This window comes from Mesorhizobium sp. M0028 (genome assembly GCF_040323855.1).
In the GTDB taxonomy this organism is placed as follows: Bacteria; Pseudomonadota; Alphaproteobacteria; order Rhizobiales; family Rhizobiaceae; genus Mesorhizobium.
In genome coordinates this window covers 1-56,206 of sequence record NZ_JAMYVG010000014.1, presented here as the reverse complement: position 1 = coordinate 56,206, position 56,206 = coordinate 1, and the positions used below count along the sequence as shown (strand labels likewise).

Annotated in this window: 57 protein-coding genes (1 of these 57 cut by a window edge); 36 read left to right on the top strand and 21 right to left on the bottom strand. The window is 62.8% G+C overall.

From position 1 onward, the window contains the following. The 8 genes from NKJ93_RS22930 to hslV form a co-directional block, all read right to left on the bottom strand. Positions 1-230: the beginning of an SDR family oxidoreductase gene (locus tag NKJ93_RS22930; protein ID WP_352495257.1), read on the bottom strand. The gene continues 514 nt to the left of window position 1, outside the view; only the first 230 of its 744 coding nucleotides appear in the window; it begins with the start codon at positions 228-230; the stop codon falls past the left edge of the window. Continuing rightward, on the bottom strand, positions 227-592 hold the full coding sequence (locus NKJ93_RS22925; protein ID WP_023718254.1) for a putative quinol monooxygenase: 366 nt from the start codon (positions 590-592) through the stop codon (positions 227-229). The genes NKJ93_RS22930 and NKJ93_RS22925 overlap by 4 nt, the downstream gene beginning before the upstream one ends. Positions 593-779: 187 nt before the next feature. Continuing rightward, entirely contained in the window at positions 780-1,790 is a 1,011-nt protein-coding gene (locus NKJ93_RS22920; RefSeq protein WP_352495256.1) for an AraC family transcriptional regulator, read from the bottom strand. Positions 1,791-2,110: 320 nt separating this feature from the next. Continuing rightward, positions 2,111-3,070, bottom strand: coding sequence for a DUF1402 family protein (locus NKJ93_RS22915; RefSeq protein ID WP_023718256.1), 960 nt, complete (start codon positions 3,068-3,070; stop codon positions 2,111-2,113). Positions 3,071-3,254: 184 nt separating this feature from the next. Beyond that, on the bottom strand, positions 3,255-4,568 hold the full coding sequence (gene hslU / locus NKJ93_RS22910; RefSeq protein WP_023718257.1) for an ATP-dependent protease ATPase subunit HslU: 1,314 nt from the start codon (positions 4,566-4,568) through the stop codon (positions 3,255-3,257). Between the two features lie 4 nt (positions 4,569-4,572). Further along, on the bottom strand, positions 4,573-5,169 hold the full coding sequence (locus tag NKJ93_RS22905; RefSeq protein WP_023718258.1) for a DUF2585 domain-containing protein: 597 nt from the start codon (positions 5,167-5,169) through the stop codon (positions 4,573-4,575). Between the two features lie 4 nt (positions 5,170-5,173). Continuing rightward, on the bottom strand, positions 5,174-5,716 hold the full coding sequence (locus NKJ93_RS22900) for a GNAT family N-acetyltransferase (protein ID WP_352484491.1): 543 nt from the start codon (positions 5,714-5,716) through the stop codon (positions 5,174-5,176). Beyond that, entirely contained in the window at positions 5,706-6,257 is a 552-nt protein-coding gene (gene hslV, locus NKJ93_RS22895) for an ATP-dependent protease subunit HslV (RefSeq protein WP_023718260.1), read from the bottom strand. Before hslV ends, NKJ93_RS22900 begins: the two co-directional genes overlap by 11 nt. A 225-nt stretch (positions 6,258-6,482) precedes the next feature. Between hslV and hisB the strand changes: the two genes are divergently transcribed. The 15 genes from hisB to NKJ93_RS22820 all read left to right on the top strand — a co-directional run bounded on the left by hisB (position 6,483) and on the right by NKJ93_RS22820 (position 18,511). Further along, the gene (gene hisB, locus NKJ93_RS22890; RefSeq protein ID WP_352484490.1) at positions 6,483-7,082 is read left to right on the top strand and encodes an imidazoleglycerol-phosphate dehydratase HisB; all 600 of its coding nucleotides are present in this window, start codon (positions 6,483-6,485) and stop codon (positions 7,080-7,082) included. A gap of 4 nt (positions 7,083-7,086) precedes the next feature. Then, the gene (locus NKJ93_RS22885) at positions 7,087-7,560 is read left to right on the top strand and encodes a DUF2628 domain-containing protein (protein WP_352484489.1); all 474 of its coding nucleotides are present in this window, start codon (positions 7,087-7,089) and stop codon (positions 7,558-7,560) included. 1 nt (position 7,561) lies between these two features. Continuing rightward, entirely contained in the window at positions 7,562-8,212 is a 651-nt protein-coding gene (gene hisH / locus NKJ93_RS22880; protein WP_352484488.1) for an imidazole glycerol phosphate synthase subunit HisH, read from the top strand. A 3-nt stretch (positions 8,213-8,215) separates the two neighbouring features. Continuing rightward, on the top strand, positions 8,216-8,506 hold the full coding sequence (locus tag NKJ93_RS22875; protein ID WP_352484487.1) for a DUF1330 domain-containing protein: 291 nt from the start codon (positions 8,216-8,218) through the stop codon (positions 8,504-8,506). A 2-nt stretch (positions 8,507-8,508) separates the two neighbouring features. After that, positions 8,509-9,258 (top strand): 1-(5-phosphoribosyl)-5-[(5-phosphoribosylamino)methylideneamino]imidazole-4-carboxamide isomerase, encoded by a 750-nt coding sequence (gene hisA, locus NKJ93_RS22870; RefSeq protein WP_023718265.1) that lies wholly within the window; start codon positions 8,509-8,511, stop codon positions 9,256-9,258. Next, the gene (locus NKJ93_RS22865) at positions 9,255-10,091 is read left to right on the top strand and encodes an arginase family protein (RefSeq protein ID WP_023718266.1); all 837 of its coding nucleotides are present in this window, start codon (positions 9,255-9,257) and stop codon (positions 10,089-10,091) included. Before hisA ends, NKJ93_RS22865 begins: the two co-directional genes overlap by 4 nt. After that, complete coding sequence (hisF, locus tag NKJ93_RS22860; protein WP_023718267.1) at positions 10,088-10,882, top strand: imidazole glycerol phosphate synthase subunit HisF; 795 nt, start codon at positions 10,088-10,090, stop codon at positions 10,880-10,882. Before NKJ93_RS22865 ends, hisF begins: the two co-directional genes overlap by 4 nt. 36 nt (positions 10,883-10,918) lie before the next feature. Then, positions 10,919-11,245 (top strand): phosphoribosyl-ATP diphosphatase, encoded by a 327-nt coding sequence (locus tag NKJ93_RS22855; RefSeq protein ID WP_254815934.1) that lies wholly within the window; start codon positions 10,919-10,921, stop codon positions 11,243-11,245. Between the two features lie 18 nt (positions 11,246-11,263). Beyond that, positions 11,264-12,223 (top strand): type I pantothenate kinase, encoded by a 960-nt coding sequence (gene coaA, locus NKJ93_RS22850; protein WP_023718269.1) that lies wholly within the window; start codon positions 11,264-11,266, stop codon positions 12,221-12,223. A 76-nt stretch (positions 12,224-12,299) separates the two neighbouring features. After that, complete coding sequence (locus NKJ93_RS22845) at positions 12,300-13,307, top strand: glycosyltransferase family 2 protein (RefSeq protein WP_352591234.1); 1,008 nt, start codon at positions 12,300-12,302, stop codon at positions 13,305-13,307. After that, positions 13,307-14,077 carry a class I SAM-dependent methyltransferase gene (locus tag NKJ93_RS22840; protein WP_023718271.1) on the top strand — a complete coding sequence of 257 codons (771 nt, stop codon included), beginning with the start codon at positions 13,307-13,309 and terminating at the stop codon, positions 14,075-14,077. The genes NKJ93_RS22845 and NKJ93_RS22840 overlap by 1 nt, the downstream gene beginning before the upstream one ends. 7 nt (positions 14,078-14,084) lie before the next feature. Next, entirely contained in the window at positions 14,085-14,480 is a 396-nt protein-coding gene (locus tag NKJ93_RS22835) for a GtrA family protein (protein ID WP_023718272.1), read from the top strand. Further along, the gene (locus NKJ93_RS22830; protein WP_156948044.1) at positions 14,470-16,044 is read left to right on the top strand and encodes a hypothetical protein; all 1,575 of its coding nucleotides are present in this window, start codon (positions 14,470-14,472) and stop codon (positions 16,042-16,044) included. Before NKJ93_RS22835 ends, NKJ93_RS22830 begins: the two co-directional genes overlap by 11 nt. Before the next feature lie 196 nt (positions 16,045-16,240). Beyond that, positions 16,241-17,734, top strand: coding sequence for a hypothetical protein (locus NKJ93_RS22825; protein WP_352591231.1), 1,494 nt, complete (start codon positions 16,241-16,243; stop codon positions 17,732-17,734). A 75-nt stretch (positions 17,735-17,809) separates the two neighbouring features. Then, a complete protein-coding gene (locus NKJ93_RS22820; protein ID WP_352484484.1) occupies positions 17,810-18,511 on the top strand; it encodes a hypothetical protein in 702 nt (233 codons plus the stop codon). On the opposite strand, the gene NKJ93_RS22815 is transcribed toward NKJ93_RS22820, so the two are convergent. From NKJ93_RS22815 to NKJ93_RS22805, 3 genes are all read right to left on the bottom strand, one after another. Next, on the bottom strand, positions 18,474-19,091 hold the full coding sequence (locus NKJ93_RS22815; RefSeq protein WP_352484500.1) for an alpha-ketoglutarate-dependent dioxygenase AlkB: 618 nt from the start codon (positions 19,089-19,091) through the stop codon (positions 18,474-18,476). The genes NKJ93_RS22820 and NKJ93_RS22815 overlap by 38 nt on opposite strands. 131 nt (positions 19,092-19,222) lie before the next feature. Beyond that, a complete protein-coding gene (gene arfB / locus NKJ93_RS22810; RefSeq protein ID WP_352591228.1) occupies positions 19,223-19,660 on the bottom strand; it encodes an alternative ribosome rescue aminoacyl-tRNA hydrolase ArfB in 438 nt (145 codons plus the stop codon). Between the two features lie 69 nt (positions 19,661-19,729). Then, complete coding sequence (locus NKJ93_RS22805; protein WP_352484483.1) at positions 19,730-21,340, bottom strand: phosphoenolpyruvate carboxykinase; 1,611 nt, start codon at positions 21,338-21,340, stop codon at positions 19,730-19,732. Between the two features lie 342 nt (positions 21,341-21,682). Here NKJ93_RS22805 and NKJ93_RS22800 point away from each other — a divergent pair, with 342 nt between their 5' ends. From NKJ93_RS22800 to NKJ93_RS22740, 13 genes are all read left to right on the top strand, one after another. After that, positions 21,683-22,384, top strand: a complete 702-nt coding sequence (locus tag NKJ93_RS22800) for a response regulator transcription factor (protein ID WP_023677547.1) — start codon at positions 21,683-21,685, stop codon at positions 22,382-22,384. Positions 22,385-22,406: 22 nt separating this feature from the next. Beyond that, positions 22,407-24,191: a sensor histidine kinase gene (locus NKJ93_RS22795; RefSeq protein ID WP_352484482.1), complete on the top strand. Its 1,785-nt coding sequence runs from the start codon at positions 22,407-22,409 to the stop codon at positions 24,189-24,191. A 31-nt stretch (positions 24,192-24,222) separates the two neighbouring features. Beyond that, positions 24,223-24,669 carry an HPr kinase/phosphorylase gene (locus NKJ93_RS22790; protein WP_352516065.1) on the top strand — a complete coding sequence of 149 codons (447 nt, stop codon included), beginning with the start codon at positions 24,223-24,225 and terminating at the stop codon, positions 24,667-24,669. Positions 24,670-24,833: 164 nt separating this feature from the next. Next, positions 24,834-25,235 carry a PTS sugar transporter subunit IIA gene (locus NKJ93_RS22785; protein WP_023718280.1) on the top strand — a complete coding sequence of 134 codons (402 nt, stop codon included), beginning with the start codon at positions 24,834-24,836 and terminating at the stop codon, positions 25,233-25,235. Beyond that, positions 25,232-25,528: an HPr family phosphocarrier protein gene (locus NKJ93_RS22780; protein ID WP_023718281.1), complete on the top strand. Its 297-nt coding sequence runs from the start codon at positions 25,232-25,234 to the stop codon at positions 25,526-25,528. Before NKJ93_RS22785 ends, NKJ93_RS22780 begins: the two co-directional genes overlap by 4 nt. Before the next feature lie 168 nt (positions 25,529-25,696). After that, entirely contained in the window at positions 25,697-27,097 is a 1,401-nt protein-coding gene (ahcY, locus tag NKJ93_RS22775; protein ID WP_352591225.1) for an adenosylhomocysteinase, read from the top strand. Positions 27,098-27,285: 188 nt separating this feature from the next. Beyond that, a complete protein-coding gene (locus NKJ93_RS22770; protein ID WP_352591223.1) occupies positions 27,286-29,847 on the top strand; it encodes a sensor histidine kinase in 2,562 nt (853 codons plus the stop codon). An 8-nt stretch (positions 29,848-29,855) separates the two neighbouring features. Continuing rightward, positions 29,856-31,367 carry a tRNA (adenosine(37)-N6)-threonylcarbamoyltransferase complex ATPase subunit type 1 TsaE gene (gene tsaE, locus NKJ93_RS22765; protein ID WP_352591220.1) on the top strand — a complete coding sequence of 504 codons (1,512 nt, stop codon included), beginning with the start codon at positions 29,856-29,858 and terminating at the stop codon, positions 31,365-31,367. Positions 31,368-31,402: 35 nt separating this feature from the next. Beyond that, positions 31,403-32,161 carry a nucleotidyltransferase family protein gene (locus NKJ93_RS22760; RefSeq protein ID WP_352591218.1) on the top strand — a complete coding sequence of 253 codons (759 nt, stop codon included), beginning with the start codon at positions 31,403-31,405 and terminating at the stop codon, positions 32,159-32,161. After that, positions 32,158-35,295 carry a double-strand break repair protein AddB gene (addB, locus tag NKJ93_RS22755; RefSeq protein ID WP_023718285.1) on the top strand — a complete coding sequence of 1,046 codons (3,138 nt, stop codon included), beginning with the start codon at positions 32,158-32,160 and terminating at the stop codon, positions 35,293-35,295. The genes NKJ93_RS22760 and addB overlap by 4 nt, the downstream gene beginning before the upstream one ends. Then, positions 35,292-38,804, top strand: a complete 3,513-nt coding sequence (gene addA, locus NKJ93_RS22750; protein ID WP_352591215.1) for a double-strand break repair helicase AddA — start codon at positions 35,292-35,294, stop codon at positions 38,802-38,804. The genes addB and addA overlap by 4 nt, the downstream gene beginning before the upstream one ends. 73 nt (positions 38,805-38,877) lie before the next feature. Beyond that, positions 38,878-39,201, top strand: coding sequence for a thioredoxin (gene trxA, locus NKJ93_RS22745; RefSeq protein ID WP_023677558.1), 324 nt, complete (start codon positions 38,878-38,880; stop codon positions 39,199-39,201). A gap of 132 nt (positions 39,202-39,333) precedes the next feature. Then, complete coding sequence (locus tag NKJ93_RS22740; protein ID WP_023718287.1) at positions 39,334-39,615, top strand: cupin domain-containing protein; 282 nt, start codon at positions 39,334-39,336, stop codon at positions 39,613-39,615. 47 nt (positions 39,616-39,662) lie between these two features. Here NKJ93_RS22740 and NKJ93_RS22735 read toward each other — a convergent pair whose 3' ends face one another. The 6 genes from NKJ93_RS22735 to NKJ93_RS22710 form a co-directional block, all read right to left on the bottom strand. Continuing rightward, positions 39,663-40,082, bottom strand: coding sequence for a VOC family protein (locus NKJ93_RS22735; RefSeq protein WP_023718288.1), 420 nt, complete (start codon positions 40,080-40,082; stop codon positions 39,663-39,665). Between the two features lie 62 nt (positions 40,083-40,144). After that, the gene (locus tag NKJ93_RS22730) at positions 40,145-41,470 is read right to left on the bottom strand and encodes a bifunctional folylpolyglutamate synthase/dihydrofolate synthase (RefSeq protein WP_352547987.1); all 1,326 of its coding nucleotides are present in this window, start codon (positions 41,468-41,470) and stop codon (positions 40,145-40,147) included. 62 nt (positions 41,471-41,532) lie between these two features. Continuing rightward, on the bottom strand, positions 41,533-42,459 hold the full coding sequence (accD, locus tag NKJ93_RS22725; RefSeq protein WP_023718290.1) for an acetyl-CoA carboxylase, carboxyltransferase subunit beta: 927 nt from the start codon (positions 42,457-42,459) through the stop codon (positions 41,533-41,535). Positions 42,460-42,554: 95 nt separating this feature from the next. Beyond that, positions 42,555-43,394: a tryptophan synthase subunit alpha gene (gene trpA, locus NKJ93_RS22720; protein WP_352495240.1), complete on the bottom strand. Its 840-nt coding sequence runs from the start codon at positions 43,392-43,394 to the stop codon at positions 42,555-42,557. Between the two features lie 2 nt (positions 43,395-43,396). Further along, on the bottom strand, positions 43,397-44,647 hold the full coding sequence (gene trpB / locus NKJ93_RS22715; RefSeq protein WP_023718292.1) for a tryptophan synthase subunit beta: 1,251 nt from the start codon (positions 44,645-44,647) through the stop codon (positions 43,397-43,399). Positions 44,648-44,680: 33 nt separating this feature from the next. Next, complete coding sequence (locus NKJ93_RS22710; protein ID WP_023718293.1) at positions 44,681-45,340, bottom strand: phosphoribosylanthranilate isomerase; 660 nt, start codon at positions 45,338-45,340, stop codon at positions 44,681-44,683. A 167-nt stretch (positions 45,341-45,507) separates the two neighbouring features. Between NKJ93_RS22710 and NKJ93_RS22705 the strand changes: the two genes are divergently transcribed. Further along, the gene (locus NKJ93_RS22705) at positions 45,508-45,726 is read left to right on the top strand and encodes a hypothetical protein (RefSeq protein WP_023718294.1); all 219 of its coding nucleotides are present in this window, start codon (positions 45,508-45,510) and stop codon (positions 45,724-45,726) included. 8 nt (positions 45,727-45,734) lie between these two features. Here NKJ93_RS22705 and NKJ93_RS22700 read toward each other — a convergent pair whose 3' ends face one another. The 4 genes from NKJ93_RS22700 to NKJ93_RS22685 form a co-directional block, all read right to left on the bottom strand. Next, positions 45,735-46,493, bottom strand: coding sequence for a M48 family metallopeptidase (locus tag NKJ93_RS22700; protein ID WP_023718295.1), 759 nt, complete (start codon positions 46,491-46,493; stop codon positions 45,735-45,737). Positions 46,494-46,590: 97 nt separating this feature from the next. Further along, entirely contained in the window at positions 46,591-47,067 is a 477-nt protein-coding gene (locus tag NKJ93_RS22695) for a DUF2852 domain-containing protein (RefSeq protein WP_352495238.1), read from the bottom strand. A gap of 116 nt (positions 47,068-47,183) precedes the next feature. Continuing rightward, on the bottom strand, positions 47,184-48,326 hold the full coding sequence (locus NKJ93_RS22690; protein WP_352591212.1) for a benzoate/H(+) symporter BenE family transporter: 1,143 nt from the start codon (positions 48,324-48,326) through the stop codon (positions 47,184-47,186). A 4-nt stretch (positions 48,327-48,330) separates the two neighbouring features. After that, complete coding sequence (locus NKJ93_RS22685) at positions 48,331-49,101, bottom strand: alpha/beta hydrolase (protein WP_352591209.1); 771 nt, start codon at positions 49,099-49,101, stop codon at positions 48,331-48,333. 214 nt (positions 49,102-49,315) lie between these two features. On the opposite strand from NKJ93_RS22685, the gene infC reads away from it, so the two are divergent. The 7 genes from infC (at position 49,316) to NKJ93_RS22650 (ending at position 55,966) form a co-directional block, all read left to right on the top strand. Further along, positions 49,316-49,852 (top strand): translation initiation factor IF-3, encoded by a 537-nt coding sequence (infC, locus tag NKJ93_RS22680; protein ID WP_023677573.1) that lies wholly within the window; start codon positions 49,316-49,318, stop codon positions 49,850-49,852. 202 nt (positions 49,853-50,054) lie between these two features. After that, complete coding sequence (locus NKJ93_RS22675; protein ID WP_352591206.1) at positions 50,055-50,696, top strand: methyltransferase family protein; 642 nt, start codon at positions 50,055-50,057, stop codon at positions 50,694-50,696. A 178-nt stretch (positions 50,697-50,874) separates the two neighbouring features. Further along, positions 50,875-51,078: a 50S ribosomal protein L35 gene (gene rpmI / locus NKJ93_RS22670; RefSeq protein WP_006201248.1), complete on the top strand. Its 204-nt coding sequence runs from the start codon at positions 50,875-50,877 to the stop codon at positions 51,076-51,078. Positions 51,079-51,225: 147 nt separating this feature from the next. After that, positions 51,226-51,627 carry a 50S ribosomal protein L20 gene (rplT, locus tag NKJ93_RS22665; RefSeq protein WP_006201247.1) on the top strand — a complete coding sequence of 134 codons (402 nt, stop codon included), beginning with the start codon at positions 51,226-51,228 and terminating at the stop codon, positions 51,625-51,627. A gap of 96 nt (positions 51,628-51,723) precedes the next feature. Then, positions 51,724-52,809, top strand: coding sequence for a phenylalanine--tRNA ligase subunit alpha (gene pheS, locus NKJ93_RS22660; RefSeq protein WP_023718300.1), 1,086 nt, complete (start codon positions 51,724-51,726; stop codon positions 52,807-52,809). 106 nt (positions 52,810-52,915) lie between these two features. After that, the gene (gene pheT, locus NKJ93_RS22655) at positions 52,916-55,324 is read left to right on the top strand and encodes a phenylalanine--tRNA ligase subunit beta (protein ID WP_352591203.1); all 2,409 of its coding nucleotides are present in this window, start codon (positions 52,916-52,918) and stop codon (positions 55,322-55,324) included. Between the two features lie 39 nt (positions 55,325-55,363). Further along, positions 55,364-55,966: a nucleotidyltransferase family protein gene (locus NKJ93_RS22650; RefSeq protein ID WP_352484467.1), complete on the top strand. Its 603-nt coding sequence runs from the start codon at positions 55,364-55,366 to the stop codon at positions 55,964-55,966. Positions 55,967-56,206 lie beyond the last annotated feature (240 nt).

The window sequence follows — 56,206 nt, the reverse complement described above, 5'->3', positions numbered from 1 at the left end:
GTTTCGAACATTTGCTCGACCGCTGTATCATCGGTCATGTCCAGCGACTGGAACGTGATCGAACCGTGGACCCTTTGCTCTGCAACCATTCTCGCTGAAGGGCGCCGCCCGAGCGCAATGACGTCGGCGCCTGCTTGACAGGCTGCGCGGGCCGCACCCATGCCCATGCCGCTTGTCCCGCCGACGATCACGACACGCTGATTCGAAAGAGACTGCTCGTCACCGTTCATCCTGGATCTCTGCCGCTGGCATACGGACTCAGCATCTCCAGCCACTGCGTCTCCATGTCGCCCGGTTCGAGCTCACCAGCATCTACGACGAAGCTCTGGACATAGGCTTCGCCGAAGTGGCTCTTGAGTGCATCGATACTGCGCCAGACCTCGTAGATAACGATGAGATCGGGGTCGGTCCGATCTCGATGGATGTGGAATTGAAGACAGCTGGCTTCCGATCTCGTCGCTTGGAGATCTTTAAGCATACGGGCGACAAGCGCGGAGCCTTGGCCGGGAGTGGCGCGATGCTTAGCGATAACGCAATAGGGCGTGTCTTCGCCAGCGGTTGGTCGAGGAAGATCAGGCAACGTCAGCGCCATGTGGTACTCCTGCCGGAACGGCCGACCGAAGTGGTTGCGGCCATTGAAATTGGCAGATGCTGGTATGGCGTTGCTATGGCAGAAACGACTGAATATTTGACCGTTTGTCGCGCGTATTTTCCGTATTACACGCGGTCGCAACAGGAGCGTATCTGCGGCTGGTCGAAACAGCCTCGCATGAACCCGATCAGGATTCTGTTCCGCTCACACGCAGCCCTGAATCTCGGATAGCGCCGGGTGAGACACCCATGAAGCGTTTGAACGCCCTGCTGAAGGACGCATCGGACTCATATCCCAACTCCGATGCGATCTGTGACTGCGACATATATCCGTTACGCAACCAGGATGCCGCCAGCCGAAGCCTCCATTGCAGGAGATAGCGGGCGGGGGATACCGACAACAGGCTCTTGAACCGCTGCGAGAACCTCGATCGCGACAGCCCGGACAATGCAGCCAGGCGATCGACTGGCCAGTCTTCCCCAGGGGAGCGATGGATTCTTGCAAGCGCCGACCCGATTTGTGGATCCTGCACGGCCGCCAGCCAACCAGTCAGATCGTCGGAACATGTCTCGACCCAGGTTCTGATTACTTGCGTCATGACAATATCGGCAAGGCGCGCCATTATCGTTGCCGAGCCGATTCTTTGCCCTTCAGCCTCGCGCGCCATCATCGCAATGAGGCTTGGTAGGTCAGTATCGCCATGCTCGGCATGCCGGATGTGCATCACAGAAGGTAGCAGTTCCAGCAGCGGATTTGCTGTCGGGCCCTCAAAGCCGATCGTACAGCATGCGATCAACGATCGCGCGCCGCCGCCGCCAGACTTCAACTCGTAAGTTCCGTTCCCGATCAACGCTGGTTTGACATCGGCGAGCGGCAAGGTTCGCCGTTTTGGCCGATCGGACATAGTGTGCTCTGTTCCGTGGGGAAGAAGAAGCACATCGCCGTTTTCGAGCAGCAGCGGCGGCAAGCCCTTGGCTTGTATCCAGCAATGACCCTCGAGCATCGCATGAAAACGTACACCCTCCCTGAACGGCACGGCGATGCCCCAGGGCGCCGTCAACTCGCTGCGGCCATATCTCGCATGGGCAAGGCGTAGATCGCGCAGCACCTCGCTCAACAAATCATTCTCGGCCGGCTGGTAGCCCATCGTTGCACGCCCTAAACCGGGCCGATCAATGGACCTAAGCGGATCACTCATCTGCACTCCTTTGCCCCAACTTCGCATACGCTTATGCATCCCGTTACCTCTCTTAGTAGGCAACCGAACGGAGACCTATTACGGATCCAGATTCCGCAAGAGATCTGACAATGGAAATGGGATTCTGCTGGCGGCGTTCGCTTAGGGATGCGCCGGACTTTTTTCAACAATATCCACCCCTGCTGCCCATCAGATCGCGCGCGCGACAAAGCTGTTCCCCAGCCGGGGGCGATCCCTTGAAAGGATCGACGGGTTCGAAGCCACAGAGTTCAAGCAGATAGGCGATTTCCTGGCGCAGGCTCCACCGCAGACCTTCACCGCTAAAACAGCGCCTTCAGCTCCGGCAGCTTGTCGTTGACTAGCCAGCCATAGTAATTTTCCTCAGGCAGCTTTTCCGGCTCGCCCGCAGCGCGGCGCTTGTCGTTCTCGGCCTTCAGCGCATAGGCACGCTGTTCCGGATTGCCGACATTGTAGAGCGTCGACGTGATGCCGGGATTGCCTGAGATGTCGAAGCCGGCAATGCTTTTATAGGCGTCGATCGACTTCCGGATCGTTGCCGCGACATAAGGCAGGGTCAGGTCAGGATCCATGATGGTCTTGTAGACCGCGTTCGGGTCGCCGACGTCGAGCTCCGGCAGGCCGGAAACCTTGTGCACGAGATCGCTCATCTGCAGTGCCGTCAGCGGATTGAGCTGGCCAAGACCAAAAGTCTGGCCGGCATAATAGGGCTGGAAGAAAGTCGCGCCGAAGCGGTCGTTGGGAAAGCTCTCGCCGTTGACGGTCTTGCCGCGGAACGACCGGTTCCACACCTGCTCGCGGCATTCCCAGAGTTCGTAACTGTCCGATTTGCCCGCGCACTTGGCAAATTGCGGCCGTTGCACGAAATCGGTGATGTCTTCGCCTTCATAGGCGAAGGAGAGTTTGCTCGACAGATACGAGATCGCCTTGACGTAGTAGGTCTGCAGCCGGTCGTAGGCATCGACATTGTAGGTGTGCTCGCCGACGATGGCGCCGACGATATGCATCGGGTCGATGCCATAGGCCGCGGCTGCCTGCATGATCTTGCCACGCAGCTCGGCATCGTTCTGGAGCAGCGCAAACACTTTGCGGTATTTCGCCTGGAAGGTGGTGTTGGTCGCCTGGGTGCGCCGGCTGGATGCGCCCGGTATGTCGGGCTGCTCGGTGTTGCGGTTGCCGGGCGGCACCATGGTTGCCGCTTGCGCGGCGAACATGGCTGCCGCCAGCGTCAGCCCGAGAATGACGAGGATCAGTTTTTTCATGCGCCGCCGCCCAAATAGTCGCCGGGCAAACTAGGTAATGCTCCAACGGGAGTCGAGAGACGCCTGCACCCGACGGGACGAAAGCTCGCCGGATGCTTCCATTTGGCCACACATCGGAAATGCCGGGCTGAATTTGGCGGAGACCGGGAGCAATTCCCCGGCCTCTTTGAGGATGAAGCGTCTCCTACAGGATGAAACGCGACAAATCCGTGTTTCTGGAGAGGTCGCCGACATGCTTCTCCACATAGGCGGCATCGACGGTCACGGAGGTGCCGTTGCGGTCCGGTGCGTCATAGGAGATCTCGTCCAGCACCCGTTCCATCACCGTCTGCAGCCGCCTGGCGCCGATGTTCTCGACGCTGGCGTTGAGGTCAACAGCGATGCCGGCCAACGAGTCGATCGCGTCATCGGTGAAGACCAGGTCGACTCCCTCGGTCTTCATCAGTGCGATATACTGCTTGATCAGGCTGGCTTCGGTCTCGGTGAGGATGCGGACGAAATCGTCCTTCTCCAGCGCCCGCAGCTCGACACGGATCGGCAGGCGGCCCTGCAATTCCGGCAGCAAGTCGGATGGCTTGGCGACGTGGAACGCACCTGAAGCGATGAACAGGATGTGGTCGGTCTTCACCGGTCCGTATTTGGTCGCAACCGTGGTGCCTTCGACCAGCGGCAGCAGGTCGCGCTGCACGCCCTCGCGCGAAACACCGGCACCGATGCCGCCTTCGCGCGAGGCGATCTTGTCGATCTCGTCGAGGAAGACAATGCCGTCATTCTCGGTCGATTCGAGTGCCCTGCGCACCACCTCGTCCTGGTCGAGCAACTTGTCGGACTCGTCGCTGATCAACAGCCCGTAGGACTCTTTAACGGTCGTCTTGCGCATCTTGGTTTTCTTGCCGCCCATCGCTTTCGACAGCATGTCGTTGATGTTGAGCACGCCGATATTGGCGCCCGGCATGCCGGGGATCTCGAAGCCGGGCATGCCGCCATTGCCGGTATCGGCCACTTCGATCTCGATCTCCTTGTCGTCAAGCTCGCCGTCGCGCAGCTTCTTGCGGAAACTGTCACGGGTGGCCGGACTCGCCGTCTTGCCGACGAGCGCTTCAAGCACCCTTTCCTCGGCGTTGATGTGGGCACGCGCCTCGACGTCCTCACGCATCTTCTCGCGCACCAGCCCGATGGCGATCTCGACCAGATCGCGGATGATCTGCTCGACATCGCGGCCGACATAGCCGACCTCCGTAAACTTGGTGGCTTCGACCTTGACGAAAGGCGCACCGGCAAGGCGCGCCAAGCGGCGAGAAATCTCGGTCTTGCCGACACCGGTCGGGCCGATCATCAGGATGTTCTTCGGCATCACCTCTTCGCGCATCTGGCCCTCGAGCTGCTGGCGGCGCCAGCGGTTGCGCAAGGCAATCGCCACGGCACGCTTGGCGTCTTTCTGGCCGATGATGAAGCGGTCGAGTTCCGAAACGATTTCGCGGGGAGAGAAGGTGCTCATGTCACTAAATTCCACTTTGCCACTGCCGAATGGACTCGAACGGATGCAGCAGCATGATCACGTTGAGTGTCAGATTGTCCCGGATGAGATAGCCGACACCGAATTCGAAGATGAGGGCGAGGGTTACGATCACCCATATAGGAAGCCTTCGCGCCATGACAAACCCCAGCACCATGGCCAGCGTGTCCGACACCGAATTGATGACGCTGTCGCCATAATAGTCGAGCGAGATCGTGCCGGCGCGATAGCGATCGATGATGAAAGGGCTGTTCTCGAGCAGCTCCCAGCCGCCCTCTATCACCACCGCAAAGGCCAGCCTGAGCCCGATCGGCGAGCGCGGGAAAAGAAACCACGCCAGCGCATAGAACAGGAAGCCGTGAATGATGTGCGAGAAGCTGTACCAGTCGGAGATATGCTGGGAATTCTCGGAGCTCTGCACGATGCCGTGCCACAGCTTGACGTAGCCGCAGGTGCAAATCGGCGTCCGCCCCATGCCGTAGAGGACCCCTGCCTGGAATATGACCAGACCGAGAACCAACAGAAGCCCCATTCGCCAACTGTCTTCGTAGGCCGAGACGGTTTTGTCGCTGGATACGCTCATGCTGCTATTGCCCCTCTTCTGCGTCACCCTGTTCGGCATCACCCTCTGGGGCATCAATCGCCATCAGCACGGCATCGCCATATTCCGACTTCCTGCGATCGATAGCCCTGAAACCGGCTTTTTCATAGGCACGGATAGCCCGTGCATTGGCCGGGTCCGGGTCGATGATGACGCGCGGCGCACCTTCCTCGAAAAGCTGCTCGACGAACTGCCGGACGATCGCCGAGCCGTGGCCGGTCCCGACAAGCTCCGGCACGCCGATCGACAGATCGATGCCGAGCGTGCCGAACGGCTGGTCGCTATAGGGATGACCGTCCTCCAGATGCGGATCGTAGCTCTGCAAATAGCCGATGGGTTTGCCGTCGAGCTCGATAATCAGCGGCTCGACCGAAATGCTGTCGATATGCTCGCGGATCTCCGCGATCTCGGTCTCTGGGTCGTTCCACCATTCGGTGACATGCGACTCGGCAAGCCAGCCGGCGATCATCGGCAGGTCCCTCTCGGTCACCGGCCGAAAACCGTAGCGGAGGCTCCGCTCAGGCGGCATCGAGGGTTTCGACGACGAAGCTGTTGTTGGTGTAGACGCAAATGTCGGACGCGATCTGCATCGCCTTGCGGGCGATCTCCTCGGCGTCCTTATCGGTATCCATCAGGGCGCGGGCCGCGGCCAGCGCGTAGTTGCCGCCGGAGCCGATGGCCATCACGCCAAATTCGGGCTCCAGCACGTCGCCGGTGCCGGTCAGCGCCAGCGACACCGACCTGTCGGCCACCAGCATCATTGCTTCCAGCCGGCGCAAATAGCGGTCGGTGCGCCAGTCCTTGGCGAGCTCGACGCAGGCGCGTGTCAGCTGGTCGGGATATTGTTCGAGCTTGGCTTCGAGCCGCTCCAGCAGCGTGAAGGCATCGGCGGTGGCGCCGGCGAAGCCGGCAATGACGTTGCCGCCCTTGCCGATGCGGCGCACCTTCTTGGCGTTGCCCTTCATGATGGTCTGGCCGAGGCTGACCTGGCCGTCGCCGGCGATCACCACTTTGCCGCCCTTGCGCACGGTTAGGATGGTCGTGGCATGCATGGTCAGTTCATTAGACATTTTCTGCTCCGGTCAGCACCGATCCCATCAAGGCGATTGGCGCGTTACGAGTGACTTGATCGGCCATATGTATGCATAGGCCAGACGATTGCAAACCGGCCATCCACCGGGCCGGATAGTGCTCCGCAGCGGTAACTGGCAATCGCCGGATCATGCTGCTAGAAGGCTTTCGTTTTCAGGCATGTGAACGCCTGAATCGTGCAAATCTGAGACAAGGATGAGGTCATGGTGCCCCGTTCCGCCGAGATAAGCCGCAAGACCAAGGAAACCGACATCTCCGTGTCGGTTCAGGTCGACGGCTCGGGCAAATCCGACATTTCGACGGGCGTCGGCTTCTTCGACCATATGCTGGACCAGTTATCGCGCCATTCGCTGATCGACATGACGGTGAAGGCCAAGGGCGACCTGCACATAGACGACCACCACACGGTCGAGGATACTGGTATCGCGCTTGGGCAGGCGCTGGCCAAGGCATTGGGCGAGCGGCGCGGCATCATGCGCTATGCTTCGATCGATCTCGCCATGGACGAGACGCTGACGCGGGCGGCGATCGACGTCTCCGGCCGGCCTTTTCTGGTCTGGAATGTTTCGTTCTCATCGCCGAACATCGGTACGTTCGACACCGAGCTGGTGCGCGAATTCTTCCACGCGCTGGCGCAGAATGCCGGCATCACGCTGCATGTCACCAATCATTACGGCGCCAACAACCACCACATTGCCGAGACCTGCTTCAAGGCCGTGGCGCGTGCGCTGCGTTCGGCGCTCGAGCGCGACCCGCGCCAGCCGGACGCGGTTCCCTCCACCAAGGGATCCCTGAAAGGGTAGCGCCATGGCCATCTATGTCGCGATGGAACCGCCAGGCCGCAGCGAAAGGGTGGACACCACCTTTGTCCGTGACGGCTTTGCCTGGCTCGGCTTCCTATTGCCGCCGCTGTGGCTGGCCTGGCACCGGCTGTGGGTCGAGGCGGCATTGGCCTTTGTCGCCATGGGCCTGCTTTCGATGCTGGGCGAAAGCCTGGGCCTGGAAAGCGCAGGCTCGCTTTTGTCCCTCCTTGTCATGCTCTTTGTCGGACTGGAAGGGCAGGCCCTGCGGATCGCAGCACTGCGCCGCCGTGGCTGGCGTGAATGGGGTGTCGTCGAGGCCGACAGGCTCGACGATGCCGACATTCGCTACGCGTTGGAAACCGATGCGGATTCGAATGCACGGTCCCCCGCACAGCGCATCGTCCCGGACGCAGCACTTGCCCGGCCGACGCCGATGGGCATGGCACTGGGGCTGACCCATATTCCGGGAAAGCGCTGAGATGCGGGTCGCGATCATCGATTACGGGTCGGGCAATCTGCGCTCGGCCACCAAGGCCTTCGAGCGTGCCGCTCATGAAGCCGGCATTGCCGCCGCGATTGAACTCACAGCCGATGCCGAGCGGGTCAGGACCGCCGACCGCATCGTCCTGCCCGGCGTTGGCGCCTATGCCGATTGCGCCGCTGGACTGCGCGCTGTGGCCGGCATGTGGGAAGCGGTCGAGGAGGTCGCGATCGTCAAGGGACGGCCGTTCCTAGGCATCTGCGTCGGCATGCAGCTGATGTCGGAGCGAGGCTTGGAGAAAACGGTTACGAAAGGGTTTGGCTGGATCGCCGGCGACGTCAAGGAGATCACGCCGGCCGATCCGACACTGAAGATCCCGCAGATCGGCTGGAACACGATTGACCTGAAGCGCAAGCATCCGCTGTTTTCCGGCATTGCGACGGGCGGGAAGGGGCTGCACGCCTACTTCGTCCACTCCTACCATCTCGATGCACGGAAGGAGGACGAGGTGCTGGCGGTCGCCGACTACGGTGGCCCGGTGACGGCCGCTGTCGCCCGCGGCAATCTCGCCGGAACGCAATTCCACCCCGAGAAGAGCCAGGCGCTCGGCCTCGCTTTGATCACCAACTTCCTGCAATGGAGGCCCTAGGTCATGAGCAAGAAGGGCTATTGGATGGCGATGGTCGATGTCCGCGACCCCGAGGTCTACAAGCAGTACATCGAGGCCAATGCCGCGGCTTTTGCGAAATACGGCGCGAAGTTTCCCGTGCGCGCCGGACGGTATACCAGCCCGGAAGGGCCGACAGGCAATCGCCACGTGCTGGTGGAATTCGAATCCTACGAGACGGCGATCGCCTGCTACGGCTCGCCTGAATACCAGGAGGCCTTGAAGTACAGGCTCGCCGGCTCGACCGGCCACTTTGTCATCGTCGAAGGCGCCTGAAGGTGATCCTGTTTCCGGCGATAGACCTCAAGGACGGCAAATGCGTGCGCCTCAAGCATGGCGACATGGCGACCGCGACGGTCTACAATGACGATCCCGCCGCTCAGGCGCGCGCCTTCGAAGAGCAGGGCTTCGAATGGCTGCACGTCGTCGACCTCAACGGCGCCTTCAAGGGCCAGAGCGTCAACAGCGCGGCAGTCGGCGCCATCCTCAAGGCGACGAACAACCCGGTGCAGCTCGGCGGCGGCATCCGCACTCTGGCGCAGATCGAGGACTGGCTCGACCGTGGGCTGGCCCGCGTCATTCTTGGCACTGTGGCGGTGCGCGATCCGGATCTGGTCAGGCAGGCTTGCAAGGCATTCCCGGGCAAGATCGCCGTCGGCATCGACGCCAAGGGCGGCAAGGTCGCGGTCGAAGGCTGGGCGGAGGCCTCGAGCCTCGGCGTCATCGAACTGGCGAGGAAATTCGAGGGCGCCGGCGTTGCTGCCATCATCTACACCGACATTGATCGAGACGGGGTGCTGACCGGCATCAACTGGGACGCCACCATCGATCTCGCCGAGGCGGTTTCGATCCCGGTCATCGCCTCGGGCGGGCTCGCCTCGATCGCCGACATTGTGCGCATGACCATGCCCGATGCGCGGAAGCTCGAAGGCGCGATCTCCGGCCGCGCGCTCTACGACGGCCGCATCGACCCGGCCGAGGCACTGGCGATCCTGCGTGGCAAACCGATGGCAGGGGCGTCATCATGAAAGTCTCGATTATCCTCGCCCCCTATGACAGCGGGCACCATCATGAAGGGTGCGGCCAGGGGCCGGACGCCATCATCGGCGGTGGGCTCGTCGAAGCTCTGACCGTGGCCGGCCATGACGTCGCCGTCGAAGATATCGGCAAGGTGGGAGACGAGCAGGGGCGCGAAATCGCAACCGGCTTCGCCGTCTGCAACGCCGTCGCGGCCAAGGTCGGCCTCGCCCGCGACGGAGGAGGCTTCCCCATTGTCCTTGCTGGAAATTGCCTGACCGCCGCCGGTGCGGTTGCCGGTGAAGACGCGGATTCGATTATCTGGATCGATCAGCATGGCGATCTCAACACGCCAGAGACGTCCGCCTACGGCTTTCTCGACGGCATGGCGCTGGCGGCGACACTCGGGCTCTGCTGGCGTCCGATGGCGGCAGCAATTCCGGGATTCCGGCCGATGGACCCGGCGCACTGCATGCTGGTCGATGCCCGCGACCTCGATCCCGACGAAAAGCGCCTGCTGGAAACTTTGCCGATCGTGCGCGCCGAATGTGCCGGTGCGCTCGATATGGTGGGAAAGCTCACAGCGGCAGGGGCTGTTCGGGGACATCTGCATCTGGACCTGGATGTCCTCGATCCGGATGTGCTGCAGGTGAACCGCTACACGCATCCGGGCGGTCCGAGTCCGGAACAGCTGCGGCAGCTTGCCTGCGGGCTGGCCAGATCCATCCCGATCGTGGGCGTGACGCTCTCGGCCTACGATCCGGCCTTTGATTCCCAGTCCGAGGTTCCGTCCGTCGTCGGCCAGCTGCTTGTCGACTTTCTTGCGGCGATCGAGAGGATCTGATGCTGAAAGCCCGCGTCATCCCCTGTCTCGACGTCAAGAACGGTCGCGTCGTCAAGGGCGTCAATTTCGTCGACCTGGTCGATGCCGGCGATCCCGTCGAAGCGGCAAAAGCCTATGACGCGGCCGGCGCCGACGAGCTCTGCTTTCTCGACATCACTGCCTCGTCGGAAAACCGCGAGACCATCTTCGATGTCATTACCCGAACGGCCGAACAATGTTTCATGCCGCTGACTGTCGGTGGTGGCGTCCGCCAGGTCGCCGACATCAGAAAGCTGCTTCTGGCCGGCGCCGACAAGGTGTCGATCAATACGGCGGCGGTGAAAACCCCAAATTTTGTCGCCGAGGCTGCCGACAAGTTTGGCAACCAGTGCATCGTCGTCGCCATCGACGCCAAGAAAGTGTCCGCTGCGGGCGAGGCTGATCGCTGGGAGATCTTCACCCATGGCGGCCGCGAGAAGACCGGCATCGATGCCGTCGAGTTCGCTCGGCGGATCGTCGATCTCGGCGCCGGCGAGATCCTGTTGACGTCGATGGACCGCGACGGCACCAAGGCCGGCTACGACATAGCGCTTACCCGCGCGGTCGCCGACGCCGTGCGCGTGCCGGTCATCGCTTCCGGTGGCGTCGGCACGCTCGATCACATGGTCGAAGGCATTCGCGACGGCCATGCGGGCGCGGTGCTGGCAGCCTCGATCTTCCATTTCGGCACCTACAGCATCGCCGAAGCCAAGATGCATATGGCTCAGGCCGGACTGCCGATGCGGCTGGACTCGCCGGGTAATCGGTCCTAGAGCCTTTCCGGCTAAGAAGAGGCTGTAAACGCCGTTATGACCGAGTTCTCACTCTCCGATCTGGAGAAGATCATTGGCGAACGCGCACGTTCCGGCGATCCGGATTCGTGGACGGCCAAGCTCTTTCAGCGCGGCATGAGCAAGGCAGCGCAGAAACTCGGCGAAGAGGCGGTCGAAACGGTGATCGCAGCCGTCAGCGCCGACCGGGACGCGCTTGTTTCGGAAAGCGCCGATCTCATCTATCATTGGCTTGTCGTTCTCGGCATAGCGGACATTCCGCTGAGCGATGTGCTCAACGAGCTTGAACGCCGCACCGGTCGTTCGGGCATCGCCGAAAAGGCGTCTCGGCTGGACCGGGGCTGATCGCTGCGGAGGAACTCGATGGACCAGCTCGCTCCTACCGAGAAGTATTCACCCTATCGGTTCTTCTCGGCGGAGCAATGGTCGCGGTTCCGCGCCGATACGCCGATGACGCTCACCGAGGACGAGGTCCGTCGTCTGCGGTCGCTGAACGATCCGGTCGATCTCCACGAGGTCGAGCGCATCTACCTTTCGATGTCGCGGCTGTTGTCGGCCCATGTCGAAGCCAGTCAACTCCTGTTCAGGCAACGCCAGGTTTTTTTCAACGCGCTGGACGTGGCCAAGACACCGTTCATCATCGGCATTGCCGGTTCCGTGGCGGTTGGCAAATCGACCACGGCGCGCGTGCTAAAGGAGCTGCTGGCGCGCTGGCCGTCGAGTCCCAAGGTCGATCTGGTCACCACCGACGGTTTCCTGCTGCCGAACGAAGTCCTGCGCCGCAACAATCTGATGGAGCGCAAGGGCTTTCCCGACAGCTACGACGTCGGCGCGCTGCTGCGTTTCCTGTCCGGCATCAAATCGGCGCAGCGCAACGTCCGCGCGCCGGTCTATTCGCACCTGACCTATGACGTTATCCCGGGCGAGTTCCAGACCATCGACAGGCCGGACATCCTGATCTTCGAGGGCATCAATGTCCTGCAACCTGGCAAGCTGCCGAAGGACGGCAAGATCGTGCCTTTCCTGTCAGATTTCTTCGACTTCGCCATCTATATCGATGCCGAGGAGGCGCTTATCCATCACTGGTATATCGCCCGCTTCATGCGGCTGCGCGAAACCGCCTTCCGCGACCCAGCCTCCTTCTTCCACCGCTATTCGCAACTTTCCGAGGATGCGGCCCGCGCCATCGCCGAGGGCCTGTGGACCAACATCAACCTGAAGAACTTGCGCGAGAATATATTGCCGACCCGCGCCCGCGCCGATCTCATCCTGCGCAAGGGCGCCAATCATCTGGTCGAGGAAGTGGCGCTCCGAAAACTGTGAAATCCCGATTCATTCCTTAAAGTCATCTTAACCCCGTCTTCCTATTGTCAGGCCTGATCTGCGGGCTCGGCAAACAATGAATGCGCCATTCCTAAATATTGATTGGCCGGCAGCGGACCGCGTCGCACGTCCGGGCAGCGGCGCCGCCACGATTGCCCTGATCGTGCCGGTCCACAATGAGGAAGGCGCGATTGCCCCGTTCCTGAAGGCGGTGTGCGAAAGCACCGCTCCGCTGAAGGACAATGGCGTTGCCCTCGAGTTCATCTTCGTCAACGACGGCAGCAGCGATACGACGCTCGAAAAGCTGATCGAAGCCCAACAAGCAGACCCTCGCATCCACATAATCGACCTTTCACGCAATTTCGGCAAGGAAGCCGCGATGACCGCGGGCCTCGACAGCTGCGATGCCGATGCCGCGATCCCGATGGACGTCGATATGCAGGATCCGCCGCATGTCATCCCCTTGCTTGTGGAAAAGTGGCGCGAGGGGTTCGAGGTTGTTCTTGCCAAGCGAGCCAACCGGTCGAGCGACAGCTTTCTCAAGCAGCGCTCCGCCTCGATGTTCTACCGCGTTCACAACTGGATCGCGCAGCAGAAGATCCCGCACGATGTCGGCGACTTCCGTTTGATCGACCGTCAGGTCATCCAGGCGCTGCGGTCTTTGCCCGAACGCCGTCGTTTCATGAAGGGCCTGTTCGCCTGGGTCGGGTTCCGCACCGCAAGCGTCGAATATGTCCGCGATCAGCGGATCGCCGGCCAGTCGAAATTCTCCGGCTGGAAGCTGTGGAACTTCGCGCTCGAAGGCATCACCAGCTTCTCCACCGCTCCGCTTGAAATCTGGACCTATGTCGGCGCGACGATTTCCGCGCTGTCGTTCCTCTACGGCCTGCTGATCGTCGCCAAGACAATGATCTTTGGCGTTGATGTGCCCGGCTACGCCTCGCTGCTGGTCAGCGTTCTTTTTCTTGGCGGCATCCAGTTGCTCGGCATCGGCATCATCGGACAATACCTCGGCAGGGTCTACGCCGAGATCAAGCAGCGTCCGATCTACATTGTGCGCCGCAAATATGAGGGAATGAGCTAATGGAGCTCGACGCCTACCGACAGATGGCCGCCACCGAAGACGAGCATTGGTGGTTCTGCGGGCGTCGCGCCATCGCAGAGGCGGTCATTCGCAGCATCGACCTGCCCGAAAAGGCGCGCATCGTCGAGATCGGCGCCGGCACCGGCGGCAACATCCGGATGCTGGAGCAGTTCGGCACCGTGACGGCAGTCGAGATGAGCGATCTCGCACGCAGGATTGCCTGGGAAAAGACCGGCCGCGACTTCCTTGCCGGACATCTGCCGGACAACATTCCTGTCACGCCGCAAAGCTGCGACCTGGTTTGCCTGTTCGACGTGCTGGAACATGTCGCCGAAGACGAGGCATCGCTTGCCGCGATCCGCCAGATGCTGAAACCAGCCGGCAGCGTCATCCTTACGGTGCCCGCACACCAATGGTTGTGGAGCACGCATGATGTGGGGCTGCATCATATGCGGCGCTATTCACGCAATCTGCTGCGTGAACGAATTGAAAGGGCTGGTTTCAGGATCGACCGGCTGAGCTACACAAATGCCGCACTCTTTCCTGTAGCGGCACTGGCACGGCTGGTGGATAGGTTGCGCAAGCCCGCCTTGCCAGCCGGCCATGCAACGCCGTCGAAACCACTGAATGCGGCGATGAAGGCAGTGTTTTCGGCGGAAGGCCGCATCATACCAAATGCAAGCCTGCCCTTCGGTGTTTCGCTGCTGGCGGTATTCCGCAAGGACGACGCCGTCGAAACCGGTCGCCTCGACGAGAAATTGGCAGCTTGACCGCGCAATGGGCACCGGTTCGTATCGTCGACTATCGCGCTTTGCGCTAATTGGCATTGCGTCGACGCTGATCTATGCCGTTTGTGCTCTCCTGCTGTCGCGTGGGCAGGCGACGGCGGCCCTGCCGGCGGCGCTCACATCGTTTGCGGCCTACGCCGTTGCCGCGCTGTTTTCTTACACCGGGCATAAATATTTCACCTTCACCTCGGGCGGCAGCCACGCGATGGAACTGCCCCGCTTTCTCCTGCTCACCGCTTCCGGCCTCGCTGTCGCAATCGCCCTGCCGGGGCTTTTGACCCAGATGCTCGGCGTCCCTGCCGCAGTCCCGATCCTGCTTACCTGCATTGCCGTGCCGGTCATCAACTATGTCGTCCTCGGACGCTGGGTGTTTCGTGGTCTCTAGCGCGCGATCCCTCAGTGAACTGCTGCCCGGTGCCAACCGTTTCTCGCCGTTTGCGGGCGTGGCGGGCGCCCCGTTGCTGCTGGCCTGCCTGGTCGTCATATACGCCGTCTGGCTGACAACAATTGCGATACCGACCAATGTCGACGTGTCATGGCTTCTGGTCGTCTGTGATCGGCTGCTTGGCGGAGAGCGGCTCAACACCGACATCATGGAGACCAACCCACCTTTCTCGATCTGGCTCTACATGCCGTTCATGCTCCTGGAAAAGCTCACCGGCATACGTGCGGAATTCTGGCTGACGCTTGGTGTCGTTTGCCTGAGCCTGGCCAGTCTTTTCGTTTCTGTCCGCATTCTCGCGCGCGATGAACCGGTTTACCGGCAGCCCCATGCGTTCTGGGCAGCAGCGGCGGCCCTGGGCTGGGTTCTCTGTTTCATGCCGGATCAATTCGGCCAACGCGAGCACTTCGCGTTGATTGCCATTCTGCCTTGGGTGGCGTTGCAATGCACACGTCAGCGGAACCCGGATTTCAGCGCCGGCTCGCGCCTGGAGCACATGGTCGCGGGCTTCGGCGCGGCGATCGTGGTCATGGTCAAGCCGCCCTATTTTGCGCTGGCCTTCATGTTGCCGTCACTCTGTCTTGCGGTTGAAAGGCGGTCGCTGAAACCGCTCTTCGTCGTGGAGAACCTGCTTGGCGCTACGATCGTGGCCGCCTATGTCGCGTCCATCGCGCTCTTCGACCGTGCTTATTTAAGCGAAGTCCTGCCCTTGGTCAGCGAGGTCTATCTTCCGTTGAGGGCCTCTACCGCCGATATGCTGGCGAACTGGCCGAAAGTGGTGCTGCTTCTGGCCGCCGCTACCGTGCTTGCGGCCGGCGGCCTGAGGCAGACGAACTGGGACGTCAGGATTCCGCTTCTGACCGCACTGGGGTTCATTCCGGCCTTCATCGTCATGGGCAAGGGTTGGCCCAATCACGCCCTGGCGATGGTCGTTGTTGCAACACTTGCATTTGGCATCCAGCTTCTGCGGTTCGGCACATTCCGCAGTGCAGGCTTCATTCGCAAGGCCGCCCTGATCTTCGGCTGCGTGCTGGTGCTGCAACTAGCGGTCAGGGCACAGTACGCGGCGCTGACGACGGACAACGGCCCGATCGGGCGCTCTGTCGCCGCGATCCGCGCAACGGTCGAAACCCCGACCATCATGTCGATCGCCGACCGGATGCAGGTTGCCCATCCCCTCGCCAGGCTGGTCGACGGCAGGTTCATATCACGCCATCCGAGCGCCTGGGCGGTCTCCAACGCTGACACGCTCGCCCGCGCCACCGGCGATCTCGAACGGAGACGGGAACTTGAAAGCATCCGCGATCGGGTGATCGGCGAATACGCCGCCGAGATATCAGCGAAGAAGCCCGATGTCGTGCTGTCAGGCTCGCCCGCGCGGACAGCCCTGATGCTGCAGGACAAGCGGATCGGAGCCGCCTTGGCCGACTATCGTCTGCTGCACCACGAGCCGGAAATCACTGTCTATCTGCGTTACACGGCGCCTGCGCCGCTCCAAACCAATTGAGCAGAGGCTCCCGGAAGACCATGGCACGGCTGGATCCAATCGCTCCGCTGGACGACGTATGGCTCGAGCTCGAGAGCCTCGGTGCAACATCATGAGCGTCTCGAACGACATTGACGGCTTGAGCCGGTGGCGCGGCCGGAATATCGCGGCGGCGCTGCTTCCTAGCCGCAATGTCCTGGCCATTGCCGCAGTCACCGTGTTCTCCATCGTCTGGCAGCGGCGTTGGGGGACTGTTCCCGATACTAGCTGGCTGATCACGGTATGCGAGCGGATGCTCTCCGGTGAGCGGCTTTACTCGCAGATCCACGAGACCAACCCTCCATTCAGCGTATGGCTCTATCTGCCGCCAGTGGCTGTGGCCAGATTGCTGGGCGCCGCCCCGGAAATCCTGGTTGAGGCCTGGACATACCTTGCCGTGCTTATCGGACTTTCGCTCTCGGGCGTGATCGTCAAGCGCGGGGGTTTCACCGAAACTGCATCACTGTTTGCACTGGGGCCAGCGTTTTGCGCAATGCTGGTGATCTTCCCCGGCAACGCGTTCAGCGAGCGAGAGCATATCGGCATGGCGCTTTTCATGCCGCTGCTTGCGCTTCACGCCTGGCGTGCGCGCAGAGATGCAGCCGCCCAACCAGGCCCGGGGATCGCCGTACTCGCCGGCCTGTCGGGCAGCATTTTGCTGCTGGTCAAGCCCTACTATGCGATCATGGTGTTGGCGCCAGCGCTGGTCGTTGCAGTGCGCCGGCGCAGCCTGAAATCGATCTTCGCCCTGGAACACTGGGTCATTGGCGGCATCTGCATTGTCTATCTCGGCGCGGTCACGCTGATCCATCCGGAATTCCTGCGCGACATCTATCCCCTCTTGGCGGATGTTTATGGAAAGCTCGGCATCTTTTGGCCCATCGTGATCGGCCACGGTTTCGCGTGGTGTTTCCTCGTCTTCCTGATTTGGTGGCTGTGGCCGGCCGGGCGGTTTCCAGAGCTGGCGGCGGTAGCGCTGGCTGCATCGATCGCCGGCATGTTTCCCCTGTTCTACCAAGCGAAAGGCTGGTCTTATCATGCCTATCCCGCGATCTTTTGCGCCGTGGCAGCCATTTTGTGCCTGCTGGCAGTGCCCAGGATCGTGCGGCAGCCGTCGAAGCTGTTGGCGTTCGTGACGGCGCCTTCGCGAGCTTGGGCACTGGCGGGGGTGGCAATCGCTTTCTTGCCATACTGGAGCACCCAGAAACCGGGGCCGGCGCTGGTTGCCGCCATTCGCGCCGCGACCGATCGGCCTACTATTGCGTTGATCAGTTCGGATATGTCCTCGGGACATCCGTTGACCCGCATGATCGATGGGCAGTTCGTTTCGACCCATGTCAGCGATTGGCTCGGAGTGTTCGCGCTTTCCCTGTCCCGGCAGGCAGCCCTTTCCGGTGATACCGCTGAAGCCACGCGTTACCAGGCCATCATGGCGCGTTACGTCGAAAGCAAACGCAAAGAATTCGCGCGTCTGCGCCCGGATATCATTGTCTTCAAGAAAAACAACGCGATGTGGACAAGCCAACTGACAGAGCGTTTTGGCTTTGACGCCATCCTGGCGCACTACCGCATTCTCGTCGAGGACGAGACCGAGCGCATCTATCTGCGCGACGATTATGTCCGGTCGGGCGACCGGCCACCCGAATTGAGCAAGGCCTCGGAAAAACCATGACGCGGCTGGTGGTCGTGGCCGGTCGGCCATTTCCCAGAGCTGGCTGCCGTAGCGCTGGCAGCATCTATTGCCGGCTTGTTCCCGCTGTTCTACCAGGACAAAGGCTGGACGTATCATGCCTACCCATCGATTTTTTACGCTGTAGCGGCTAGTCTTTGCTTGCTGGCCTTGCCGAGAAGCGAGCGGCAATCGGCAGGGCTGCTCTCCCGCCTGGCGGCTCCCCCGCGAGCCTTGGTGTCGCTGGCGATTGTGGCTGCCTTCTTACCGAACTGGGGCACTCAGAAGCCAGGCGCGGTGTTGGTCGCCGTGATACGCGCCGCGACCGATCGACCAAACGTCGCCTTGATCAGTCCAGATATAGACACTGGACATCCACTAAGCCGCATGATCGGCGGCCAGTTCGTTTCGGCCGATCCCAATGACTGGCTTGGAGCGTTTGCAATGGCTCTGTCCCGGCAAGCCACGCTTTCGCGTGACGTCGCCCAAGCCACGCATTACGAGATGATCATGGAGCGTTACGCTGAAAGCAAACGCCAAGAATTTGAGCGTCTGCGCCCTGATATTATTATCTCTACGAAAGTTATCAGGAAAGATGATGGCCCTTGGACAAGCCAACTGATGGAGCGTTTTGGCTTTGACGCGATCCTGGCGCACTATCGCATTCTCGTCGAGGACGAGACCGAGCGCATCTATCTGCGCGACGATTATGTCCGGCCGGGCGACCGGCCACCCGAACAGCCTATTTCGGCATCGTCACCCGACGCAGCGTCAGATTGATGCGGCCGCCGTTCTTGAGCAATGCCGAGGTCGAGGGGTAGATGCGGTCAACGCCGTGAAAGCAGAGGCGGCCTTCGCCGCCGAGCACGACGACGTCGCCGCTCTTCAATCTGAACGATTTGGTGGCGCCGTCGCGCATGGTCTGGCCGACCCGGAACAGGCAATCGTCGCCGAGTGAGGCCGAGACGACAGGCGCGGAGAAATCGCTCTCGTCGCGATCCTGGTGAAGACCCATCTTGGCATCCTGGGAATAGAAATTGACCAGGCAGGCCTCCGGCGGGTGCGCATAGGCAGATACGTCCCGCCACAGTTCGAGCAGCATCTCCGGGATCGGCGGCCACGGCCTTCCGGTCACCGGGTGAGTCGGCTGGTAGCGATAGCCGTGCTCCTTGTCGGTGACCCAGCCCAGCGGGCCGCAATTGGTCATGCGCACGCTCATCTCCTTGCCGGTACGCGGCATCGCCGGCACGAACAGCGGGGCTTCCTGCACGACCTCCCTGATATCTTCCACCAGCACTTCCTGCATGGCGCGCGACAGGTAACCAGGCATATGGCGGACGCCTTTGGGCAGCACGAGCATCGGGTCGCTTGATCCGTTGGTCTGGAAAATCAGAATGCCACCGTCAAACGAAAACGGCGACCCGAAAGCGGCCTCCGGCAGTGGCTGCACACTTCACACCGGCGATCTGGGATCCGAAGCCGATTCGGCTGTCAGTCATCCTCGACCCGGCCACGCATTTTCTTGATCGAGCCGCGCCCGGCTTTGCTCTTCAGCCGTCTTTCGACCGCGCCCTTGGACGGCCTTGTCTTCTTGCGCGGCGGTGGCGGCGGTTCGGCGGCCTTGGCGACCAGTGCCGTCAGCCGCGCCCGGGCGTCCGCCCGGTTCTGCTCCTGCGTGCGGAAGCGTCCGGCTTCGATGACGATGACGCCGTCCTTGGTGGCGCGCTGGCCGGCAAGCTTGATGGTCCGTTCGCGCACACGCTCCGACAGGCCCGGTGCATTGGCAGCATCGAAGCGCAATTGCACCGCCGTCGCCACCTTGTTGACGTTCTGGCCGCCCGGGCCGGACGAACGGATGAAGTCCTCGTGCAGGTCACCCGGACTAATCACCGCATCGTCGGTGATGATGATTTTTTCGTCGGCGTTCATGCCGCAGTCATGGCGCGGCAGGCGAAAAAAGAAAAGGCCCGATCGAAGCCGGGCCTTGAAGCGCGACGGCTATTCAGCCGCTACCTGCATGCGTGGTGCAGCGCCGAGCACGGTTGCGTCGACATGGGCCTCGAACTTTTCGAAATTGTCGACGAACATGCCAACCAGCCTTGCCGCCTGCCGGTCATAGGCGGGCTTGTCGATCCAGGTCGATCTCGGGTCGAGAATGGCGCGGTCGACGCCGGTAACCGTCACCGGCACGTCGAAACCGAAATTGGCGTCGGTCCGGAAGTCGGCCGCTTTCAGCGAGCCGTCGAGTGCTGCCGCAAGCAGCGCCCGCGTTGCCTTGATCGGCATCCGCTTGCCGGTGCCGTAAGCGCCGCCGGTCCAGCCGGTGTTGACCAGCCAGCAATCGACGCCGTGGCGGGCGATGAGCTCGCGCAGCAGATTGCCGTATTCCGACGGATGCCGCGGCATGAACGGTGCGCCGAAGCATGTCGAAAATGTCGCTTCGGGTTCAGTAACGCCTTTCTCGGTCCCCGCCACCTTGGCGGTATAGCCGGAGAGGAAATGGTACATCGCCTGCGCCGGGGTCAGCCGCGCGATCGGCGGCATCACGCCGAACGCGTCGGCGGTCAGCATGATGATATTCTTCGGGTGGTTGGCGCGCCCCGTCTTGCTGGCGTTCGGAATGAAGTGGAGCGGGTAGGCGCAGCGTGTGTTTTCGGTCAGCCCGCCATCGTCGAAATCCGGCACGCGACCGGCGTCGAGCGCGACATTCTCCAGCACCGTGCCGAAGCGCTGGGTGGTGGCGAAGATCTCCGGCTCGGCTTCGGCCGAAAGCTTGATCGTCTTGGCATAGCAGCCGCCTTCGAAATTGAAGATGCCGTGCGGTCCCCAGCCATGCTCGTCATCGCCGACCAGCGTGCGCGACGGGTCGGCCGACAACGTCGTCTTGCCGGTCCCGGAAAGGCCGAAGAAGACGGCCGCGTCGCCGGCGAGTCCTTCATTGGCAGAGCAATGCATCGGCATCACGCCTTTTGCCGGCAGCAGATAGTTGAGCACGGTGAATACCGACTTCTTCATCTCGCCGGCATAGGAGGTACCGCCGATCAACACGATCATGCGCGAAAGATCGACGGCGATCACCGTTTCGCCGCGCGTGCCGTGGCGGGCGGGATCGGCGCGGAACGACGGCAGGTCGATGATCGTCAAATCGGGCACGAAATGCTCGAGTTCGGCGGCTGCCGGCCGGATGAGCAGATTGCGGATGAACAAGGAGTGCCAGGCAAGCTCCGTGATCACCCGGGTCGGCAGCTTCAGCTCCTCGTCGGCGCCGCCGACCAGGTCCTGCACATAAAGGTCCTTTCCAGCCGCATGGGCGCGAAAATCGGCAAGCAGCGTATCGAACTGCCCCGGCGAAATCGCTTTGTTGTTGTCCCACCATACATGCGGCGCGGTGCTTTCGTCGCGCACCACGAATTTGTCCCTGGGCGAGCGGCCGGTGTGCTGCCCGGTTTCGGCGGCAAGCGCGCCATGCGCGGTGAGTCGGGCCTCGCCACGGCGGATTGCCTCCTCGTAGAGCGCGGCCGCGCCGAAATTATAGCGCACCACGCCCGTGGTTCTCAGGCCGATCCGATCGATTGTACATGCAGGATTGCGTTTGCCGGCTTCCGACATGGGTGTCCCTTCTTCGATTTACCGCGTCTTTACCGGCGAATTCCGGAACCCCCATTGCAGGAGCTAAAAACGTCAAAACCAGAAAAGGCGAATGATATCAAATCATTAATCGATTTAAATATTTTGAAAGTTGTTTAAATCGTTTATATGTGCAAAAACACTGATGGTTGCCCAAAGGATTGGCGATGTTCATTCGTCCAATCCATATCGAGGTACAATTGTGGCCGCCGGCATGCCGCGCGTGACAGCGGATAGAGCCTATGCCACATTTTGTACCTAATTTGTCCTGCAAAAGCCCCTTCTCGACGAAAGAAGGGACAGCTCATGAGGGAGCCGCTTGAAATGGCAACAATCGCGCTTGTCGACGACGATCGCAACATTCTGACTTCGGTTTCGATCGCCCTCGAATCCGAGGGTTATCGGGTTGAAACCTACACGGATGGGGCGTCGGCGCTGGAGGGACTGGCGGCGCGCCCGCCGAACCTCGCCATCCTCGACATCAAGATGCCGCGCATGGACGGCATGGAGCTGCTGCGCCGGATGCGCCAGAAATCCGACCTGCCGGTGATCTTCCTGACCTCCAAGGACGACGAGATCGATGAACTGTTCGGCCTCAAGATGGGCGCCGACGACTTCATCCGCAAACCCTTCTCGCAGCGTCTTCTGGTCGAGCGCGTCCGCGCCGTGCTGCGCCGCGCCAGTACCCGCGAGGCGGCCGCCAAGGCGCCCAACCAGCAGGCTCGGTCGCTTGAGCGCGGCCAGCTTGTCATGGACCAGGAGCGCCACACCTGCACCTGGAAGGGCGAGCCGGTGACGCTTACCGTCACCGAGTTCCTCATCCTGCATTCGCTGGCCCAGCGTCCAGGCGTCGTAAAAAGCCGTGATGCGCTGATGGATTCGGCTTATGATGAGCAGGTCTATGTCGATGACCGCACCATCGACAGTCACATCAAGCGGCTGCGCAAAAAGTTCAAGGCCGTCGATGATGACTTCGAAATGATCGAAACCCTTTACGGAGTCGGATATCGGTTCCGCGAAGCTTGAGTCGAGCGGGAGCTGCTATTCGATGGCAGTGGAAGTAGAGCGAGTGAGACGATCGGGCGCCGCCAGGCGCCCGCCGCGGATTCTGCCCGCCTTCGTGTCGAAAATCACGGTGCCGATGCGCCGGTTTCTCGGCCATCACATCTTTTCCAGCCTGACGCGGCGTATTCTCTTTCTCAATCTTGCCGGCCTGGCCGTCCTGGTCACCGGCATTCTCTACCTCAACACCTTTCGAGACGGGCTGATCGACGCCCGTGTCGAGAGCCTGATGACCCAGGGCGAGATCATTGCCGGCGCGATTGCCGCATCGGCGACGGTCGAGACCGATTCGATCAGCATCGATCCGGAAAAGCTGCTTGAGTTGCAGGCTGGCGAAAGCCTCGGCCCGGGCTCCGATCAGCTCGACAATCTCGATTTCCCGATCAATCCGGAGCGCGTGGCGCCGGTGCTCAGGCGGTTGATCTCGCCGACGCGCACGCGCGCCCGCATTTACGACCGCGACGCCAACCTGCTGCTCGATTCCCGCCATCTCTATTCGCGCGGTCAGATCCTTCGCTACGATCTGCCGCCGGTCGAAGAGGAGCAGCCGGATCTTCTGGAGCGCATCCAGAAATTCGTCTTCGATTTCTTCCGCAATAAGCAGCTGCCCGTCTATCGCGAGCAGCCGGGCGGCAACGGTGCCGCGTTTCCCGAAGTGGTCAAGGCGCTTACCGGCAGTCCGTCGACGATCGTGCGGATCTCGGAGCAGGGCGAGCAGATCGTTTCCGTGGCGGTGCCGATCCAGCGCTTCCGTGCCGTTCTCGGCGTACTGATGCTGTCGACCGAAGGTGGCGACATCGACAAGATCGTCGCGGCCGAGCGCAAGGCGATCCTGCGCGTGTTCGGCATCGCCGCGCTGGTTACCGCTATCCTGTCGATGCTGCTGGCCTCCACCATCGCCAACCCGCTGCGCCGGCTTTCCGCGGCGGCGGTCAGGGTTCGCCGCGGTGTCAAGAACCGCGAGGAAATTCCCGACTTCTCCGACCGCCAGGACGAGATCGGCAATTTGTCGATCGCCGTGCGCGACATGACCAATGCGCTCTACGCCCGCATTGAGGCGATCGAAAGTTTTGCCGCGGATGTCTCGCATGAATTGAAGAACCCACTCACCTCGCTGCGCAGCGCGGTGGAGACATTGCCGCTGGCCAAGAACGACAATTCGCGCAGCCGGCTGATGGATATCATCCAGCACGATGTGAGGCGCCTGGACCGCCTGATCACCGATATTTCCGATGCCTCCCGTCTCGATGCCGAACTGGCGCGGGAAGACGCGGGAACTGTCGACCTGAAGAAGTTCATCACCGATCTGGTCGCCGTCTCGCGCGAGGCCACACGCAACAAGAAGGCGGTCGAGATCGAATTCAAGGTCGCCAAACTGCCGCAGGGCGTGAAAGGCTACTTCGTCGTCGGCCATGATCTGAGGATCGGCCAGGTGATCACCAACCTGATCGAGAATGCCCGCTCGTTCGTTCCCGAAGAACGTGGCCACATCACCATATCGCTGGCGCGCGCCGGCAAGTTCAACATCGTCACCGTCGACGACAATGGCCCCGGCATCCGGGCCGACAACATCGATCGCATTTTCGAGCGGTTCTATACCGACCGGCCGGCCGGCGAGGCGTTCGGCCAGAACTCGGGCCTTGGCCTGTCGATATCCCGGCAGATCGTCGAAGCCCATGGCGGCACGTTGAGCGCCGAGAACATCCCGGGCACCAAGCCTGGCGAGATCAAGGGCGCCCGCTTCGTGGTGACGCTGCCGGCCGAAGGCTGACGGATGAATTCCAATCACGCCTGGTCCTATTGTGCAGCCTGAAAACATTCACGGCACCGCCATCCTGATAGGTGATTGCGGCATTCTCATCACCGGACCGTCCGGCTTGGGCAAGACGACGCTGGCGCTCGCCTTGATCGATCATTGCAGCCAGCGCGGGCTGTTTTCGCGGCTGATCGGCGATGACCAGCTCTTTGCTGCCGATTGCGAGGGGCGGCTGGTCTGCCGCGCACCAGTCAGCATAGCCGGCCTCGTCGAGGTGCCGGGATTCGGCCCCAAGCCGATACCATTCGAGCCAAGCTGCGTGATCGACCTCATTATCCGGCTGGTGCCAGCCGGCAAAATGGCCCGCTTCCAGGAAGACTGCAGCGAACTCGTTTTCGGCGTACCAGTGCCGCGCATCGATCTTGCCGGGCGCAATGTCGCGGCGGCCTTGCCGGCAGTGATGTCGCGCCTGTCGATTGCGCCTTTCCTGTGATCCGATTTGGATTTTTTGCTGCAATGCGTCAAATTGGTCTGGGCCGGCGCAATTTTGGGCTTGTCAACGGGCCTTGCGTCGACAAGATAGCGCTCCCGCCACCTGGAACGGTCGGCGAGCATAAAATGCGCCTGTGAAGCGGCGATGACGGGAGCCACCAAAGAATGATCGGACTCGTGCTTGTAACGCACGGTCAACTGGCCGCCGAGTTCCGCAATGCCGTGGAACATGTCGTAGGGCCACAAGACAATTTCGAGACCGTGGCGATCGGTGCCGACGATGATATGGAACAACGCCGCCGCGACATTATCGACGCAGTCGGCCGCGTCGATACCGGATCAGGCGTCATCGTTTTGACCGACATGTTCGGCGGCACGCCCTCCAACCTCGCCATTTCCGTGATGGAATCCGGCCGCATCGAGGTCATTGCCGGCATGAACCTGCCGATGCTGATCAAGCTGTCCAGCGTTCGCAAAGGCGACAACATGGCGGCCGCGCTGGATGAGGCGCAGGCTGCCGGCCGCAAATACATCAACGTCGCCAGTCAGCTCCTGAGCAGCAAATGAGCGCGCTGTTGCCGGAAAAGGACAAGATCGTTCGCGACTTTCCGATCGTCAACCAGCGCGGCCTGCACGCGCGCGCCTCGGCCAAGTTCGTTCAAATTGCCAGCGGCTTCAATGCCACGGTCCAGGTCGAGAAGGACGGCGTCAAGGTCGGCGGCACCTCGATCATGGGCCTGATGATGCTGGCGGCGAGCCCCGGCTATTCGATCCGCGTCACCGCCAGCGGCCCGCAGGCCGAAGAGGTCATCGATGCGCTGGAGCAACTGGTTGCTTCCCGTTTTGGCGAGGAATGCTGACGGCGCTCTCTCGTGTTGGTCGCCGCTGAAGACATGCACGGATAAAGATTTCTTTATATCCCATTGTCGTCCGACTCCCGATCTGCTAGTCAGGCCGGCAACTCGCGCCCTCCGACACGCCTTCGGGGCGGGGCGCGTCCCGCAATCAATTCGCATCGGAGCACTGCCATGACGGGTAGCAAGGATTATGTGGTCGCCGACATCGCGCTTGCCGGCTGGGGCCGCAAGGAGATCGAGATCGCCGAAACCGAAATGCCGGGCCTGATGGCCTGCCGCGAGGAATTCGGCGACAAGAAGCCGCTCAGGGGCGCGCGCATCACCGGCTCGCTGCACATGACCATCCAGACCGCGGTGCTGATCGAAACGCTTAAGGCGCTCGGCGCCGATATCCGCTGGGCTTCCTGCAACATCTTCTCGACCCAGGACCACGCTGCCGCGGCCATTGCCGAGGCCGGAATTCCGGTGTTTGCCGTCAAGGGCGAGACGCTGGAGGATTATTGGGTCTACACCGACAAGATCTTCCAGTGGGCCGATGGCGGCACCTCCAACATGATCCTCGACGACGGTGGCGATGCTACCATGTACATCCTGATCGGCGCCCGCGCCGAGGCCGGCGAGGATGTGCTGTCCAATCCGGGCAGCGAAGAGGAAGAGATCCTGTTTGCCCAGATCAAGAAGCGCATGCAGGCATCGTCGGGCTTCTTCACCAAGCAGAAGGAAGCAATCCGCGGCGTCACCGAAGAGACGACGACCGGCGTCAATCGGCTCTATCAGTTGCAGAAAAAAGGCCTGCTGCCGTTCCCGGCGATCAACGTCAATGATTCCGTCACCAAGTCGAAATTCGACAACAAATATGGCTGCAAGGAATCGCTCGTCGACGGCATTCGCCGCGGCACCGACACGATGATGGCCGGCAAGGTCGCGGTCGTCTGCGGCTATGGCGACGTCGGCAAGGGCTCGTCGGCTTCGCTCAAGGGTGCCGGTGCCCGCGTCAAGGTCACCGAGGTCGATCCGATCTGCGCGCTGCAGGCAGCGATGGACGGTTTCGAGGTGGTCACGCTCGAAGACGCGGCACCGACGGCCGACATCGTCATCACCACCACCGGCAACAAGGACGTCGTTACCCTCGACCACATGCGCCTGATGAAGGACATGGTGATCGTCGGCAACATCGGTCACTTCGACAACGAGATCCAGGTGGCGTCGCTGCGCAACCTGAAATGGACCAACATCAAGCCGCAGGTCGATATGATCACCTTCCCGGACGGCAAGCGGATGATCCTTTTGTCGGAAGGCCGTCTGCTCAACCTCGGCAACGCCACCGGCCACCCGAGCTTCGTCATGTCGGCGTCCTTCACCAACCAGGTGTTGGCGCAGATCGAGCTGTACACCAAGCCCGGTCAGTACGAAAACCAGGTCTACGTCCTGCCGAAGCATCTCGACGAAAAGGTCGCGCGCCTGCATCTCGACAAGCTCGGTGCCCGCCTGACCGAACTATCCGGCGAACAGGCCGCCTATATCGGCGTCACTCCGCAGGGACCGTTCAAGCCGGAACACTACCGCTATTAACCACGGCGAAACTTGCCACTAGATATTGAAGCCGGGCGATTGACTTTTCGCCCGGCTTTATTTTTGCGCTGATTGATTCTTCACGCCGATTCGCGCAAGCGCTATGGTGCTGATTCGCGGTCCGGGGACGAGGCCCGGGCGCACGCATCAGGGCGGTCTTGCATTCAGGCGGCGAAGAGGACCAAGACATGCCGGGGGATAACCCGCCTTGCGCGGGACAGGCCGTTTCCGGCGGCCATAACGATTCGATCACGGGCTCCGCTGCCAGAGGCGGCAGCCTTTTATGCCGTGCCGGCAGCCGTGTCGGGGTGCTGCTTGCTTCTTCCGCGCTGGTTGGTCCGCTGCTTGGCTTTGCCGCACATGCCCAAACCCGCGTGGCGCAAAAGGCCGGGCTGTCGGTCAGCACGGTCGAGGTCATGCAACTCGCCATGTTTGTCGGCGTCATGGGGGCGGCATTGCTGTCGGCCATCTTTCTGATCCGCGAAAGGGCGCGCACCGCGGCGGAAAATGCCGAGCTCAGGACCCGCATCGCCGACGTCAATGCCGCGCTGCAGCGCTCCGAGGCGCTGCTCCATTCCCGCGACCAGCGCGTGGTCGTATGGGCCGCCGAAAACAAGAAACCCGAGCTTGTCGGAACATTGCCGATCGAGAGCGGCGCGCCGGAGGACCGGGCGGCCTTCCTGGCTTTCGGCCGCTGGCTGATGCCGCGTTCGGCGGCCGCGTTGGAACATGCCGTGGCGGCGCTGCGGGACAAGGCAAAGCCCTTCGATCTGGTCATCGAATCGCAGGCCGGCCAGCCGCTCGAGGTTCACGGCCGCAAGAGTGCGGCGCATGTATTGGTTCGCTTCGTCTCGCTTTCGGAGACACAGCGAAGCCAGGCCAGGCTGAAGATCGAGAACCAGCGCTTGGCCGCCGACCATGAGACGCTGATCGGACTTCTCGATGCGCTCAAGATGCCGTCATGGCTACGCACCGTCGACGGGCGGCTGAAATGGGTCAACCGGGCCTATGCCGAAGCGGTCGAGGCCGAGAATGCCGAATCGGCGGTTCGTGACAGCAAGGAATTCCTCGGCGGCCAGGCGCGCGACACGATTGCTGCGCAACACAAGTCGCAGCCCGTCTTCGAACAGACGCTCTCCACTGTGATCGAAGGCGACCGCCGTATGTTTGCCGTGACCGACTTTGCCGGGGCGGATGGTTCGGCTGGTCTTGCCTGCGACATCAGCGCCATCGAGGCCATTCGCGCCGAGTATGAACGGACCGTGCAGAGCCACGCCGATACGCTCGATCAGCTCAACACTGCCGTGGCGATTTTCGATACCGACGAGAAATTGCGGTTTTTCAATCAGGCGTTCCAGAAACTATGGGGCCTCGACAGCGGCTTCCTGCACAGCGCGCCGGACAACGCCTTGCTGCTCGACCGCCTGCGCAGCGAAGGCAAGATTGCCGAGCAGCCCGAATGGCGGCGCTGGAAAGAGAGCTTGCTCGGCGCTTATCGCGCGGTTGAATCGCAGGAGCATTGGTGGCATCTGCCGGACGGCAAGACCATTCGCGTCGTCGCCAACCCGCAGCCCAAGGGCGGCGTCACCTGGGTGTTCGAGAACCTGACCGAGAAGATGGACCTTGAAAGCCGCTACCAGACCGCCGTCCGGGTTCAGGGCGAGACGCTCGACAACCTTGCCGAAGGCGTCGCTGTATTCGGTCCCGACGGCAGGCTGAGATTGTCCAACCCGGCCTTCGCAGCACTGTGGGGGCTGGATGCCGATGCCTCAAAACCCAACGTCCATGTCTCGACGATCCGCGACCTTTGCGACCGCCGTGCCGTCGACAGTCCGTGGGGCGGGTTCGTTGCCGCCATCACCGGCTTCGACGACGAGCGCCGCGACCGCCACGGCCAGACCGAATTGAACAACGGCACCGTTTTGCGCTACGCCGTCATCCCCTTGCCCAACGGCCAGGTGATGATGACCTTCGTCGACGTTACCGACAGCGTCAATGTCGAGCGGGCGCTGAAGGACAAGAATGAGGCGCTGCAAAAGTCCGACCAGATCAAGAACGAATTCGTGCAGCACGTCTCCTATGAGCTGCGCTCGCCACTCACCAACATCATCGGCTTTACCGAGCTTCTTTCACTGCCGTCGACTGGTCCGTTGAACCAGAAGCAACGCGAATATATCGGGCATGTCGGCTCGTCCTCCTCGGTCCTGCTCACCATCGTCAACGACATCCTCGATCTGGCGACGGTGGATGCCGGCATCATGGAACTCGACATTTCCGAAGTTCACATCGATCGAACCATTACAGCCGCCGCCGAACTGGTCGCCGACCGACTGGAGGAACATGCGATCAAGCTTAGGATCGACGCAGCGGCCGCGCCGAAAACCTTCCACGGCGACGAAATCCGGGTCCGCCAGATCCTCTACAATCTGCTCAGCAATGCCGCCAATTACGCGCCGGAGGCGAGCACCATAACGCTCGCCTGCCGCCAACTTGCCGACGGCGTGGAATTTTCCGTTCACGATGACGGTCCCGGCATGCCGCCGGACCTGCTTGACTCGGTGTTCCGGCGCTTCGAGCCGCGCACCAATGGCGGCCGCCGCCGCGGCGCCGGGCTCGGCCTGTCGATCGTCAAGAGCTTTGTCGAACTGCATGGCGGCAGCGTCCGCATCGAGACCGGCAGGGACAAGGGCACTACGGTTGTTTGCGCCTTTCCCGACACGCCGTCCGGCATCCGCGCGGCGGCCGAGTAGCGCGTTCGATGGCGGTATTGGTGCTGGAGCGTTTTCTCGCCGACGAGGCTGCGACGGCAAGGCTTGGTGAGGACCTCGCCATGTCGCTGCGCATTGGCGACGTGCTCGCTCTCAAGGGCGATCTCGGCGCCGGCAAGTCGACCTTGGCGCGGGCGCTGGTCAAGGCACTGGCCGACGATGCCGGCCTCGACGTGCCGAGCCCGACCTTTACGCTGGTCCAGAGTTACGACACGCGTGTGCCGGTCCATCATTTCGATCTCTACCGCTTGGGCGCGGCATCCGAGTTGGACGAGCTGGGTTTCGACGAGGCGCTGACGCAAGGGGCCGCACTGGTCGAATGGCCGGAACGGGCAGAGGCATATTTGCCGAAAACCTCGGTGCTGGTCGAACTTCTCCAGCAGGGCGACGGCCGATTGGCGAGACTATCGGGAGGGGGCGCCGCCTTCGAGCGCGCGGCGCGATCGCTGGCCATGCGCGATTTTCTCGGCCAGGCCGGTTGGGGCGAAGCGCAGCGGCGATATTTCATCGGTGATGCCTCGGCTCGCTCCTACGAGATCGTCACGCTCGCCGGATTTCCGCCGCGCGTGCTGATGAACTCGCCAAGGCTGGTGCTCGGACCGCCAGTCCGCGACGGCAAACCCTATGCCGAGATCGCCCACACCGCGCAATCCGTTTCGGCGTTCGTCGCCATTGACCGTGCCTTGCGGGCCGGCGGCATCAGCGTCCCGGAAATCCATGCCCAGGATCTCGACCAGGGTTTTCTGCTGCTGGAGCATCTCGGGTCCCAAGGGTTCCTGGACAAGCGCGGCCAGCCGGTGGCCGAGCGCTACGCGGCGGCGGCCGAACTGCTTGCCATGATGCACGGCAAAACATGGCCGGCCAGCATGCAGGCCGGCCCCGGCGTCTTCCACGAGGTGCCGCCTTTCGATCGCGACGCCATGATGATCGAGGCCGAATTGCTGGTCGACTGGTATGTCCCTGCGATATCAGGCGCTCCGCCAAGCGAGGCGTTGCGCGCCGGTTATCGCAGCGAATGGAATGCGGTGCTCGATCGGCTCGAGGGGCGCGAATACACGCTAATGCTGCGCGACTTCCATTCGCCCAACCTGATCTGGCGCGGTGATCGTTCCGGTCACGATCGTCTCGGCGTCGTCGATGTCCAGGATGCGCTCATCGGTCCGTCAGCCTACGACGTCGCCTCGCTCGCCATGGACGCGCGCGTCACCATTTCACCTGAAATCGAAAAGCACACGCTCGCCGCCTATATCGCCGCGCGACGCGACGCCGGCGTCTTCGACGAAGACGAATTCCGCGAAACCTATGCAATCATGGCCGCACAGCGCAATTCCAAGATCCTCGGCATTTTCGTGCGGCTCGAAAAACGCGACAGCAAGCCTTATTATCTGAAGCATCTGCCGCGCATCCGCGATTATCTTCGCCGGGCGCTGGCGCATCCGGCGCTGGCCGGGCTGCAGGATTTCTACATCGCCCACGGCTTGCTGGAGGAACGCTCGATTTGAAGGCTAAGGATTTGGGCCTGAAAGCGTCGGGACCGATGCCGACGACCGCCATGGTGCTTGCCGCCGGGCTCGGCAAGCGCATGCGGCCGATCACCGAGACCATGCCGAAGCCGCTGGTCAAGGTCGCCGGCAAGACATTGCTCGACTGGGGGCTGGACAGCCTAGCCGAAGCCGGTGTCGCCAAGGCCGTCGTCAACGTCCATTACCTGCCGCAACAGATCGTGGACCATGTAGCCCGCCGCAGTGCGCCGAGAATCGTCATCTCGGATGAGAACAGCGGCCTGCTCGACTCTGCCGGCGGCATCGTCAAGGCATTGCCCAAGTTAGGGGCACCCTTCTATGTGCTCAACGCCGACACCTTCTGGATCGACAGCGGCGTTTCCAATCTCAGGCGACTTGCCCTTGCATGGGAGGGCGCGACAATGGACATTCTGCTGATGCTTGCGGATCTCCAGTCGGCAACCGGACATAGCGGCGGCACCGATTTCCTGATGGCGCCGGACGGCGCGTTGCGGCGTGCGAACAACGATCCGGCCGGCCTGATCTATGCCGGCGCCGCAATCGTCCATCCGCGCATCTTCAAGGACGCGCCGGCCGGCCCGCTGTCGCTCAACGCCTATTTCGATGCGGCAATCGCCGCCGGCCGCCTGTTCGGCATGACGATGCGTGGCCATTGGATCACTGTCGGTACACCCGACGCGATCCCGCGGGCGGAAGCAGCGGTCGCCGCCGCGCTTGCCGGCACGCCTGATGCTCTTGCTGAGGCACCCGGCGCTCTTACCGAGTCGAAATGAGCGGCTCCCGCCGCGTTTTCTCGATCCCGCCCGGAGCGCCGTTCCTGCCGACGCTGGCCGAGGCGCTGCTTGCAGGGCGCCTGGTTCCCGGCTTTGCCTATGATGGCGATCCGCTGGTGCTGGCCGATCTCACCATCTACGTGCCGACGCGCCGTGCAGCGCGGGCGCTCCGCGGCGTCTTCGTCGATGCTCTCTCGCGCTCGGGAAGCCGTTCGGCGATCCTGCCGGTCATCCGCCCACTTGGTGAGTTTGATGAAGATGAAGCCGCCTTCGAGACGGAAGCTTCGGCCGCCATCGACTTTGCGCCGCCGATCGCCGCGGTCGAGCGTCTTCTGCTGCTTGCGCCGCTGGTGCGGGCGTGGAAACGCCGCCTGCCGGCACATGTCGCGGCATTGTTCGACGAGGAGATCGTCATCCCGGCCTCCGCCGCCGACGCCATCTGGCTGGCGCGCGACCTTGCACGGCTGATGGATGAGATCGAGACGGAAGGCACGGATTGGGCGAGGCTCGCCGACCTTGTAACCGGCAACCTTGCAGGCTGGTGGCAGGTGACGCTCGATTTCCTGACCATCGTGACTGAGAACTGGCCGAAGCTGCTCGAGGAACGCCGTCGCTCCAATCCGGCAGCGCATCGCAATGCCCTGATAAGGCTGGAAGCGGCGCGGCTGAAGCGCAATCCACCCGCCGGGCCGGTGATCGCCGCCGGCTCTACCGGCTCCATCCCCGCCACGGCCGAGCTGCTTGCCGTAATCGCCGGTCTGCCCAATGGCGCTGTTGTGCTGCCCGGCCTCGACCGGACGCTGGACGAGCCGTCCTTTGCCGCCGTCAGTGCACCTGGTGCGCGGCCGGCTTTGCTTGGCCATCCGCAATACGGCCTGGCAAAGTTGATCGGCAAGATCGGGGTGCTTCGGGCCGATGTCGGGGAGCTTGCTGTTGCGCCGCGGCCACTTGCGCTGCGCGCCGCACTTGTCGGCGAGGCGCTGCGGCCGGCGGAGACCACCGAGCTCTGGGCCGAGACGCGCGCGCGCTTCACCGCTGGCGATAGTGCCGAGGCCTTCGCTGGTGTGACGCTTCTCGAGGCCGCCAGCGAACGCGACGAAGCCGTGGCGATCGCCGTTGCGCTCAAACAGGCCGTCGAACGGCCCGGCCAGCGCGCCGCACTGGTCACCGGCGACCGCGCGCTGGCGCGACGCGTCTCGGTCGAGCTGTTGCGCTTCGGCGTCGCCGCCGACGATTCCGGCGGCACGCCGCTCATCAACACGCCAGCCGCCAGCCTGCTCCGGCTGGCGCTTCAGGCGGCGTTCCGCCCGGGCGATCCGGTCGCCCTGCTGTCACTGCTCAAGCATCCCTTGCTTGGCCTCGGCCTGGAGCGGGCAAGCGTCCGCCATGCGGCCGAAATCGTCGAACTCGTGGCGCTGCGCGGCGGCACCGGTCGCCCGGACGTCGCGTCGCTGCCGCAACTCTTCGGTGCCCGGCTTGCCGAATTCGACGACGGCGGCAATCGCCGCCCGCCTTTCTGGCGATCGCGCCTCTCGGTCAGGCGCATCGAACAGGCGCGCGATCTGCTGATCCGGCTAACGGCTGCGCTGGCGCCGCTGGTTGCCTTTCGCGGCGAGGAGAATGCCGATCTTGCCACGCTTGTGCGCGCCAGTGTCGGCGTGCTCGAAAGCCTCGGCCGCGCTGCTGACGGAAGCCTCAGCGAACTCTATGCCGGCGATGCCGGTGAAAAGCTTGCCGAGCTCTTGCGCGGTCTGGTCGCGGCCTCGGTGTCGTTCTCCTTCGCCGCGGACGAATGGCCCGATGTGATGGAGGCGCTGATTGCGCCCGAAATGGTCAAGCCGGCGCAGGGCACCGACAGGAGCATCGCCATCTGGGGCGTGCTGGAAGCGCGGCTTCAGGATATCGACACGCTGGTCGTCGGCGGACTCAACGAAGGCGTGTGGCCGCGCAAGCCGGAGAGTGACCGCTTTATGTCGCGGCTGATGAAGACCGGCATCGATCTTGAACCGCCGGAGCGGCGCATCGGCCTTGCCGCCCATGATTTCCAGATGGCCATGGGCGCCAAAAAAGTGGTGCTGGCTCGCTCCGCCCGTTCCGGCGACGCTCCGTCGGTGCCGTCGCGCTGGCTGCAGCGTATCCTTACCTTCGTCGGCGAGGACCATGCTGTGGCACTTCGCCGGCGCGGCGATGAACTGCTTGCCTGGGCGCGTGCGCTTGATGCCGGCGAAAAGCAGGACTTTGCGCCGAGGCCGCAGCCGAAACCGCCGCTCGCCCTGCGGCCGCACCACTTCTCGGTCACCGAGATCGAGACGCTACGTCGCGACCCATATGCGGTCTATGCCAGAAGGATACTCGGCCTGATGCCACTCGATCCGGTCGTTCGTGATCCGGGCGCTGCCGAGCGCGGCACGCTGTTTCACGCCATTCTGCACCTCTTCTCAGCGAGGGTGGCCGACCCGCGCGCGCCGGAGGCGCTGGACGGGCTCATCGCCGCCGGCCGGTCCTGCTTTGCCGAGGCTGCCCTGCCCGCCGATGTCGAGGCGGTGTGGTGGCCGCGCTTCGAAAAGCTTGCCGCCGGCATTATCGAATGGGAGCGCGGCCGGGCCGCCGCCGTGGTACGGCGGCACGCCGAGGAACGCGCCGAAAAGACCGGCGTCGGCCGATCCGGCGTGACCCTGTCCGGCTATGCCGATCGCATCGATCTGCTGGCCGGCGGCATGGCCGACATCCTCGATTACAAGACCGGCTCCTCGCCATCCAAAGCGCAGGCGCACACGCTGCTCGCGCCGCAACTGGCGCTGGAGGGCGCGCTGCTGCGTCGCGGCGCCTTCAAGGAGCTTGGCGCATGCGAGCCGTCGCAATTGGCCTTCGTGCGGCTGAAGCCGAACGGAGAGGTGTTCGAGGAATCGATCCTCGAATACAACCGCAAGCCGCGAACCGCCGCCGATCTCGCCGAAGAGGCTTGGGCGCGGCTGGAAAAACTGCTGATCCACTACGCCGACCCGGCGACCGGCTATCTGTCGCGGGCGCTGCCGTTCCGCGAAGGTGAGACCGACGGCGACTACGACCATCTCGCCCGCGTGCTGGAATGGTCCGCCGGCGGCGACGCCGACGAGGAGGGAGGGGAGGCGTGAAGAAGGCCTATCCCATCCCGAGCGACACCGCCGCCAGCCAAGCGAGCGCCTCCGACCCGCATAACTCCGCATGGGTGTCGGCAAACGCCGGATCGGGCAAGACCCATGTGCTCGCCCAGCGCGTCATCCGGCTTTTGCTGCGCGGCACCGATCCGTCCAAGATCCTGTGCTTGACCTATACGCGCGCCGCCGCCGCCAACATGTCGAACCGGGTGTTTTCGACCCTATCGCAATGGACGGCGCTTGGTGATGCCGAGCTCTCGACACGGATAGAGGCGCTGGACAGCCGCCAGCCCGACCGCGAAACCATGCGCCAGGCGCGGCGGCTGTTTGCCGAGGCGCTGGAAACACCGGGCGGGCTGAAGATCCAGACCATTCACGCCTTCTGCGAATCGGTGCTGCATCAGTTCCCGCTGGAAGCCAACATCCCGGCGCATTTCGAAATGCTTGATCCGCAAATGGAGGCTTCGCTGTTCGCCGCCGCCCGCCGCGACATGATCTCCGGCGGCGTTGCAGGCGATGCGGCACTGGCCGAGGCTTTCGCCACCGTGCTGGAGCGCGGCGGCGAACATGGGCTCGACGCGTTGCTAGGCGAGATCGTGCGCAAGCGCGACGGTTTGCGCACCTTCGTCGCCGCGGCCGGCGGCGATGGTTTTCAGGCGCTGTTCGACGAGTTCCATTTCCGCGCCGGCCAGACCGCCGAAGGCATCGCCGCCTCGGTCTGGCCGCTGCCCGGCTTCCTGCCGGATTATCTCGTCACCTTTTCACGGGCGGCCGAGGCCGCCGATGCGCGCATCGTGCTGAACAATCTGCTGCCATACGCCCGTCTTGCCTTTGCCGAGGACGATCCGGTCCGACGCCTGAATTTGCTCTCCAAGGCTTTCTTGAGGGCCGATGGCGAGCCTTATGATCCGGCAAAGACGTTCAAGAAGGCGCTGCTCGACCGGCTGCCCGATCTTGCCGAACGTTATCTCGTGGCGGTCGACGCCATTCTCGAAATCTCCGACCGCCTGGCCTTGTTCAGGATGTTGGAAGGCACGCGTGCCGCGCTGACCATCGCCGACTGGCTGATCGCCCGCTACGAGCAATTGAAGCGCGCCCGCGGCTTCCTCGACTTCAACGACCTGATCACCCGCACTGTCAATCTACTGGCGCGGCCCGACGCCGGCCCATGGGTGCAATACAAGCTCGACCAGGGCATCGACCACATCCTCCTCGACGAGGCGCAGGACACCAGTCCCGACCAGTGGGACGTGGTCAAGCGGCTGGCGGAGGAGTTCTTTGCCGGGCTCGGCGCCCGCGACGCCGTCCACCGCACCATCTTTGCGGTCGGTGACGAAAAGCAGTCGATCTATTCCTTTCAGGGGGCCGCCCCGGATTCCTTTGCTGACAGCCGGCTTTTGTTTGCCGGCAAAGTTAGAAGCGCCGCCGCCGCCTTCGCCGATCTCAAGCTGACCTGGTCGTTCCGCTCGACCGACGACGTGCTTGCGGCGGTGGATCGTGTCTTTGCCGACCCGAACGTGCGGCGCGGCATCAGCCACGATCCCGATCCGCTCGACCACAAGGCGATCCGCACCGATGCGCCGGGTTATGTCGAGGTCTGGCCGTCGATCGGCGCCGATGTCGTCGACGAACCAGACGATTGGACGCAAGCGGTCGACCATGCCCATGCGCCGGCAGTACGCGTCGCTGAAAACGTCGCGGCAACCATTGCCGGCTGGATCGGCGGCGGCGAGACTATCGAAGGCCGCGGCAAGAAACTGCGGCCCGGCGACGTGCTGGTGCTGGTGCGCAAGCGCGATCGCTTCGTCCATGCGCTGACGCGGGCGCTGAAGCGCCGCGACATTCCGGTGGCCGGCGCCGACCGGCTCAGCCTGCCCGGCCACATCGCGGTGAAGGACCTGATCGCACTCGGCCATTTTCTCATCCAGCCGCAGGACGATCTGTCGCTGGCCGCCGTGCTGCGCAGCCCGATCTTCGATGTCTCGGAAGAGCAGCTTTTCGCGCTTGCTGCCGAGAGGCCGTCGGGCGTCTCGCTGTTCGCCTCGCTGCGCCGGCATGCCGGCGAAAGCGAGGCGTTGGCCGCCGTCGTCAGCCGGCTCGACACATGGTCGAACGAAGTCGCATTCAAGCCGGTGTTCGAATTTTACGCCGGAGCTCTCGCCCGCGACGGCCTGCGCAAGAAGATGATCGCGCGGCTCGGTCCGGAGGCCGGCGACATCCTCGACGAATTCCTGAATTTCTGCCTGGCCGAGGAGCGGACCGGCCTGCCGGGACTGGAATCCTTCCTGTCGACATTGGAAAACGCCGGCCCCGAGATCAAGCGCGAAATGGACCAGACCCGCGACGAGGTTCGCGTCATGACCGTGCATGCCGCCAAGGGCCTGGAAGCGCCGGTGGTATTCCTGGTCGATGGCGGCTCCGCGCCGTTCAGCGACCAGCACCTGCCGAGATTGATGCCGTTCGAAGGGTCGGGCGACTGCTGGGAGGGCAAGGGCTATCTCTGGCGGTCGGCCAGCGATGTCGCCAATGGATTTTCACGCGCCGCATCGGCCCGCGCCCGCGAGCTCGCCGACGACGAATACCGCCGGCTGCTCTATGTCGGCATGACTCGCGCCGAGGATCGGCTGATCGTCTGCGGCTACCATGGCAAGCGGGCGCAGAATACCGGCACCTGGCATTCGGTCGTCAGCCGCGCGCTGGTCGGCGCCGCTGAAAGCGCGGAACGCCGGCATCCCGCCACTGGCGAGACCGTGCATCGTTTCCAGGTGACGAAGCTGCCGCCCATGCCACTGGCGGCAGTGGATGAGGCACGGCAGGCGGAACGCTTTGCGCCACTGCCGGAAACCCTGTTCCAGCCTTTGCCGCCTTTCGAGGAACTGCCGCGGCCGCTCTCGCCGTCCGGCGCCTCGGTGCTGATCGACGAGGCGCGGCAAGCGGTGGCCGACACGCGTTCGCCGGTATTGGATGCCGACGCCGAGCCCGGCTTTGCCGTGATTCGCGGGTTGGCGCTGCACAAATTGCTGCAGATGCTGCCCGGCATCGCCGAGGGAAAACGCCAGGATGCCGCCGAGCGCTATTTGGCGCGCGCCGGAGCTCAATGGCCTGAAGACGAGCGCGACAAAGCCTTGGCTGGCGTTTCCAGAATTCTTGCCGACAGCCGCTTCGCGCCGCTGTTTGCACCAAACTCGCGCGCTGAAGTCGCCATCATGGGCAGCCTGGAGGTGAGGGGCAAACTGCGCTCGATCTCCGGCAAGATCGACCGGCTGGCAGTAACGCCGTACAAGGTTTCGATCGTCGACTACAAGACCAATCGGCCAGCGCCAGCTACGCTCGCCGAAGTGCCGCAAGCCTATGTTCTGCAACTCGCACTTTATCGCGCGCTGCTTCAGCCGCTCTATCCGGGACGCGAGGTCTCGGCGGCGCTGCTGTTCACCGAGGCGCCGCGGCTGATCGAACCGCCGGCGGCCGCAATGGACGACGCGCTTGCTAGACTCACGGGAGCGTGACACAACACTTGCTTGAAGACGGACACGATCACCACCACATTTGGTGCGACGAACAAATCGAAAGGATCTCAGCATGGCCACCGTCAAGGTCGACAAGAGCAATTTCCAGGCCGACGTGCTCAACGCCAAGGAGCCGGTCGTGGTCGATTTCTGGGCGGAATGGTGCGGCCCGTGCAAGATGATCGCCCCGGCGCTTGAGGATATCGCCATCGAACTCGGCAGCAAGATAAAGATCGCCAAGCTCAACATCGATGAGAATCCTGAGCTGGCCGCGCAGTTCGGCGTGCGCTCGATCCCGACGCTGATGATCTTCAAGGGCGGCGAAGTCGCCGATATGAAGGTCGGTGCTGCGCCGAAAACGGCATTGTCGCACTGGATCAACGGCAGTCTCGCCTGATCCGATCAAAATTTTGCAGAAAAGCCCGGCCTCGCGCCGGGCTTTCTTTTGCTGGCGTCATTGGTGGGCCGCTCTGGCACTCGCGGCTTGCCGCCCCGTATTCTTCTCTTCTGAATACAAAGGAGAAGCGATATGACCGGATCCGCCAAGGCCACCGTCTTCATCGACAATGAGCGCGTCATCGTCACCGAATACCGCTTCGCCCCGGGCGACAACACCGGCTGGCACCGCCATGGCCACGACTATGTGATCGTGCCGTTGACCGACGGCAAGGTGAAGCTCCTGACCAAGGATGGCGAATCCTTCGCCGAAATGAAGAAGGGCGCGCCCTATTTCCGCAATGAGGGCGTCGAACATGACGTCATCAGCGCAAACGATGGCGAATTCGCCTTCATCGAGGTCGAGCTGAAGTAGTCCACCAACCATCGGCTGCGCCGCTACAATTGTCCGGCGAGGCGCGATCACCAATCCGCGATGCGATCGCCGCCGACGAATTGTGCGCTTTTCTCAGTGTATTCGAACAGTTCGATCTTCACGCCGTTGGGGTCGCGGATCCAAGCCTGGTAGGTGTCATCGCACGCGCGTTTCTTGGAAGTGACATCAACCCCCTCTGACCTCAGATGGGCGATCGCGGCGTCGATGTTTTCCACTTCGAGGCAGAAGTGGTTGATCTGGTTCAAGTCGCTATAGCTCGCGCCGTCTTTCTGGAACACTTCGACATGGCTACGGCTGCCGCAATTGAGATAGAAGCCGAAAATCTTGCCGTCGCGCAGGAAATTGAACTGCGTATCCATGCCGAGGACGTCCCGATAGAAGCTTCGCGTCTTCTCCAGGTCATTCGCGAAAATGCAAACGTGAGCGAGCTGCTTTACCTTGATCATGATTGGCTCCTCGCGGTGATCTGATAGGTGTGGCGTCATCATGGCCCGGGTGGAGGCACGCCTCAAACCGGCGGTGTGCCGTTTTCGGCCAATACCGCACCGGCCAGGTAAAGCGAGCCGCCGATAAGGATGCGCGGCGGCGGTCCGTCCCATGTGTCGCGCAGCAGCATCAGCGCATTGGCGACGGAACTGACGGGTTCGGCCGACAGGCCGGCCTCGATGGCGCGCGTCGCCAGTTCGTCGTTCGGCACGCCGGCGTCGCTCGTGCTCACCGGCACGGTGTAGACATGCCGCACCAGCCCTTTGAAGGCACGGAAATAGCCGCTCTGGTCCTTGGTGTTGATCATGCCCGAGATCAGGAACAGCGGCCGCGGGTTCTTTTCCTCCTGCTCGGCCAGCGCCTCGGCGACGACCACGCCGGCGCCGGGATTATGGCCGCCGTCGAGCCAGATGTCGGCGCCCTTCGGCGCCAGTTCGCCCAGCCGCCCCTGCGGCAGCTTTTGCATGCGGCCCGGCCAGATGACATTGGCCATCGCTTTCTCGGCGGCGCGGTGGCTGATCTCGAAGCCCGCCGCCTTGACCGCCGCGATCGCCGCTGCCGCATTGGCGAATTGGTGGCGCCCCGGCAGGCGCGGCGGCGCCAGGTCCATCAATCCGTCTTCGTCCTGATAGACCATGCGGCCGTTTTCCTCATAGGCGAGGAAATCCTGGCCATAGACGAAGGCGGGGCAGTCGAGCCGTTCGGCGGTTTCGATGAGCACCTGCTGCGCCGTCTCGCTTTCCTGCGCGCCGATGACGACCGGGCATCCACGCTTGATGATGCCGGCCTTTTCGGCGGCGATCAGTTCAACGCGGTCGCCGAGATAGGCTTCGTGGTCGAGCGAGACCGGCATGATCACCGACACGGCCGGCTCGGCGATGACATTGGTGGCGTCGAATCGGCCGCCAAGGCCGACCTCGAGGATGACGGCATCGGCCGGATATTCGGAAAACAGCACGAAGGTGACTGCGGTGAGGATTTCGAACACGGTGATCTTCTGGCCTTGATTGGCCTTGGCGACGCGGGCGATGGCTTCGGCGAAGACCTTGTCGTCCACCAGCCTGCCGCCGCCATCGGCGGCCAGTCGGTAGCGCTCATGCCAGTTCACCAGATGTGGCGATGTGTGGACATGGACGCGGTAGCCGGCGGCTTCGAGCAGCGCCCGTGAAAAGGCGGCACAGGAGCCCTTGCCGTTGGTGCCGGCGATGTGGATGACCGGCGGCAGCTGGTCCTGCGGGTTGCCGAGGCGCTCGAGTAGCCGCGAAATGCGGTCAAGCGAAAGGTCGAAGCCCTTCGGGTGAAGCGCCATCAGGCTTTCGATTTCGCGGTCGGCGGCAAGCGTGGTCATGAAGGAATCCTAAGCGTGCGCACAACGGCACACAACAGCCGCCCGCGCCGCATGATGTCGTGTCAGGCTTGCGGCCTGGCCTCGACCGGGATCACCGACGGCGGCAGGATTTCCGGCTCCTGCGATTTTTGCTCTTCCGGCAGCTTGAGCAGCATTCTCAGCAGCCGCGCAATCGTCTGGCGCATCTCCAGCCGTGACACCACCATGTCGACCATGCCGTGTTCCATCAGATATTCGGCGCGCTGGAAGCCGTCGGGCAGCTTTTCCCTGATGGTCTGCTCGATGACGCGCGGGCCGGCAAAGCCGATCAGGGCGCCGGGCTCCGCAATGTGCACGTCACCCAGCATGGCGTAGGAGGCGGTGACGCCGCCGGTCGTCGGGTTGGTCAGGACGACGATGTAGGGAAGGCCGGCCTCCTTCAGTCTGTCGACGCCGACCGTGGTCCGCGGCAACTGCATCAGCGACAGGATGCCTTCCTGCATACGGGCGCCGCCGGAGGCCGCAAACAGGATCAGCGGCCGCTTGCGCTGCAGGGCGACCTCAAAGCCATGCACGATGGCGTCACCGGCCGCCATGCCGAGCGAGCCGCCCATGAAGGCAAAATCCTGCACCGTCACCACCACCGGCAGGCCTTCGACGGTACCCAGCGCATTGATGATGGCGTCTTCCATGCCGGTCTTGGCCTTGGCATCCTTCAGCCGGTCTACATAGCGCTTCTCGTCGCGGAACTTGAGTGGATCCTGCACCACCTTGGGGTTTTCCAGCGTTTCGTATTTGCCGTCGTCGAGGAAGAACTTCAGCCGTTCCTTGGCCGATATCTTCATATGGTGGCCGGAGGACGGGATGACGAACTGGTTCTGCTCCAGATCCTTGTGGAACACCATTTCGCCGGTCTCGGGATCCTTGATCCACAGGTTTTCCGGCATGTCGGTGCGGCGGCCGAGCATCGAATTGATCTTCGGGCGGACGTAATTGGTGATCCAGTTCATCGCTTCGGCTCCTGTCCTTACGAAGAGTTAGACCATGATCCCGAAAAGTGGAAACCGGTTTTCGGCAAAGATCATGGTCAACCAGATGATCAAGACTATTCGGCGGCAGCAAGGCGAGCCGCGCGAACCCCTTGCGACAGCCCGCTGACCAGCGTGGCGACAGCTTCTGCCGGATCGGCGGTCTTTTCGCCCTTCGGCCCGAGCACGTTGGCGACCGCATTGACGATCGCCGTGCCGACGACGACGCCGTCGGCCGAGGCACCGATGGTGCGCGCCTGCTCGGCGGTCTTGACGCCGAAGCCGACGCAGACGGGCAGGTCGGTATGGCTCTTGATGCGCTTGACCGCTGCCGCCACCTTGCCGGTGTCGGCCAGCGCCGAGCCGGTAATGCCGGTCATCGAGACATAGTAGACGAAGCCCGACGTGTTCTGCAGCACCTTGCGCAGGCGCTTGTCGTCGGTGGTCGGGGTCGCCAGCCGGATGAAGTTGATGCCGGCCTTGAGTGCCGGGATGCAAAGCTCCTCGTCCATCTCCGGTGGCAGGTCGACGACGATCAGCCCGTCTATGCCGCTGGCCAGCGCGTCGCTCAGGAAGCGCTTGACGCCGTAGATGTAGATCGGATTGTAGTAGCCCATCAAGACAATCGGCGTTTCATTGTCGCCGGCGCGGAATTCCGAGGCCATCTTCAGCGTCTTGACCAGTGTCTGGCCGCCCTTCAGCGCCCGCAGGCCGGCCGCCTGGATCGCCGGGCCGTCGGCCATTGGATCAGAAAACGGCATGCCGAGCTCGATGATGTCGCTGCCGGCGCCAGGCAGCGCCTTCATGATCGACAGCGACGTGTCGTAGTCGGGGTCGCCGCCCATGAAATAGGTGACGAGTGCCGGTCGGCCTTCGGCCTTCAGCGTCGCCATGCGGCGGTCGATACGGGTGGTCATGATCAGATCTCCATGCCCAGCATATTGGCCACCGTATGCACGTCCTTGTCGCCGCGGCCGGACAGATTGACGATGACGATCTGGTCCTTGTCCATATCAGGCACGATCTTCACCGCCTGCGCGATAGCGTGGGCGGATTCCAGCGCCGGAATGATGCCCTCGACGCGCGTCGTCAGCTGAAACGCCTCGAGCGCCTCGTCGTCGAGGATCGGCACATAGTCGACGCGGCCGGAATCGCGCAGCCACGAGTGCTCCGGCCCGACGCCGGGATAGTCGAGCCCGGCCGAGATCGAGTGGCCGTCCATGATCTGGCCGTCGGCGTTCTGCAGGAGGTAGGTACGGTTGCCATGCAGCACGCCGGGCGCGCCGGCACTCATCGAAGCGCAATGCTCGATGCCATCGAGGCCGCGGCCGCCGGCTTCGACGCCGATGATGCGAACCTCTTTGTCGTCGAGGAAGGGATGGAACAGGCCGATGGCGTTGGAACCGCCGCCGACACAAGCGATGATGGTGTCCGGCAGCCGGCCTTCCTGCTCGAGGATCTGGGCGCGCGCCTCGGTGCCGATCACCGATTGGAAGTCGCGCACCAGCTCTGGATAGGGGTGGGGGCCGGCGGCGGTGCCGATCAGGTAATAGGTGTCCTCGACATTGGTCACCCAGTCGCGCAACGCCTCGTTCATGGCGTCCTTCAGCGTGCCGTGGCCGGCGGTCACCGGCCGCACTTCCGCGCCCAGAAGCTTCATGCGAAAGACGTTGGGGCTTTGCCGGGCGACATCGGTCGCGCCCATATAGACGATACAGGGAAGCCCAAAGCGCGCCGCCACTGTAGCGGAAGCGACGCCATGCTGGCCGGCTCCGGTCTCGGCGATGATCCTCGTCTTGCCCATGCGCTTGGCGAGCAGGATCTGGCCGAGGCAGTTGTTGATCTTGTGCGAGCCGGTGTGGTTCAGATCCTCGCGCTTGAAATAGACCTTTGCGCCCCCGCCGAGGCCCTTCGCTGCGGAAACCTCGCGAAGATGCCTGGTCAAGCCTTCGGCGAAATAGAGCTTCGACGGCCGCCCGGCGTAATGCGTCGAGAGATCGGTCAGTTCGGCCTTGAAGTCCGGATCGTTCTTGACCTCGTTCCAGTGCCGCTCCAGCTCAAGGATCAGCGGCATCAGCGTTTCGGCAACGAAACGACCGCCAAAAATGCCGAACATGCCCTGCTCGTCGGGGCCGGTGCGGAAGGAATTCGGTATCGCCGGCTTATCCATCGCCGATCTCCTGGTCTGTGGTTTGAAGCGTGGTCAGGCGGCGCGGTTGTCGCGTGCTGCCCCGACGGCCCGGAAAAATTGTTCGATCAGCGCCGGTTCCTTGACCCCCGGCGCGCTTTCCACGCCCGAGGAAAGATCTATTCCGGGCGGGTTCGCCAGCCGAAGGGCGTCGCCGATATTGCCGGCATTGAGCCCACCGGAAAGCATGTAATCGACGCCGGCGTCAAGGCCGGCCAGAATGCGCCAGTCGAAGGCAAGACCGTTGCCGCCCGGCAGTTCCGAACCCTTAGGCGGCTTGGCATCGAACAGGAAACGGTCGGCAATGCCGACGAAGGGTTTAACCCGCTCGAGATCGGCAGCCTCGCTGACCGGCAAGGCCTTCATCACCGGCAAGCCGTAGCGCGCCTTCACCTCAGCCACCCGGTCGGGCGTTTCGGCGCCGTGAAGCTGCAGCATGTCGGGCTGCATTTTTTCGACGATCTCGTCCAGGAACGCGTCGCTGGCGTCGACCGTCACCGCAACCGCCTTGGTCTTGCCGCGCGCCGCTTCGCGCAGGCGGCCGGCTTCCACCGGCTCGACATAGCGCGGGCTTTTGGCAAAGAAATTGAAGCCGACATGGCTGGCGCCGCCGGCCAATGCCGCGGCCAGTGCCTTGTCAGTCTTCAATCCGCATATCTTGATGTCCAGCGCCATGGCGCGGGATTGGCACGAAACGACCAAAGAGTCGAGAAAAAGGATCCTGTTTGCCGCCGGCGCGGAACGCGCTACCTTGCTAATGTAAGAGCGGAACGCGCCACCTTGCTAATATAAGAGCGCAACGCGCTACCTTGCTCAGGCACAAAGGCGGGAGAACAAAGACCATGCCGGAAAAGACCGTCGCGGAACTCAGGCAAAAGCTGGCGCAGGCCCATGAGGTCATCGCTCATTTGATGGACAAGGCAGCCTTCAACGGCGCGGAGGCGCATCGGGCGCTGGCTTATTTCAGCAACGATGGCTTCGAGAAGGATTTTCTGCCTTGGCCGCGCCATGTCGATGAGGGGTTGCGGCCGGAGGAGTTGAACGCGGCGAATGACGATTGATCGGACAACTACTCGAACGTGATCGCCTGCAGCGCGCCGCCATTGCGCTTGAGCCAATCCTTGCAGCGCTCGGTGTCCGGGCACAGCTGCTCGCATAATTTCCAGAATTTCGGGCCGTGGTTCATCTCCTTGAGATGCGCCACCTCGTGCGCCACGAGGTAGTTTATCACCGGCCGCGGCGCCATCATGATGCGCCAGGAAAACGACAGATTGCCGTCCGACGTGCAGGACCCCCAGCGGCTCGACGTATCCTTGAAGCGGATCGCCTTGGCGCGCTTGCCGACCGCAGCACTGTGCTTGGTCACCAGCGCCTCGATCTCGCGCTTGGCTTCGCGCTTGAGGAAATCGGCGATGCGGCGCGGCAGATGCAGGCGCTCACCGTGCACGATCATCAGCGGACCGCGCTCGTCGCGCGACAGCGTGACTGTACCGCGTTTCGACGGTTCATGGACGATGCGATGCGGCACACCGCGCACCGGTATCTTGATGCCGGGCCGCACCTGCGGCCGGTTGGGCACCTTGGCCAGCCTTTGCTCCAGCCAGTCCTGATGACGGTCGAGGAATCTTTCCACCTCGCCGCGCCGCAGCCCCGGCGGCACGGTGATGCGCAGGCCGCGGCCGCCGGAATCGATGCGCAGCGTCAGGCGCCGCGCCCTGTCGTTCTCGACGATCTTGAGCGGCAGCGTGCGGCCGGCAACGCAATGCTCGCGCTCCACGACGGGCGTGGGCTTGGGTTTCGTCGGGGTGCGAAAGAAGCCGAAGGACATTCCGGGACGATACGTGATTCGAGGGAAACGACTAGAACAAAAAAGAAACGGCGCCGCTGACGCGACGCCGTTGGATTATCTATCTGGGCACGGGACGTTACTCGTCGAGCAGGCCTGGCGTGGACTTGCCGGTGGTTTTGTTGTTCGTCGTCGACCCGGTCGTGGGAGACGTCGACTTGTTGCGGTTGGCCATGAAACGATCGAACTCTTCCTGGTCCTTGGCGCGGCGCAATTCGCGGGCATATTCGTCGAACTCGCTCAGCATCTCGTCGAGCTTGCGGCGTTCCTCGGCAAGCCGCTCGAGTTCCTTTTCGCGCCAGTCGTCGAAAGCGACGTTGCCGGTGCGGGCGGAGCCATGGCCCCAGCGCGCGGCCTTGTCGGAACCGCGGCGGCAGCCGGCGAAGATGCCGTCGGTGGCGCGGTTGACGTCACGCTTGAAGCCGTCGAGCCGGTCGCCCCAGATGATGTAGGCGAGCATGGCGAAGCCGAGCGGCCAGAACACCATGAACCCGATCACCATCAGCGCGATGGTCGCCGGCGTCCAGGCCGGACGGATCAATGCAGATGTGTTCATTTCTCCCAATCCTTCAGTTGGAGACAGCCAAATCCGGCTGCGTGGAATCGAAATGGGATGGAGAAAACGGCGATTCAAGACAGCAACCGCCAAAACCGGACAAGCGGCTGAAATGATTATCGCTTTTTGAGCATTTCAAGGAAAAGCACGACCAATCCGGCGATCAGGCCCCAGAACGCCGCGCCGACGCCGAACAGCGTCAGCCCTGATGCGGTGACGGCGAAGGTGACGGTAGCGGCCATCCGCTCGTCCTCGTCTTTCAAGGCGATCGACAGCGCATTGGCGAGCGGTGCCATCAGCGCCAGGCCGGCGACCAGCGCGATCAGGCTCTGCGGCAATACGGCGAAGATCGCCACCAGCGAGGCGCCGAACAGGGCAAAGACAAGATAGGCCAGCGCGTAGAACGGGCCGGTCTTCCAGCGCTCGGCCGGATCAGGATCCACGTCGGGTCCGGTGCAGATCGCCGCCGAGATCGCCGCCAGATTGGTCGTCGAGGCGCCGAACGGCGCCGTCAGCAGCGAAAACAGGCCGGTGACGCCGATCAGCGGCCCGGGTTCGGGATGATAGCCGGCTGCCCTCAGCACGGCGAGGCCGGATAGGTTCTGCGAGGCCATGGTGACCAGATAGAGCGGCAATGCCAGGCCGATGATCGAAGCGGCGGTGAACTGCGGCATTACCAGCGTCAAGCTCGAGAGTTCCGGTGCCGGCAGACCGCCGACCCGGTCGGTAAGAAAGGCCGCGAGACCGCCGCCGATCAGCACCAACAGCACCGACAGCGCCGGGTTGAACAGGCGGATGACGAAGAAGACCGCAACCAGCGGCAGGATCAGCCAGGGGTCGACGGGCACGGTCTTCACCGCATTGATGGCGAAGGTTACGACGATGCCGGCCAGCATTCCGGACGCGACCGAAGCCGGTATTCTGGCGATCAGCTTGGTCAATGGCCCGAACAGGCCGGTGGCGACCAGCAGGACCCCGGTGACGATGAAGGCGCCAACCGCCTCGCCCATCGAAAAGCCGGTCGATGCGGCGATCAGCGCGACGCCCGGCGTCGACCATGCGGTGATGACCGGCATTTTCGTGCGCCACGACAGCCACAGGCTCTCGATGGCCATCGCCAGGCAGAGTGCCGTCACCCAGCTTGCGGTCTCGACCTGCGTTGCGCCGACCGCCTTGGCGGCGGCAATGACGATGGCCAGCGTACCGCCGAAGCCGACGATCGCCGCCACAAAGGCGGACACCGGAATGGAAATGCGCATGTCTCTATCCCGCCTGCCGCACCATCGCGTCCACCGCCCGCACCAGCATATCGAGATCCTGAGGTCGCGACAGGCGGTGGTCGCCGTCCGGAATGAGCGACAGCGTGACGTCGTCGGCCGGCAGCAGGCCGACCAGCTTGAGCGCATGGCTCGACGGCACGTCGGGATCGGCCAGGCCTTGCAGGATATGGACCGGACAGTGCGTGTCGACCGGCCCGGTCATCACCCGGTTGCTGCGGCCGTCCTCGATCAGTGCGCGGGTGTAGATGTACGGTTCGACGGAATAGTCCGACGGCTCTTCGAAGAAACCCTTTTTCCTGAGGTCGCGCTTCTGCGCCCCAGTCAGCACCGGCTCCACCAGTTCGAACGTGAAATCGGGCGCCGGGGCCAGCAGCACAAGGCCGGCGACGCTGTTCTCGCCCGCCTTACGCAATTCCTGCACCATGCGCAGCGCGATCCACGCGCCCATCGACGAACCAACCAGGATTTGCCTGCCCTGGGTGAAGCGGCGGAAAACCGCCAGGCTCTCGCCCAGCCATTTCGAGATGGTGCCGTCGGCAAAGGCGCCACCCGATTCGCCATGGCCGGAATAATCGTGGCGCAGGAAGGCCCGGCCGTCTTTGCGCGTCCATTCCGACAGGGTTTCGGCCTTGGTGCCCAGCATGTCGGATTTGTAGCCGCCAAGCCAGACGATGCCGGGCTCGGCACCTGCCGCATGCCTGACGGCGATGCTCGTCCCGTCGACGTCTAGGAAGATCGGGGTGGTGGTGCTCATGGTGTATTCCCTCGCGCCGGTCTTTTGGCACAAGCGGGGGTTCAACGAAAAGTGCTCTGTTACTTTCTTCGCTTGGTGCAGAGGAGCATTCATCGAGCAGGTGATTTCCTGAGAATGCTGTGCTATTGACTCCGGCCGCGCGCTCACCACATTGCGCGTTCGCAATTCTGAACTGAAGAACCCCTTAACGAAACGGCTCAAGGAGACCACGACCATTCGCAGACCTTTCAAAGCAGCGGCGCCCACCAAGGAAGGCCCGCGCTCCAACCGTGATATCCGGGTTCCCCGGGTCCAGCTAATCGACGCCGAAGGCCAGAACCGGGGCGATGTCTCCATCAACGACGCATTGCTGCTCGCCGAAGAGGCTGGGCTCGATCTGGTCGAGATATCGCCCAATGCAGTGCCGCCCGTCGTAAAGATCCTCGATCTCGGGAAGCTGAAATACGCCAACCAGAAGAAGGCGGCCGAGGCGCGCAAGAACCAGAAGGTCATCGAGATCAAGGAGATCAAGATGCGCCCGAACATCGACAGCCACGACTATGAGACCAAGATGAAGGCCGTCCGGCGCTTTTTCGAGGAAGGCGATAAGGTCAAGCTGACATTGCGCTTCCGCGGTCGCGAGATGGCGCACATGGAACTCGGCATGCAGCTTCTGAATAAGGTTCGCGAGGAAGTGGCGCCCATCGCCAAGGTCGAAGCCGAACCGAAGCTCGAAGGCCGCCAGATGATGATGGTGCTGGCGCCCCGCTAAAGCGCGTTGCGCTTTAGTTCTGTTTTGTGCATGTCGTTGTCCCAAAACCGCTGCGCACTTTTGGGCGACATGCATTAAATCCGCCTGAATCATGTTGCAAGGCGTCCCGGCGATCGGCGGGGCGCCTGTTTTCTTGGCCAGACGCTGCGATCGCCGGCGAGAGCAACGACGCTCTGGTTCCCTCGACGATCGGATTCCCGACATGGTCAATGAAGTCAGATACGCGCAAGTTAAGCACGGGCTTGGCAGCTACCAGCATATGCGCAGGATGGTACTTGCCGTTCTCATCATGGTGATGTTCGCGGCGCTGCTGTTCGGCCAGTCGGTTTTCCCTCCCGATACGCCAGTGCATGAAACGATCGAAATGGTCGGCGTCGTGCTGATCTTTCTCGGCATCGTCGGGCGCTTGTGGTCGACGCTTTACATCGGCGGACGCAAATCCTCCGAAGTGGTGACCGGCGGACCCTATTCGATCACGCGCAACCCACTCTACCTTTTCTCCACTTTAGCTGCCGCTGGTGTCGGCGCACAGATCGGCTCCATCGCGTCCACGATCGGCTTTGGAGCGCTCTGCGCGGGTGCCTTTTACATCGTTATCCTGCGCGAGGAGAAATTCCTCAAGGAGGTTCTCGGCGCGCCATACCAGGCCTATCTGGCGAAAGTGCCGCGCTTCTTCCCGAAACTGTCACTGTATCAGGAAGGCGACACCGCCAGCTTCAAGCCGCGCCTGCTGCGAACCACGTTACTGGACGGGCTGGTGTTCCTCCTTGCCTTGCCGGCTTTCGAACTGATCGACGGCGCCCAGCAGTCGGGCATATTACCGGTGCTGTTCCGTTTCCCCTGAGCACTACAAGGCTGCTGAGCGCTGGGTGTTGCGCGCGCCCTCGCTTTGACGTATATGACCGCGTTCCAAAAAAACCGCCCGGCAGGGCATGCCGTGGCGGTTTCATTTGCTTTTCGGGCTTTGGTCGGACTGAAGCGAACAAAAAGCGCATTGGTGCGCATATAAACGGAGTAGCAAAATGCCCAAGATGAAGACCAAATCGGCCGCCAAGAAGCGGTTCAAGATCACAGGTACGGGTAAAGTTCTGTCGGCTGCGGCCGGCAAGCGTCACGGCATGATCAAGCGTTCCAACAAGTTCATTCGAAATGCCCGCGGCACGATGGTTCTGGCTGAACCGGATGGCAAGAAGGTCATCAAGAATTTTCTGCCGAACGGCCTCTAGGGCATGATGCCAAAAAGTTGCAAACTTTTTGGAAAACATCATGCGCCAAATAAGGGCATTCGGTCTGGACACGCATTTGTTTTACGCAATTCCGAACGGAAAACCGCTAGGCACTTTTCCTGGAATTGCTTTTAAGGAGATCATGACATGGCACGCGTAAAGAGAGGCGTCACCTCGCACGCCAAGCACAAGAAGGTCCTGAAAGCCGCCAAGGGTTTTTACGGCCGCCGCAAGAACACCATTCGCATCGCCAAGCAGGCGGTGGAAAAGTCGCTGCAGTACGCCTATCGCGACCGCAAGAATCGCAAGCGTTCGTTCCGCGCGCTGTGGATCCAGCGCATCAATGCGGCGACGCATGAGCATGGCTTGACCTATGGCCGTTTCATCGACGGTCTCAACAAGGCCGGCATCGAGATCGATCGCAAGATCCTGTCGGACATGGCCATCCACGAGCCGCAGGCTTTTGCCGCACTCGTGGCCAAGGCCAAGGTCGCGCTCGAATACCTCAAGAACACCACGCCGAACGCTTTTGAAAGCGCTGTCGCTTAAGACCAGCGCTTCCCAAGCTATTCGACACTTGATTTGGGAAACCCGCGCTGGCAGGGCTGGCGCGGGTTTTTCTTTGCTTCCAATCGGGTCTGGAACATGAGTGACATGGAAACTCTCGAAAATTCCCTGATGGCCGAGATCGCCTCTGCCGCCGACGAGCAAGCAATCGAGGCGGTGCGTGTCTCTGCCCTCGGCAAGAAGGGTTCGGTCTCCGAGATACTGAAGACACTCGGCTCGATGAGCGCCGAGGAGCGCCAGGTCAAAGGCCCGGCAATCAACGGCCTCAAGAACCGCGTCACCGAGGCACTTTCGGCCCGTCGCGCCGAGCTGAAAGATGTGGCGATCACGGCACGGCTTGCCGCCGAGAAGGTCGACGTCACCTTGCCGGTGCGACAATCGCCGGCCGAGCGCGGCCGCATCCATCCGATCAGCCAGGTTATCGACGAGATCGCGGCGATCTTCGGCGATCTCGGCTTTGCCATCGCCGAAGGTCCCGACATCGAGACCGACTATTACAATTTCACCTCGCTGAACTTCCCGGAAGGCCACCCGGCGCGCGAGATGCACGACACCTTCTTCTTCCAGCCGGACGAGCAGGGCGAACGCAAGCTTTTGCGCACCCACACCTCGCCGGTGCAGATCCGCACCATGGAGATGCAGAAGCCGCCGATCCGCATCGTCATTCCTGGCAAGACCTACCGGCAGGATTCCGATGCCACCCACTCACCGATGTTCCATCAGGTCGAGGGATTGGTGATCGACAAATCGGCCAACGTCGCCAACATGAAGTGGGTACTGGAGGAGTTCTGCAAGGCCTTCTTCGAGGTGCCGAGCGTCAAGATGCGCTTCCGGCCGTCCTTCTTCCCGTTCACCGAGCCCAGCCTCGAGGTCGACATCCAGTGCGACCGTTCGCGGCCTGGCGAGGTGCGCTTCGGTGAAGGCTCAGACTGGCTGGAGATCCTCGGCTGCGGCATGGTCCACCCCAACGTGCTCCGCTACGGCGGCCTCGATCCCGACGAATACCAGGGCTTCGCCTGGGGCATGGGCATCGACCGCATCGCCATGCTGAAATACGGCATGCCCGACCTGCGCGCCTTCTTCGACGCCGATGTGCGCTGGCTGTCGCATTACGGTTTTAGGCCGCTCGACATGCCGACGCTGTTTGGCGGGCTAAGCGCGTGACAACCGGGCCGCAGCAAATCCGCGGGCAGCTAGCCTTCCTGCACATGTCCGACGCGCGGCCGCATAGCTTCAAGCCCAGCGTGCCCAGACCAGACGGAACACAGTCATGAAACTTACCCTCTCCTGGCTCAAGGATCATCTCGAGACCGATGCCTCGCTGGCGGAAATCGTCGAACGTCTCACCTCGATCGGCCTCGAGGTCGAGCATGTCGACGACCGGGCGAGCTTGAAACCTTTCGTCATCGCCAAGGTGCTGACGGCAGTCCAGCATCCCGACGCCGACCGGCTGCGCGTGCTGACCGTCGACACCGGCGACGGCAGGGCGCCGGTGCAGGTTGTCTGCGGCGCGCCGAACGCCCGCGCGGGCCTGATCGGCGCCTTTGCAGCACCCGGCACCTATATTCCCGGCATCGACGTGACGCTGACCGTCGGCAAGATCCGCGGCGTCGAAAGCCACGGCATGATGTGCTCCGAGCGCGAGCTCGAACTGTCCGAGGAGCATGACGGCATCATCGACCTGCCGCCCGATGCGCCGGTCGGCACCAGTTTCGCCGCCTATGCCCATCTCGACGATCCGCTGATCGAAATCAATCTGACGCCGAACCGGCCGGATGCGACCAGCGTTTATGGCATCGCCCGCGATCTGGCGGCGAGCGGGCTCGGCACGCTGAAGAGCGCGCCGATAGAGCCGATCCCCGGCAAGGGCGAGACGCCGGTCAAGGTGACGATCGAAGCGCCGGAGCTCTGTCCCGGCTTTGCGCTGCGCCTGGTGCGCGGCGTCAAGAACGGACCGTCGCCGAAATGGTTGCAGCAAAGGCTTCTCGCCATCGGCTTGAGGCCGATCAGTGCGCTGGTCGACATCACCAATTATGTCACCTTCGATCGCGGCCGGCCGCTGCATGTCTTCGACGCTGCGAAGGTCACCGGCAATCTCACCGTGCGCCGGGCACGCGACGGCGAAAAGGTGCTGGCGCTCGACGGCCGCGAATACACGCTGACGCCGGAGATGTGCGTCATCGCCGACCAGGATGGTATCGAGTCGATCGCCGGCATCATGGGTGGCGAGCATTCCGGCTGCGACGAGAACACCACCGACGTGCTGATCGAGTCGGCACTTTGGGACCCGATCGCCACCGCCCGCACCGGCCGCACGCTCGGCATCATCACCGATGCACGCTACCGCTTCGAGCGTGGCGTCGACCCGGAAATGATGATTCCCGGTGTGGAGCTGGCGACGAGGCTGGTGCTCGATTTCTGCGGCGGTACGCCGACGCAAACCGAAGTCGTCGGCTATGCCGGCCATCGGCCGAAGATCGTCTCGTTCCCGTTGTCGGACGTGAAGCGGCTGACCGGCATCGAAGTGCCGCGCTCGACGAGCCTCGACATTCTTGCCCGCCTCGGCTTCAAGCCGGAGGGCACGGGCGATGTCGTCAATGTGGCGGTCCCGTCCTGGCGGCCGGATGTCGACGGCAAGGCCGACCTGGTCGAGGAGGTCATGCGCATCCACGGCGTCGACAATATCGCGCCGCAGCCGCTCGGCAGCCACGACGCGGTCAACGCCAAGATCCTGACTGTGCTGCAGATCCGCACCCGCGCCGCCAAGCGGGCACTTGCCGTGCGCGGCATGATGGAGGCCGTCACCTGGTCGTTCATTCCGGCAAAACACGCCGATTTGTTCGGCGGCGGCCAGCAGGCGCTGAAGCTTGCCAACCCGATCGCCGCCGATATGTCGGACATGCGGCCGTCGCTGCTGCCGGGCCTGATCGCGGCCGCGCAGCGCAACGCCGACAAGGGCATCGGCGATGTCGCGCTGTTCGAAGTGTCGGGCACTTACGAGGGCGACGGCGCCGACCAGCAGCGGCGTGTTGCCGCCGGCGTTCGGCGCGGCACCGCCAAGCTCGAGGGCTCCGGCCGCCATTGGGCAGGCAATGCCGGCGCCGTCGGCGTCTTCGATGCCAAGGCCGACGCCATCGCTGCACTCGAAGCCTGCGGCGCGCCGGTCGAGCGGCTGCAGATCGAGGCCGGCGGCCCGGCCTGGTATCATCCCGGCCGGTCCGGCACGATCAAGCTCGGGCCGAAGGTCGTGCTCGGCACGTTCGGCGAATTCCATCCGAAGACGCTGGAGGGGCTTGACGTCTCCGGTCCGCTTTGCGGGTTTGAGGTGTTCATCGATGCCGTGCCCGAGCCGAAGGCCAAGCCGACGCGGACAAAGCCGAGGCTCGATCTGTCCGCCTTCCAGGCGGTCAAGCGCGATTTCGCCTTCGTCGTCGACAAGGCGGTCGAAGCCGGCACACTCGTTCGCGCCGCCCTTGCCGCAGACCGGAAGCTGATTTCCGGCGTCTCGGTGTTCGATGTTTTCGAGGGTGCAGCGCTCGGCGCGGCGAAGAAGTCGATCGCCATCGAAGTTTCGATCCAGCCGGTCGAAAAGACGCTGACCGACGAGGATTTCGAGGCGCTGGCCAAGCGCATCGTCGAGAATGTCGGCAAACAGACCGGCGGCGTGCTGCGCGGCTGAGGGATTGCGGACGCATGGCGAATCGCCCTCCAAAGGGCGATGAACCATTTGCGCTATTCAGGGCTGCCCTTCGAGGAACAGCGTGCAGCCTTTCTCGATATCGTCTCGGCCGATCCGCTGGTCGGCGAGACGCTGTCGCGGGTACGGGCGCTCGACCTCCCCGACTGGCTGGTCGTGTCCGGCGCGCTTTACAACAGCGTCTGGAATCATCTGACGGCGAAGCCTTCGGGATATGGCATTCGTGATGTCGATCTGTTCTATTTCGATGAGAGCGATCTGTCTTACGAGGCCGAGGACACGGTCATCCGCCGGGCGGCGAAGCAGTTCGAAGGACTGACGCTGCCGGTCGAAGTGCGCAACCAGGCGCGGGTGCATCTGTGGTTTGAGGCGCGCTTTGGCGGTTCCTATCCCAGACTGTCGTCGTCCGCCGAGGCGCTGTCCTATTTCGCTTCGAAAACCCATGCGGTCGGCGTTAGATTCGGCACCGATGGGCAACTCGCGCTCGTGGCGCCGTTCGGGCTCGACGACATCTTCTCGTTTCGCGTTACCCCGAACCGTGCACTAGATAATCAGCAGACGCACGAGATGAAGGGCGCGCGTGCGAGGGAGAACTGGCCGGAGATCAGTGTCGTGCCTTGGTAGGAAATGTCGGCGGGACAGCACCCCCCTCTGTCCTGCCGGACATCTCCCCCTCAAGGGGGGAGATCGGCAGCTTCGGCGATCCGCTCGCTCCTGCAACGTCCGTGATTGGCGAAAGCCGAGGTGACGTCCAATCTCCCCCTTGAGGGGGAGATGTCCGGCAGGACAGAGGGGGGTGCCTCGCGCCAATATCTCGCAATTATTTGCATTGCGGTGCGACCGAAAACGGGGCGCCGAAACGCC

What these genes read in the sequence shown, in the direction of transcription:
- NKJ93_RS22925 (WP_023718254.1), bottom strand. Translation starts at nt 592, where the DNA reads ATGGCGCTGACGTTGCCTGATCTTCCTCGACCAACCGCTGGCGAAGAC.
- NKJ93_RS22920 (WP_352495256.1), bottom strand. Translation starts at nt 1,790, where the DNA reads ATGAGTGATCCGCTTAGGTCCATTGATCGGCCCGGTTTAGGGCGTGCA.
- NKJ93_RS22915 (WP_023718256.1), bottom strand. Translation starts at nt 3,070, where the DNA reads ATGAAAAAACTGATCCTCGTCATTCTCGGGCTGACGCTGGCGGCAGCC.
- hslU (WP_023718257.1), bottom strand. Translation starts at nt 4,568, where the DNA reads ATGAGCACCTTCTCTCCCCGCGAAATCGTTTCGGAACTCGACCGCTTC.
- NKJ93_RS22905 (WP_023718258.1), bottom strand. Translation starts at nt 5,169, where the DNA reads ATGAGCGTATCCAGCGACAAAACCGTCTCGGCCTACGAAGACAGTTGG.
- NKJ93_RS22900 (WP_352484491.1), bottom strand. Translation starts at nt 5,716, where the DNA reads ATGCCGCCTGAGCGGAGCCTCCGCTACGGTTTTCGGCCGGTGACCGAG.
- hslV (WP_023718260.1), bottom strand. Translation starts at nt 6,257, where the DNA reads ATGTCTAATGAACTGACCATGCATGCCACGACCATCCTAACCGTGCGC.
- hisB (WP_352484490.1), top strand. Translation starts at nt 6,483, where the DNA reads ATGGTGCCCCGTTCCGCCGAGATAAGCCGCAAGACCAAGGAAACCGAC.
- NKJ93_RS22885 (WP_352484489.1), top strand. Translation starts at nt 7,087, where the DNA reads ATGGCCATCTATGTCGCGATGGAACCGCCAGGCCGCAGCGAAAGGGTG.
- hisH (WP_352484488.1), top strand. Translation starts at nt 7,562, where the DNA reads ATGCGGGTCGCGATCATCGATTACGGGTCGGGCAATCTGCGCTCGGCC.
- NKJ93_RS22875 (WP_352484487.1), top strand. Translation starts at nt 8,216, where the DNA reads ATGAGCAAGAAGGGCTATTGGATGGCGATGGTCGATGTCCGCGACCCC.
- NKJ93_RS22865 (WP_023718266.1), top strand. Translation starts at nt 9,255, where the DNA reads ATGAAAGTCTCGATTATCCTCGCCCCCTATGACAGCGGGCACCATCAT.
- NKJ93_RS22855 (WP_254815934.1), top strand. Translation starts at nt 10,919, where the DNA reads ATGACCGAGTTCTCACTCTCCGATCTGGAGAAGATCATTGGCGAACGC.
- coaA (WP_023718269.1), top strand. Translation starts at nt 11,264, where the DNA reads ATGGACCAGCTCGCTCCTACCGAGAAGTATTCACCCTATCGGTTCTTC.
- NKJ93_RS22845 (WP_352591234.1), top strand. Translation starts at nt 12,300, where the DNA reads ATGAATGCGCCATTCCTAAATATTGATTGGCCGGCAGCGGACCGCGTC.
- NKJ93_RS22840 (WP_023718271.1), top strand. Translation starts at nt 13,307, where the DNA reads ATGGAGCTCGACGCCTACCGACAGATGGCCGCCACCGAAGACGAGCAT.
- NKJ93_RS22835 (WP_023718272.1), top strand. Translation starts at nt 14,085, where the DNA reads ATGGGCACCGGTTCGTATCGTCGACTATCGCGCTTTGCGCTAATTGGC.
- NKJ93_RS22815 (WP_352484500.1), bottom strand. Translation starts at nt 19,091, where the DNA reads ATGCTCGTGCTGCCCAAAGGCGTCCGCCATATGCCTGGTTACCTGTCG.
- arfB (WP_352591228.1), bottom strand. Translation starts at nt 19,660, where the DNA reads ATGAACGCCGACGAAAAAATCATCATCACCGACGATGCGGTGATTAGT.
- NKJ93_RS22805 (WP_352484483.1), bottom strand. Translation starts at nt 21,340, where the DNA reads ATGTCGGAAGCCGGCAAACGCAATCCTGCATGTACAATCGATCGGATC.
- NKJ93_RS22800 (WP_023677547.1), top strand. Translation starts at nt 21,683, where the DNA reads ATGGCAACAATCGCGCTTGTCGACGACGATCGCAACATTCTGACTTCG.
- NKJ93_RS22795 (WP_352484482.1), top strand. Translation starts at nt 22,407, where the DNA reads ATGGCAGTGGAAGTAGAGCGAGTGAGACGATCGGGCGCCGCCAGGCGC.
- NKJ93_RS22785 (WP_023718280.1), top strand. Translation starts at nt 24,834, where the DNA reads ATGATCGGACTCGTGCTTGTAACGCACGGTCAACTGGCCGCCGAGTTC.
- NKJ93_RS22780 (WP_023718281.1), top strand. Translation starts at nt 25,232, where the DNA reads ATGAGCGCGCTGTTGCCGGAAAAGGACAAGATCGTTCGCGACTTTCCG.
- ahcY (WP_352591225.1), top strand. Translation starts at nt 25,697, where the DNA reads ATGACGGGTAGCAAGGATTATGTGGTCGCCGACATCGCGCTTGCCGGC.
- NKJ93_RS22770 (WP_352591223.1), top strand. Translation starts at nt 27,286, where the DNA reads ATGCCGGGGGATAACCCGCCTTGCGCGGGACAGGCCGTTTCCGGCGGC.
- tsaE (WP_352591220.1), top strand. Translation starts at nt 29,856, where the DNA reads ATGGCGGTATTGGTGCTGGAGCGTTTTCTCGCCGACGAGGCTGCGACG.
- NKJ93_RS22760 (WP_352591218.1), top strand. Translation starts at nt 31,403, where the DNA reads ATGCCGACGACCGCCATGGTGCTTGCCGCCGGGCTCGGCAAGCGCATG.
- addB (WP_023718285.1), top strand. Translation starts at nt 32,158, where the DNA reads ATGAGCGGCTCCCGCCGCGTTTTCTCGATCCCGCCCGGAGCGCCGTTC.
- trxA (WP_023677558.1), top strand. Translation starts at nt 38,878, where the DNA reads ATGGCCACCGTCAAGGTCGACAAGAGCAATTTCCAGGCCGACGTGCTC.
- NKJ93_RS22740 (WP_023718287.1), top strand. Translation starts at nt 39,334, where the DNA reads ATGACCGGATCCGCCAAGGCCACCGTCTTCATCGACAATGAGCGCGTC.
- NKJ93_RS22735 (WP_023718288.1), bottom strand. Translation starts at nt 40,082, where the DNA reads ATGATCAAGGTAAAGCAGCTCGCTCACGTTTGCATTTTCGCGAATGAC.
- NKJ93_RS22730 (WP_352547987.1), bottom strand. Translation starts at nt 41,470, where the DNA reads ATGACCACGCTTGCCGCCGACCGCGAAATCGAAAGCCTGATGGCGCTT.
- accD (WP_023718290.1), bottom strand. Translation starts at nt 42,459, where the DNA reads ATGAACTGGATCACCAATTACGTCCGCCCGAAGATCAATTCGATGCTC.
- trpA (WP_352495240.1), bottom strand. Translation starts at nt 43,394, where the DNA reads ATGACCACCCGTATCGACCGCCGCATGGCGACGCTGAAGGCCGAAGGC.
- trpB (WP_023718292.1), bottom strand. Translation starts at nt 44,647, where the DNA reads ATGGATAAGCCGGCGATACCGAATTCCTTCCGCACCGGCCCCGACGAG.
- NKJ93_RS22710 (WP_023718293.1), bottom strand. Translation starts at nt 45,340, where the DNA reads ATGGCGCTGGACATCAAGATATGCGGATTGAAGACTGACAAGGCACTG.
- NKJ93_RS22705 (WP_023718294.1), top strand. Translation starts at nt 45,508, where the DNA reads ATGCCGGAAAAGACCGTCGCGGAACTCAGGCAAAAGCTGGCGCAGGCC.
- NKJ93_RS22700 (WP_023718295.1), bottom strand. Translation starts at nt 46,493, where the DNA reads ATGTCCTTCGGCTTCTTTCGCACCCCGACGAAACCCAAGCCCACGCCC.
- NKJ93_RS22695 (WP_352495238.1), bottom strand. Translation starts at nt 47,067, where the DNA reads ATGAACACATCTGCATTGATCCGTCCGGCCTGGACGCCGGCGACCATC.
- NKJ93_RS22690 (WP_352591212.1), bottom strand. Translation starts at nt 48,326, where the DNA reads ATGCGCATTTCCATTCCGGTGTCCGCCTTTGTGGCGGCGATCGTCGGC.
- NKJ93_RS22685 (WP_352591209.1), bottom strand. Translation starts at nt 49,101, where the DNA reads ATGAGCACCACCACCCCGATCTTCCTAGACGTCGACGGGACGAGCATC.
- NKJ93_RS22675 (WP_352591206.1), top strand. Translation starts at nt 50,055, where the DNA reads ATGGTCAATGAAGTCAGATACGCGCAAGTTAAGCACGGGCTTGGCAGC.
- rpmI (WP_006201248.1), top strand. Translation starts at nt 50,875, where the DNA reads ATGCCCAAGATGAAGACCAAATCGGCCGCCAAGAAGCGGTTCAAGATC.
- rplT (WP_006201247.1), top strand. Translation starts at nt 51,226, where the DNA reads ATGGCACGCGTAAAGAGAGGCGTCACCTCGCACGCCAAGCACAAGAAG.
- pheS (WP_023718300.1), top strand. Translation starts at nt 51,724, where the DNA reads ATGAGTGACATGGAAACTCTCGAAAATTCCCTGATGGCCGAGATCGCC.
- pheT (WP_352591203.1), top strand. Translation starts at nt 52,916, where the DNA reads ATGAAACTTACCCTCTCCTGGCTCAAGGATCATCTCGAGACCGATGCC.
- NKJ93_RS22650 (WP_352484467.1), top strand. Translation starts at nt 55,364, where the DNA reads ATGAACCATTTGCGCTATTCAGGGCTGCCCTTCGAGGAACAGCGTGCA.